54 protein-coding genes (1 of these 54 only partly in view) are annotated in these 56358 nt (G+C 69.5%); 21 read left to right on the top strand and 33 right to left on the bottom strand.

All coding sequences use genetic code 11. The features are described 5' to 3' along the window. Positions 1-356: the 5' portion of a carboxymuconolactone decarboxylase family protein gene (locus ABZV06_RS21880; RefSeq protein ID WP_355623693.1), read on the bottom strand. 199 nt of this gene lie to the left of the window's left edge; the window shows 356 of its 555 coding nt (coding positions 1-356); the start codon lies at positions 354-356; the stop codon falls past the left edge of the window. Between the two features lie 59 nt (positions 357-415). Between ABZV06_RS21880 and ABZV06_RS21875 the strand changes: the two genes are divergently transcribed. Next, entirely contained in the window at positions 416-892 is a 477-nt protein-coding gene (locus ABZV06_RS21875) for a MarR family winged helix-turn-helix transcriptional regulator (protein WP_355247931.1), read from the top strand. 161 nt (positions 893-1053) lie between these two features. Here ABZV06_RS21875 and ABZV06_RS21870 read toward each other — a convergent pair whose 3' ends face one another. The 7 genes from ABZV06_RS21870 to hemL form a co-directional block, all read right to left on the bottom strand. Further along, positions 1054-2535, bottom strand: coding sequence for an ATP-binding protein (locus ABZV06_RS21870; RefSeq protein ID WP_355623690.1), 1482 nt, complete (start codon positions 2533-2535; stop codon positions 1054-1056). Positions 2536-2603: 68 nt separating this feature from the next. Then, positions 2604-3581 (bottom strand): c-type cytochrome biogenesis protein CcsB, encoded by a 978-nt coding sequence (gene ccsB, locus ABZV06_RS21865; protein ID WP_355623687.1) that lies wholly within the window; start codon positions 3579-3581, stop codon positions 2604-2606. Continuing rightward, the gene (locus ABZV06_RS21860) at positions 3581-5206 is read right to left on the bottom strand and encodes a cytochrome c biogenesis protein ResB (protein ID WP_355247922.1); all 1626 of its coding nucleotides are present in this window, start codon (positions 5204-5206) and stop codon (positions 3581-3583) included. The genes ccsB and ABZV06_RS21860 overlap by 1 nt, the downstream gene beginning before the upstream one ends. Next, the gene (locus ABZV06_RS21855) at positions 5203-6036 is read right to left on the bottom strand and encodes a cytochrome c biogenesis protein CcdA (RefSeq protein WP_355247919.1); all 834 of its coding nucleotides are present in this window, start codon (positions 6034-6036) and stop codon (positions 5203-5205) included. Before ABZV06_RS21855 ends, ABZV06_RS21860 begins: the two co-directional genes overlap by 4 nt. Further along, a complete protein-coding gene (locus ABZV06_RS21850) occupies positions 6036-6605 on the bottom strand; it encodes a TlpA disulfide reductase family protein (protein WP_355247916.1) in 570 nt (189 codons plus the stop codon). Before ABZV06_RS21850 ends, ABZV06_RS21855 begins: the two co-directional genes overlap by 1 nt. Continuing rightward, positions 6605-7258 carry a histidine phosphatase family protein gene (locus tag ABZV06_RS21845; protein WP_355623735.1) on the bottom strand — a complete coding sequence of 218 codons (654 nt, stop codon included), beginning with the start codon at positions 7256-7258 and terminating at the stop codon, positions 6605-6607. The genes ABZV06_RS21850 and ABZV06_RS21845 overlap by 1 nt, the downstream gene beginning before the upstream one ends. Next, positions 7258-8595 carry a glutamate-1-semialdehyde 2,1-aminomutase gene (gene hemL, locus ABZV06_RS21840; protein ID WP_355623684.1) on the bottom strand — a complete coding sequence of 446 codons (1338 nt, stop codon included), beginning with the start codon at positions 8593-8595 and terminating at the stop codon, positions 7258-7260. Before hemL ends, ABZV06_RS21845 begins: the two co-directional genes overlap by 1 nt. A gap of 156 nt (positions 8596-8751) precedes the next feature. Between hemL and ABZV06_RS21835 the strand changes: the two genes are divergently transcribed. Beyond that, positions 8752-9087, top strand: coding sequence for an STAS domain-containing protein (locus ABZV06_RS21835; RefSeq protein ID WP_355004798.1), 336 nt, complete (start codon positions 8752-8754; stop codon positions 9085-9087). Between the two features lie 110 nt (positions 9088-9197). Here ABZV06_RS21835 and ABZV06_RS21830 read toward each other — a convergent pair whose 3' ends face one another. Next, positions 9198-10871: an ABC transporter permease gene (locus ABZV06_RS21830; protein ID WP_355247910.1), complete on the bottom strand. Its 1674-nt coding sequence runs from the start codon at positions 10869-10871 to the stop codon at positions 9198-9200. Then, the gene (locus tag ABZV06_RS21825) at positions 10868-11764 is read right to left on the bottom strand and encodes an ABC transporter ATP-binding protein (RefSeq protein ID WP_355247907.1); all 897 of its coding nucleotides are present in this window, start codon (positions 11762-11764) and stop codon (positions 10868-10870) included. The genes ABZV06_RS21830 and ABZV06_RS21825 overlap by 4 nt, the downstream gene beginning before the upstream one ends. A gap of 92 nt (positions 11765-11856) precedes the next feature. Here ABZV06_RS21825 and ABZV06_RS21820 point away from each other — a divergent pair, with 92 nt between their 5' ends. Next, positions 11857-12372 carry a helix-turn-helix domain-containing protein gene (locus tag ABZV06_RS21820; protein ID WP_355247904.1) on the top strand — a complete coding sequence of 172 codons (516 nt, stop codon included), beginning with the start codon at positions 11857-11859 and terminating at the stop codon, positions 12370-12372. Here ABZV06_RS21820 and ABZV06_RS21815 read toward each other — a convergent pair. Together ABZV06_RS21815 and ABZV06_RS21810 are read right to left on the bottom strand one after the other, a co-directional pair. Next, positions 12364-12918 carry a response regulator gene (locus ABZV06_RS21815; protein ID WP_355247901.1) on the bottom strand — a complete coding sequence of 185 codons (555 nt, stop codon included), beginning with the start codon at positions 12916-12918 and terminating at the stop codon, positions 12364-12366. The two genes, ABZV06_RS21820 and ABZV06_RS21815, sit on opposite strands and share 9 nt — an antisense overlap. Continuing rightward, positions 12915-17282, bottom strand: coding sequence for a HAMP domain-containing protein (locus ABZV06_RS21810; RefSeq protein ID WP_355247898.1), 4368 nt, complete (start codon positions 17280-17282; stop codon positions 12915-12917). The genes ABZV06_RS21815 and ABZV06_RS21810 overlap by 4 nt, the downstream gene beginning before the upstream one ends. Before the next feature lie 292 nt (positions 17283-17574). On the opposite strand from ABZV06_RS21810, the gene ABZV06_RS21805 reads away from it, so the two are divergent. Beyond that, positions 17575-19644 carry a SpoIIE family protein phosphatase gene (locus ABZV06_RS21805; protein ID WP_355247895.1) on the top strand — a complete coding sequence of 690 codons (2070 nt, stop codon included), beginning with the start codon at positions 17575-17577 and terminating at the stop codon, positions 19642-19644. A 28-nt stretch (positions 19645-19672) separates the two neighbouring features. Here the strand turns inward: ABZV06_RS21805 and ABZV06_RS21800 are convergent, their stop codons facing one another. Beyond that, positions 19673-21031 (bottom strand): FAD-binding oxidoreductase, encoded by a 1359-nt coding sequence (locus ABZV06_RS21800; RefSeq protein ID WP_355247893.1) that lies wholly within the window; start codon positions 21029-21031, stop codon positions 19673-19675. A 96-nt stretch (positions 21032-21127) separates the two neighbouring features. Here ABZV06_RS21800 and ABZV06_RS21795 point away from each other — a divergent pair, with 96 nt between their 5' ends. Together ABZV06_RS21795 and ABZV06_RS21790 are read left to right on the top strand one after the other, a co-directional pair. Further along, complete coding sequence (locus ABZV06_RS21795; RefSeq protein WP_355623682.1) at positions 21128-23224, top strand: S9 family peptidase; 2097 nt, start codon at positions 21128-21130, stop codon at positions 23222-23224. Between the two features lie 112 nt (positions 23225-23336). Further along, the gene (locus ABZV06_RS21790; protein ID WP_355623679.1) at positions 23337-23519 is read left to right on the top strand and encodes a hypothetical protein; all 183 of its coding nucleotides are present in this window, start codon (positions 23337-23339) and stop codon (positions 23517-23519) included. An 18-nt stretch (positions 23520-23537) separates the two neighbouring features. On the opposite strand, the gene ABZV06_RS21785 is transcribed toward ABZV06_RS21790, so the two are convergent. The 9 genes from ABZV06_RS21785 to ABZV06_RS21745 form a co-directional block, all read right to left on the bottom strand. After that, positions 23538-25061: an ABC transporter permease gene (locus ABZV06_RS21785; protein ID WP_355623676.1), complete on the bottom strand. Its 1524-nt coding sequence runs from the start codon at positions 25059-25061 to the stop codon at positions 23538-23540. Beyond that, complete coding sequence (locus tag ABZV06_RS21780; protein WP_355623673.1) at positions 25058-25759, bottom strand: ABC transporter ATP-binding protein; 702 nt, start codon at positions 25757-25759, stop codon at positions 25058-25060. Before ABZV06_RS21780 ends, ABZV06_RS21785 begins: the two co-directional genes overlap by 4 nt. Next, positions 25756-26292: a PadR family transcriptional regulator gene (locus tag ABZV06_RS21775; protein ID WP_355623671.1), complete on the bottom strand. Its 537-nt coding sequence runs from the start codon at positions 26290-26292 to the stop codon at positions 25756-25758. The genes ABZV06_RS21780 and ABZV06_RS21775 overlap by 4 nt, the downstream gene beginning before the upstream one ends. A gap of 189 nt (positions 26293-26481) precedes the next feature. Then, on the bottom strand, positions 26482-28020 hold the full coding sequence (locus ABZV06_RS21770) for a SpoIIE family protein phosphatase (RefSeq protein ID WP_355247473.1): 1539 nt from the start codon (positions 28018-28020) through the stop codon (positions 26482-26484). 2 nt (positions 28021-28022) lie between these two features. Next, positions 28023-29384: a sensor histidine kinase gene (locus tag ABZV06_RS21765; RefSeq protein WP_355623669.1), complete on the bottom strand. Its 1362-nt coding sequence runs from the start codon at positions 29382-29384 to the stop codon at positions 28023-28025. Beyond that, positions 29374-30396, bottom strand: coding sequence for a SpoIIE family protein phosphatase (locus ABZV06_RS21760; RefSeq protein WP_355623667.1), 1023 nt, complete (start codon positions 30394-30396; stop codon positions 29374-29376). The genes ABZV06_RS21765 and ABZV06_RS21760 overlap by 11 nt, the downstream gene beginning before the upstream one ends. Then, positions 30384-30803, bottom strand: coding sequence for an anti-sigma regulatory factor (locus ABZV06_RS21755; protein ID WP_355247458.1), 420 nt, complete (start codon positions 30801-30803; stop codon positions 30384-30386). The genes ABZV06_RS21760 and ABZV06_RS21755 overlap by 13 nt, the downstream gene beginning before the upstream one ends. Beyond that, the gene (locus ABZV06_RS21750; protein WP_355623665.1) at positions 30800-31210 is read right to left on the bottom strand and encodes an STAS domain-containing protein; all 411 of its coding nucleotides are present in this window, start codon (positions 31208-31210) and stop codon (positions 30800-30802) included. The genes ABZV06_RS21755 and ABZV06_RS21750 overlap by 4 nt, the downstream gene beginning before the upstream one ends. After that, complete coding sequence (locus ABZV06_RS21745) at positions 31210-32070, bottom strand: STAS domain-containing protein (protein WP_355247453.1); 861 nt, start codon at positions 32068-32070, stop codon at positions 31210-31212. Before ABZV06_RS21745 ends, ABZV06_RS21750 begins: the two co-directional genes overlap by 1 nt. Positions 32071-32235: 165 nt before the next feature. Here ABZV06_RS21745 and ABZV06_RS21740 point away from each other — a divergent pair, with 165 nt between their 5' ends. Beyond that, positions 32236-32592: an STAS domain-containing protein gene (locus ABZV06_RS21740; protein WP_007454464.1), complete on the top strand. Its 357-nt coding sequence runs from the start codon at positions 32236-32238 to the stop codon at positions 32590-32592. A gap of 13 nt (positions 32593-32605) precedes the next feature. Here the strand turns inward: ABZV06_RS21740 and ABZV06_RS21735 are convergent, their stop codons facing one another. Further along, positions 32606-33880, bottom strand: coding sequence for an MFS transporter (locus ABZV06_RS21735; protein WP_355623662.1), 1275 nt, complete (start codon positions 33878-33880; stop codon positions 32606-32608). A 50-nt stretch (positions 33881-33930) separates the two neighbouring features. On the opposite strand from ABZV06_RS21735, the gene ABZV06_RS21730 reads away from it, so the two are divergent. From ABZV06_RS21730 to ABZV06_RS21715, 4 genes are all read left to right on the top strand, one after another. Next, positions 33931-34626, top strand: a complete 696-nt coding sequence (locus ABZV06_RS21730; RefSeq protein ID WP_355247443.1) for an FCD domain-containing protein — start codon at positions 33931-33933, stop codon at positions 34624-34626. A 39-nt stretch (positions 34627-34665) separates the two neighbouring features. After that, the gene (mscL, locus tag ABZV06_RS21725; protein ID WP_355247440.1) at positions 34666-35127 is read left to right on the top strand and encodes a large conductance mechanosensitive channel protein MscL; all 462 of its coding nucleotides are present in this window, start codon (positions 34666-34668) and stop codon (positions 35125-35127) included. 81 nt (positions 35128-35208) lie between these two features. Further along, complete coding sequence (locus tag ABZV06_RS21720; protein ID WP_355247437.1) at positions 35209-35460, top strand: hypothetical protein; 252 nt, start codon at positions 35209-35211, stop codon at positions 35458-35460. Between the two features lie 56 nt (positions 35461-35516). Continuing rightward, positions 35517-35885 carry a hypothetical protein gene (locus ABZV06_RS21715; RefSeq protein ID WP_355247434.1) on the top strand — a complete coding sequence of 123 codons (369 nt, stop codon included), beginning with the start codon at positions 35517-35519 and terminating at the stop codon, positions 35883-35885. 69 nt (positions 35886-35954) lie between these two features. On the opposite strand, the gene ABZV06_RS21710 is transcribed toward ABZV06_RS21715, so the two are convergent. Next, positions 35955-37166: a benzoate/H(+) symporter BenE family transporter gene (locus tag ABZV06_RS21710; protein ID WP_355623659.1), complete on the bottom strand. Its 1212-nt coding sequence runs from the start codon at positions 37164-37166 to the stop codon at positions 35955-35957. 57 nt (positions 37167-37223) lie between these two features. Here ABZV06_RS21710 and ABZV06_RS21705 point away from each other — a divergent pair, with 57 nt between their 5' ends. Next, the gene (locus ABZV06_RS21705; protein WP_355623656.1) at positions 37224-37784 is read left to right on the top strand and encodes an XRE family transcriptional regulator; all 561 of its coding nucleotides are present in this window, start codon (positions 37224-37226) and stop codon (positions 37782-37784) included. A gap of 7 nt (positions 37785-37791) precedes the next feature. Here the strand turns inward: ABZV06_RS21705 and ABZV06_RS21700 are convergent, their stop codons facing one another. After that, positions 37792-38814, bottom strand: coding sequence for an AAA family ATPase (locus tag ABZV06_RS21700; protein ID WP_355623653.1), 1023 nt, complete (start codon positions 38812-38814; stop codon positions 37792-37794). A 62-nt stretch (positions 38815-38876) separates the two neighbouring features. On the opposite strand from ABZV06_RS21700, the gene ABZV06_RS21695 reads away from it, so the two are divergent. The 4 genes from ABZV06_RS21695 (at position 38877) to ABZV06_RS21680 (ending at position 42887) form a co-directional block, all read left to right on the top strand. Next, positions 38877-39596 (top strand): protein phosphatase 2C domain-containing protein, encoded by a 720-nt coding sequence (locus ABZV06_RS21695; protein WP_355247422.1) that lies wholly within the window; start codon positions 38877-38879, stop codon positions 39594-39596. A 54-nt stretch (positions 39597-39650) separates the two neighbouring features. Continuing rightward, a complete protein-coding gene (locus ABZV06_RS21690; protein ID WP_355623650.1) occupies positions 39651-40841 on the top strand; it encodes a GNAT family N-acetyltransferase in 1191 nt (396 codons plus the stop codon). Between the two features lie 42 nt (positions 40842-40883). Then, positions 40884-41633 (top strand): ZIP family zinc transporter, encoded by a 750-nt coding sequence (locus ABZV06_RS21685; RefSeq protein ID WP_355247416.1) that lies wholly within the window; start codon positions 40884-40886, stop codon positions 41631-41633. Between the two features lie 99 nt (positions 41634-41732). Next, entirely contained in the window at positions 41733-42887 is a 1155-nt protein-coding gene (locus tag ABZV06_RS21680; protein WP_355623732.1) for a hypothetical protein, read from the top strand. 86 nt (positions 42888-42973) lie between these two features. Here ABZV06_RS21680 and ABZV06_RS21675 read toward each other — a convergent pair whose 3' ends face one another. Both ABZV06_RS21675 and ABZV06_RS21670 read right to left on the bottom strand, forming a co-directional pair. Continuing rightward, a complete protein-coding gene (locus ABZV06_RS21675) occupies positions 42974-44056 on the bottom strand; it encodes an NAD-dependent epimerase/dehydratase family protein (protein ID WP_355623729.1) in 1083 nt (360 codons plus the stop codon). 134 nt (positions 44057-44190) lie between these two features. Further along, a complete protein-coding gene (locus tag ABZV06_RS21670) occupies positions 44191-44505 on the bottom strand; it encodes a hypothetical protein (RefSeq protein WP_355623648.1) in 315 nt (104 codons plus the stop codon). Between the two features lie 825 nt (positions 44506-45330). Here ABZV06_RS21670 and ABZV06_RS21665 point away from each other — a divergent pair. After that, entirely contained in the window at positions 45331-46170 is an 840-nt protein-coding gene (locus tag ABZV06_RS21665; RefSeq protein WP_355247412.1) for an IS5 family transposase, read from the top strand. 75 nt (positions 46171-46245) lie between these two features. Here the strand turns inward: ABZV06_RS21665 and ABZV06_RS21660 are convergent, their stop codons facing one another. Both ABZV06_RS21660 and ABZV06_RS21655 read right to left on the bottom strand, forming a co-directional pair. Next, entirely contained in the window at positions 46246-46719 is a 474-nt protein-coding gene (locus ABZV06_RS21660; protein ID WP_355247409.1) for a hypothetical protein, read from the bottom strand. Positions 46720-46764: 45 nt separating this feature from the next. Next, positions 46765-47220 (bottom strand): hypothetical protein, encoded by a 456-nt coding sequence (locus tag ABZV06_RS21655; protein WP_355247406.1) that lies wholly within the window; start codon positions 47218-47220, stop codon positions 46765-46767. A gap of 18 nt (positions 47221-47238) precedes the next feature. Between ABZV06_RS21655 and ABZV06_RS21650 the strand changes: the two genes are divergently transcribed. After that, on the top strand, positions 47239-47505 hold the full coding sequence (locus ABZV06_RS21650) for a hypothetical protein (protein WP_355247403.1): 267 nt from the start codon (positions 47239-47241) through the stop codon (positions 47503-47505). Positions 47506-47604: 99 nt separating this feature from the next. On the opposite strand, the gene ABZV06_RS21645 is transcribed toward ABZV06_RS21650, so the two are convergent. Then, complete coding sequence (locus ABZV06_RS21645) at positions 47605-48126, bottom strand: hypothetical protein (protein ID WP_355623645.1); 522 nt, start codon at positions 48124-48126, stop codon at positions 47605-47607. A 279-nt stretch (positions 48127-48405) separates the two neighbouring features. Here ABZV06_RS21645 and ABZV06_RS21640 point away from each other — a divergent pair, with 279 nt between their 5' ends. The 3 genes from ABZV06_RS21640 (at position 48406) to ABZV06_RS21630 (ending at position 51769) form a co-directional block, all read left to right on the top strand. Then, positions 48406-48840, top strand: a complete 435-nt coding sequence (locus tag ABZV06_RS21640; protein ID WP_355623643.1) for a hypothetical protein — start codon at positions 48406-48408, stop codon at positions 48838-48840. Between the two features lie 1247 nt (positions 48841-50087). Then, positions 50088-50687, top strand: coding sequence for an ATP-binding cassette domain-containing protein (locus ABZV06_RS21635; protein WP_355247395.1), 600 nt, complete (start codon positions 50088-50090; stop codon positions 50685-50687). Between the two features lie 287 nt (positions 50688-50974). Then, positions 50975-51769 (top strand): hypothetical protein, encoded by a 795-nt coding sequence (locus ABZV06_RS21630; protein WP_355623640.1) that lies wholly within the window; start codon positions 50975-50977, stop codon positions 51767-51769. 207 nt (positions 51770-51976) lie between these two features. Here the strand turns inward: ABZV06_RS21630 and ABZV06_RS21625 are convergent, their stop codons facing one another. The 3 genes from ABZV06_RS21625 to ABZV06_RS21615 all read right to left on the bottom strand — a co-directional run bounded on the left by ABZV06_RS21625 (position 51977) and on the right by ABZV06_RS21615 (position 56175). Continuing rightward, positions 51977-52297 carry a hypothetical protein gene (locus ABZV06_RS21625; protein ID WP_355247479.1) on the bottom strand — a complete coding sequence of 107 codons (321 nt, stop codon included), beginning with the start codon at positions 52295-52297 and terminating at the stop codon, positions 51977-51979. Continuing rightward, positions 52200-52700: an ADP-ribosylglycohydrolase family protein gene (locus ABZV06_RS21620; protein WP_355247389.1), complete on the bottom strand. Its 501-nt coding sequence runs from the start codon at positions 52698-52700 to the stop codon at positions 52200-52202. The genes ABZV06_RS21625 and ABZV06_RS21620 overlap by 98 nt, the downstream gene beginning before the upstream one ends. Positions 52701-53079: 379 nt before the next feature. Next, a complete protein-coding gene (locus ABZV06_RS21615; protein WP_355247386.1) occupies positions 53080-56175 on the bottom strand; it encodes a hypothetical protein in 3096 nt (1031 codons plus the stop codon). Between the last annotated feature and the right edge of the window lie 183 nt (positions 56176-56358).

The following is a 56358-nucleotide window of genomic DNA, read 5'->3' as shown; positions in this document are numbered from 1 at the left end:
GTGAACTGGCGCAGCGCCTCCAGTCGCGGCTCGGGCAGCTCCGTGCCGGCGCGCAGCGCGCTGATCAGCGGGGCGCTCGCGCCGATCTCAGTGATCTTGCCGGTGTGCAGGGCCACGCAGAAGTGGCATTCGTGGGAGGTAGAGATGGTCAGGATGATCACCTCCCGCTCGACGGGCGCGAGGCTGGTCTGTTCGAAGCCCGCGCTGGCGGCGAGGAAGCCGCTGAGCAGCTGCGGCGACTCGGCCATCAGCGCCACCGGAGTGGGAAGCCAGCCGAACCGGCTCTGTACGCCCTCGACGGCCCGGCGGGCGGCGGTGGGCGCGGTCTCGGCGGTGTGGGGCGTGAAGACGGACATCGGTGCCTGCCTTAAGATGGTCAACGTGGTTGACGAAATAGTAAACGTGGTTGTCGAACATGGCAACCTCTGATCCCGCCCGGCCCGGCTTCCAGCTCCCGCTGTTGCTGCTGGCGGGCTTCCGCACCCTGATCGACGACCTGCACGCCGAACTGGCCCGGCAGGGGCACCCCGAGCTGCGCCCCCTGCACGGCTTCGTGTTGCAGGCAGTCGGGGTGCACGGCACCACCGCCACCGAGCTGGGCCAACGGCTGGGCATCTCCAAGCAGGCGGCCGGCAAGACGGTCGACCGGCTGGTCGCCGTCGGCTACCTGGAACGGGTCGACGATCCCTCCGACGCCCGCCGCCGGCTGGTCCGGGTGACGGAACACGGCGCCGACGGGCTACGCCGCTCGGCGGAAGTTTTCGACCGGCTGCGCGAGCAGTGGGCCGACGCCTTGGGCGAGGAGCGCGTGGCGGCCCTTGAGGACGACCTGCGCACGATGGCCTCGGCCAACTGGTTCCGCCTCGACGTGCCGGGCTGGTTCGGCGGCTGACCAGGATCGACACCAGATCGCCGACGTGGTGCCCTGCAGGGCGAATGATGCCGCCAGATCGTCGACCTGGAGTGGATCAAGACCGCGGGTCGACGAGACCCTGCGACACCGCTGACCACGAGCCTGAACCGCCGGGTGGGAGGTGGGCGTGATCCCGGGTGTCATTCCCCCTGATAGAGGCGCGCCGGATCGACCAGGACGACATCCTGATCGCCGCCAGCTCGCCGCTGGAGGTCGTCCGTGAAGCCCGACCCGCTTACGAGCACGAGCCGGACGTGTCGCGCGTCCAGGCCAGGACGGCTGGTGAGGAGATCCCGTGCCCTCGTGAGCCGCTCCAGGTCGACCATCCCTAATGTCCTACCCCACTTGACCTCGCCAATCGCGAGGAGCGGCCGAGGGCTGTCGCCCATCGGTGGCTCACCGAACGCGACCAGATCGAGTTCCACGCTGGTTCGGCTAGCGGGGTCGGTAAGGACGGCGGCACTGGCCTCCGCGACGATGCCGCCGAGCGTGTCCGGTGCGGCAAAGCGCAGCGCCCACTGGCGGACGATCTCTTCGAAGGCCGGCCCCAGCACCGCTGCCGCGTACCGTCGCTGGGATCGACGCCAGACGTCCGCGCCGCGTCGCTGCTCCAACGCCGTCCATGCGGGTCGCATGATCGCCTGGTAGAAGCTGATGAGGGGTTCGGCGATGAGGTACCGGCTCCGGCCACTGCGCAAGGGGTCTGGTTCCCTCGTGAGGAGACCGGCGTCCTCCAACACGGTGAGTGGATGCTGTAGGTCGGTGGCCTTACGACCGATGTAGCCCGCGATTCCACCTCGGGTGCCGTTGCCGTCGGCGACCGCCGCGAGCACCGAGTGGTAGAGGGCGGTGTCGCGAAGGTCCGGATCCTCGGCCAGCAGGTAACGAGCCTCGCGGAACAGCGGACGCGCCGGGTTCAGCACGGCACGCACGACCCAGTCGTCGAAATCGGTTGGCCCGTCGGGGGCGTCGTCCTGGACGTACTCGCGTCGGTAGGCGGGTGTACCTCCGACGATCGCGAACACCCGGGCTGCGAGCAACGGATCGTCGATCCCCCAGAATCTCGCCGCCGCTCGGTAGTCAAGCGGTGCGACGGGCAACTCCAGCCCGGCCCGTCCGCGGAGTGGGGCCGAACCTGCCAGAAGCCCTCCCATGAACGAGAGCGCCGAACCGCACAGCAACAGGCGAGTTCGAGAGCCGGTGCGCTCGATCCGGCCCGGGGTGAGCGCATGCTGGATGACCGATGGGAGGTCGCGACTGGCGCGCGCCAGGTACGGGAACTCGTCGATCACCACCGTGACCGGGCGGTCCCGGCCCAGCGCGAGCAACGCGTCGACCGCGCTCGGCCAGTCGGCAAGGTGCAGTGGGCTCGGGGCTGCGGTATACCGGCCGAGCGCTTCCCCCAGGCGACGGAGCGACTCCGCCGACGTCGCCTCGGTCGCGCCGAAGTAGAAGCCCTGGGTGCTGCGGGCCAGCTCGTACAGGAGCAGAGTCTTGCCCTGCCGGCGGCGGCCGCTGACCACGCCCAGCGTCGCGCCTTGTCGATCGTCCGAGGCGAACCGGACCAGCTCCGCCCACTCGACGTCTCGGTCGAAGATCTCCGCTGGCTTGGCGAATTCCACTGTCACATCCCCACAGAATGTAGAACTACACTTCTAAGAAGTGTAGTTCTACATTCGCCAACTGCAGGTCAGTTCAGCCCACCGTACGAGTGCAGGCCGGTGAAGAAGATGTTCACGCCGAACAGGTTCATCAGCATGGTGAGGAAGCCGAGCACCGCGATCCAGGTGGCCACGTTCCGCTTCACGCTGGGGGTGGCCCGGGCGTGCAGGTAGCCGGCGTAGACCACCCAGGAGATGAACGCCCAGGTCTCCTTCGGGTCCCAGCCCCACGGCCGACCCCAGGCCGCCTCGGCCCAGATCGCGCCGGCGATCACCGCGAACGTGAAGACCGGGAAGGCGAACGCGTGCAGCGCGAAGGTCAGCCGCTCCAGGCTGACCGCGCCGGGCAGCCGCTTCGCCAGGGTGTACGGGAAGCTCCGCTTGCCCTGCTCGTAGCCGTTGCGCATGAGGAAGCCGACGGCCGGCACCGCTCCGAGCAGGAAGATGCCGGACGCGAAGACGATCGTCGAGACGTGGATGACGAACCAGTACGAGTTCAGGGCCGGCACCAGCGGCACGATCGGCACGTAGAGCACCAGCTCGGCGGTGGCCACCAGCAGCACCATGACCAGCGTCAGGAACAGCCCGAGCTTGCGCAGGGACGGCCGCTTCCAGAGCACCACCAGCCAGGCCGCGACCCCGATGAACGTCACCGTGAGCACGAACTCGTACATGTTGCCCCACGGCATGCGGTCCGCCGCGAGACCGCGGGTGACAAGCGCCGCGAGGTGCAACACGGCGGCGAGCGCGGTGACGCCCACCGCGACCAGCCCGGCGAGACGCGCCCGGCGCGCCGAGCCGTCCACAGGCGGCGGGACCGGAGCGGGCGGCTCGTCGGCCACACCGCCGGCACCGCCGACCCCCGCGCCGACCAGCTCGCGGGCGGGCGACGCCACGGCCACCCGGGTACGCGCGTTGCCCAACGCGTACTCGACGGCGTGGCTGATCATCGCGATCAGGTACGTCAGGATCGCGAAGGTCACCAGATTGTCGGAGAGCGCGGACATCACTCGGTCCCTTCTCGCACACCGGCCCGCTCAGCCGCCCGTTCGTCACCGTTCACAGCGGCGATCAACTGGGCGAACTCGTCGGCGAACCCTGGATAGTCGGTGCGCGGCAACCCACCGGCCTCCACCAAGCTACTACCGCCCGTCGGAGATCCATTCGCGGGGTCGGCCGGCAGCACTCGGAACCAGACCCGGCGACGCCGGCCGAACAGCGAGCCCATCAGCCCGACCAGCAGCACACCGCAGCTCACCAGCAGCGGCGTCGAGCCGGGGTCGTGCCGGACGGAGAGCGTCACGTACCGCTCGGTGCCCAGGAACTCGACGGTCGTGCCGTCGTCCAGCGTCCACTTCTCGCCCTTGCGGAGCAGCTTGCTGCCGATCTCCTTGACCTTGCCGGCGCGCACCTGCCGCTGGTCGAGCTGGTAGACCGAGCCGGGGATGCCGGCGTCCATGCCGAGGTTGCCCCGGTAGGCGACCAGGTTCAGCGCCGGGTTGCGCTCGGTCGGGTACTCGGAGCGGACGAACGGGGCCTGCTGCGGCGCGGTGGGCAGGTAGATGCCGGTGAACGCCACCTGCTCGCCCGGTACCCGCTTGCCGGTGGCCGGGTCGACGTTCGCGTCCGGGAAGGCGGCCAGCCCCTCGCTGGTCAGGCCCATGTCTCCGGTGGTCAGGAACGGTTCGTCACTGACCTGGCTGTTGCCGTACCGATCGGTGTAGCGGATCACCGGTGCATACCCGTGGCCGAGCAGGTAGACGCTCGCGTCGGCGAGGCGCAGCGGCGAGTTGACCGAGAAGTCCGCGCTGCGGGTCGGCTCGTCGGGGCCGTCCACCGTCACCCGGGCGTTGAAGAACTCCGGCTGGCCGGACGGCAGGAACCGGGCCTGGAAGTCGTCCAGCCGCAGGCAGAAGCGGGGCAGGTCGGCGGTGTCCACGCGGGGGCCGAGCTTGGCCTCGGCGTACTGCTGGCGGGTGTTGCAGAACGCGTTGTCCGCGCCCGCCACCAGCAGGCGGTTGCCGCTCCACCCGTACCAGGAGCCGAGCGCGACGCCGATCAGCACCGCGATGAGCGAGGTGTGGAACAGCAGGTTGCCGGTCTCCTTGAGGTAGCCCTTCTCGGCGGAGACCTCGTTTCCGCGTACCTCGACCCGCCAGCGGCGCTTGCGCAGCACCGCGGCGACGGCGTCCACGCCACCGTCCGGCGCCGGCAGCACGGTGTGCTGCGGCAGCCGCTCCATCCGCTTCGGCGCGACGGGTGGGCGGGACCGCAGCGCCCGGAAGTGGTCGCGCAGCCGGGGCGTGATGCAGCCGATCAGCGACGTGAACAGCAGTAGGTAGATGGCGGAGAACCAGACCGAGCCGAAGACCGCGAACGCGCCGATCCGGTCCAGCCGGGGCGCCCAGTCGGGGTGGTCGACGAAGTACTGGTTGACCTTCTCCGGACTGATCCCGCGCTGCGGCAGCACCGATCCGGGGATCGCGGCGATCGCCAGCAGGAAGAGCAGGATCAGGGCCGTACGCATGCTGGTGAGCTGCCGCCACGAGTTGCGCAGCAGGGCCAGCAGCCGGCTGGGCCGGTGGCGGGGCGCCGGGGCCTCGGCCTCCGGCCGCTCGTCGACGACCGTCATATGCTCACCTCGCCCACCCCGACGGTGGTCTGCAACCAGATCACGAAGCTCTGCCATCCGCCGGTGACCAGCGCAAGGCCGATCAGGATGAGCAGCGCGCCGCCGATCCGGGTGACCCAACGGCTGTTGCGCCGGATGGCGCGGAACACCCCGAGCAGGCGCTGGAAGCCCAGCCCGAAGACGACGAACGGTATCCCCAACCCGAGGCAGTACGCCACGGCGAGCACCACCGCGCGGTCGCTCTGACCACTGGTGGCGGCCATGCCCATCACCGCGCCGAGGGTCGGACCGGTGCACGGCACCCAACTGAGCGCGAAGACCGCCCCGAACACGGGTGCGCCGAGCAGGCCCGCCGACGGCAGCCGGGAGATGCGGAACTCACGTTGCAGGGCTGGAATCATGCCGAGGTAGCCCAGGCCGAGCACGATGATCAACGCGCCGACGACGATCTCCAATTGCCGCTCGTAGTCGAAGAAGACCCGACCGATGCCGGCAAACAGGATCGCGGTGGCGACGAAGACCACTGTGAAACCGGCGACGAAGAGCAGCGTCCCGGCGAGCACCCGACCCTTGACCGCCGCCGCCGCCGGTGCCGTCCGCTCACGCAGCGCGACCCCGCCGCCCGCCTCAGCGCCGTCGGGTGCCGGCGTCGCCGCAGGCCGCCGGCCCTCGAGGTCGGCACCGGCCAGACCGGTGACGTACGACAGGTAGCCGGGGACGAGTGGGAGCACGCACGGGGAGAGGAAGCTGACCAGGCCGGCGAGCGCCGCCGCGCCGATGGCGAGCACCAGCGGCCCGCTCCGGGCCAGCTCCTCGAACGTCTCGCCCATCAGTTCGACGCCGGCTTCTCGGCCGCGATCCGCTCGACGATCGGTCGCAGGCCCTCCTGCGTGACCGCCGCCCGGATCACCACGGCGACCCGGCCCTCCCGGTCCAGCACGACTGTCGCCGGGACGGTGTTCGGCGGGATGTCCAGGGCCAGCGCCAGCTTGCTCGGCGGGTCGAACAGGCTCGGATAGGTGACCCGCCCCTGCTCGAACGCCTTGGCCTTGTCCCGCGAATCCTGCACGTTGACGCCGAGGAAGCTCACGCCGGAACCCTTGGTGGCCTGGTAGACCGATTCCAGGTCGTCGGCCTCGGCCCGGCAGGGCGGGCACCAGGAGCCCCAGAAGTTGACGACGACAACCTGGCCGCGGGCCTCGCTGACGTCGTAGGTGCCGCCGGTCAGCAGCTCACCGGCGAGCTTCGGAGGCGCGGAGCGCTGGTCCGGCGCGCATTCGATGATGCCGTCGGAGGTGGTCGAGCAGGTCTTCTCCTGGCTCTTCGACGCCGTACAGCCGACCAGCGCCACCGTGGCGACGGCGGCGAGCAGACCGGCGGTCCACCTCCGGGCGGTCATCAGGCCCCCTTGGCCGTCCGGGCGGTAGCGGAGAGAGCGACGAGGTGCGCGGCCGGCTCGCTGTAGCCGATGCCCACCACCTTCGCGCCGTCGAAGTGGAACGAGGTGAGGCTCGCCAGCCCGCACTGGCGCTTGCGCGGGTCGTGCCAGAGCCGCTTGCGCTCGACGTGGCGGCGCAGCGTCCAGATGGGGAGCTGATGAGACACCAGCACCGCCTCGCGGCCCTCGGCGGCGACCCGGGCGGCGTGCACGGCGGCGAACATCCGCTCGGCGATCACCCGGTACGCCTCGCCCCAGGACGGCGTCACGGGGTCGCGCAGCACCCACCAGTTGCGCGGGTCACGGAACGACCCGTCGCCCGGCGACACCTTCTTGCCCTCGAACCAGTTGGCGCTCTCGATCAGCCGCTCGTCCACCCCGACCGGGAGCCCGAACTGGGCGGCGATCGGCTCGGCGGTCTGCTGCGCGCGTTCCAACGGGCTCGCCACGACGTGCACGATCTCCCGGTCGGCGAGGCCCTCCGCAGCGGCCTTGGCCATCTGCACGCCCAGCTCGGAGAGGCGGAAACCGGGCAGCCGCCCGTACAGGATCTGGTCGGGGTTGTGCACCTCGCCGTGCCGGAGCACGTGGACCACCGTCTTCGCCACCTGTATTACCCCCCGTGACCAGCCGCTGCTGCCGCGTTCGCCGCCGTCGGCAGCGCGGCGGCGACGTGCTCCAGAGCGGCGTCGTCGATCGCCGCCGACACGAACCACGACTCGAACGCGCTCGGCGGCAGGTAGACGCCGGCGGCGAGCATCGCGTGGAAGAACGCCTTGAACGCCGGCACCTGCTGGGTGCGCGCGCTGTCGTAGTCGACCACGTCGGCGTCGGTGAAGAAGATGGAGAACATGCTGCCCGCGTACGACAAACGGTGCGGGACCCCGGCGGCGGCCAGCGCGTCGGACGCGAGCTTGCCCACGACGGCGGCCGTGTCGTCGAGCTTGCGGTAGAGCGCGTCGTCGGCGAGCCGCAGGGTCGCCAGACCGGCGGCGCACGCCAGCGGGTTACCGGACAGCGTGCCGGCCTGGTAGACCGGGCCGGCCGGCGCGAGACGCGCCATGATGTCCGCGCGCCCGCCGAACGCCGCGGCGGGCAGGCCACCACCCATGACCTTGCCGTACGTCCACAGGTCCGCGTCGGAGGCGTCGAGGCCGTGCCACCCGGCGCGGGAGACCCGGAACCCGGTCATCACCTCGTCCACGACGAGCAGTGCGCCGTGCGCGTGCGCGATCCGGGCGAGCTGCTGGTTGAAGCCGTCGCGGGGCGCGACCACGCCCATGTTGCCGGCGGCAGCCTCGGTGATCACGGCGGCGATGTGCGGGCCCTCGGCGGCGAACGCCTCCTCGACGGCCCGGATGTCGTTGTACGGCAGGACGATCGTCTCGCTGGCCGCCGCGCCGGTGACACCGGGCGAGTCGGGCAGGCCGAGGGTCGCCACACCGGAACCGGCGGAGGCGAGCAGCGCGTCGACGTGCCCGTGGTAGCAGCCCGCGAACTTGACGATCTTGGAGCGGCCGGTGAAGCCCCGCGCCAGCCGGATCGCCGACATGGTGGCCTCGGTGCCGGAGTTGACCAGGCGGACCTGCTCCATCGGCGCCCGGTCGACAAGCTCGGCGGCCAGCTCCACCTCACCCGGGGTGGGCGTGCCGAAGCTGGTGCCCCGGGCGGCAGCCGCCCGCACGGCGTCCACCACCTCCGGGTGGGCGTGCCCGAGGATCAGCGGTCCCCAGGAGCACACCAGGTCGACGTAGCGGCGACCGTCGGCGTCGTACAGCCACGGGCCCTCGCCACGGACCATGAAGCGTGGGGTGCCACCGACCGCCTGGAAGGCGCGCACGGGGGAGTTGACCCCGCCCGGCACGATGGCGCGGGCGCGGTCGAACAGGGCCTCGGAGGCCGGCGCGTCGGCCGGGTAGCGGCCAGATCCGGCGGAAACGATGTCGGTCACGATGCCGCCATTGTGTCAGCGCCGGACGCCCAACCAGCAGCCACCCCGGGTTGGGGTTACCCGGCTCACCCGGCTCCGGTGCCCAATCGGGCCGGCTGAGAGGGCGGCTCACCGCCTCGACAGGCCGGGTCGGCGGGATCGCGCTAGGCTGACCGGGTGGATCGTGCCGAACTGTCCATCACGCTACACCGGACGGGCGACGAAGCAGTGCTGCGCCTGGCCGGTGAGATCGACATGCTCACGGCGGCCCAGCTCTCCACCGTCGTCAACGAGGTGCTGGCCGACCCACCCCCGAAGATCATCCTCGACCTCGGCGGCGTCACCTTCTGCGACTCGCAGGGCCTGGGCACCCTCGTCGTACTCAGCCGCAAGGCCAGCCACGCGCAGAGCCTGCTGATGCTGACCCACGTGGGCGACTTCCTCATCCGGGTCCTGGACATCACCGGCCTGCGCAGCGCCCTGATGATCCGCAACGACCAACCCACCGGCTGACACCCCCCTCCCGGTCCCGGGCGCCCGCCCGCAGCCGTTGATCATGAAGTTATTGCCAAATTCCGTCCGATTTGTCGGCAATAACTTCATGATCACCGGCGGGCCCTGCTTCAGGAGGTGGGGACGTCTCGGGAATTGACGGCGCGCAGGGCCAGGGTCAGGAGGGCGGCTGACACCGCGGTCAGGGTGGCCAGGGGGGTTATCGTCCAGTTGTCGCTCAGCACCTGCGGGGTGTGCGCGAACGGGGAGACGTCCAGCACCCACTGGCTCAGCTCCAGCACCGCGCCGAGTTGACCCAGCAGCAGACAGCCGGCGAGCACCGCCCAGGCAGCCCACGAGAAGCGGGGCAGCCAGCCCACCAGCAGCGCCGCGAGCCCGGCGAGCACCCACGCCGCCGGCACCTGGGCCAGACCCACGCCGAGCAGCCGGGGCACCTCACCGCCGATGTCACCGACGCTGAGGCCGTACGACAGTCCCGTCGCCACCCCTGTCACGGCCAGCACCACCACGGGGCCGAGCAGTGCGAAGAGCAGATGCGCCGCCAGCCAGCGGGATCTGCTCACCGCCGTGGCGAGCAACGGTTCGGCCCGGCCGGCGGTCTCCTCCGCTCGCGCCCGCAGCGCGGCCTGGATGCCGTAACCGGCGGCGGCCAGCGCGGTCAGGCTCAATGTGCTGCCGAGGTACGCCTCCGCCAGTGTCGACGAGCCACCCAGCCGTTCCAGGAGGTCGGCCATCTGCTCGTTGCCCTGCACCGCGTCGCCGGCCGCGTCCGCCGCGCCACCCAACACCAGACCGAGCAGCCCGAAGCCGACGGTCCAGCCGAGCAACTGGCCGCGGTGCAGCCGCCAGGCCAGGCCGAGCGGGCCGGCCAGCCCGCCGCCCGCGGTGGCCGGGCCGAGCCGGGGTGGCAGGAGGCCGGCGCCCACGTCGCGACGCACCGAGACGGGGTACGCGACGAGCGCCACCACCACGCTGAACAGCACCGGCAGCAGCAGCACCCACCAGCGCTCACCGGCGAAGGCACGCGCCCGGGGCACCCAGCCGAGCGGAGAGATCCAGCTCAACCACTCGGCGCTGCCGCCACTGCCACCGGACCCTCCGGCGTCGCCGCCGAGCCGCAGCGCGAACGCCAACCCGAGCACGCCCAGCCCGATGCCGCGCGCCCCGCTGGCGCTCTGGGTGAGCTGCGCCGCCAGGCCGCCGACCGTGGCGAACGCGATGCCGGTCAGGGCGACGCCGGCGCCGAAGAGCAACGAGCCCGCCCCCGGCAGACCCGCGGCGACCAGGCCGCCGGCGATGAGCAGGCCGAGCAGCACATTCGCGGCGTACGTGGCAAGCAGCGCCGCGGTCAGCCCGGCGTACCGGCCGAGGACCGTCGCGCCGAGCAACTCCCGCCGGCCGGCCTCCTCCTCGGTACGGGTGTGCCGTACCACCGTCAGCACGCTCACCAGGGCGGCGACCAACGCGAACAGGCCGGCCCGCTGGACGGTGAGCGCGCCGATGCTGTCGCCGTAGACCGGGCCGAGCAGCGCCACGATCGACGGGTTGCTCGCCGTACCGGCCAGGTAGGCGGCCCGCTCGGCTTCGGTCGGGTAGAGGCCGGCGTACACGCTGGCATAGCTGGCTGGGAGCACGGCCAGCAGCAGGATCCAGATCGGCAGCACGATCCGGTCCCGGCGCAGGATCAGCCGCACCAGGTGCCGGGTGCCGGTGATCGCGGTCGCCGAGTTTCGTTCCGATCGCGACTGCGGGGCTCGCAAACCCGGCTCACTCCTCGCGCTCACGAGCGCACCTGCTCGGCCTGGTAGTGCCGCAGGAACAGTTCCTCCAGCGTCGGCGGTTGGCTGACCAGGCTGCGTACGCCGATCTCGGTGAGCCGACGCAGGGCGACGTCCAGCGCGGCGTCCTCCACGTCGAAGCGCACCCGCTGCCCGTCCACCCGCAGGTCGTGTACGCCGGTGAGCTGCCCCAGCCCGTCGACCGGGCCGGTCAGCTCGGCCTCGATGGAGGTACGCCGCAGGTGCCGTAGCTCGCTGAGGGTGCCGGTCTCCACGTCCCGCCCGTTGCGGATGATCGTCACCCGGTCGCAGAGCGCCTCCACCTCGGCCAGGATGTGGCTGGAGAGCAGCACGGTGCGGCCGTCGGCCTTCGCCCGGCGTACCCAGTGTTGGAAGACCTCTTCCATGAGGGGGTCCAGGCCGGAGGTCGGCTCGTCCAGGATGAGGAGTTCGGCGTCCGACGCGAGGGCGGCCACCAGGCCGACCTTCTGCCGGTTGCCCTTGGAGTACGTCCGGCCCTTCTTGCGGGGGTCCAGCTCGAAGGAGTCGAGCAGTTCGGCCCGGCGGGCCGGGTCGAGGCCGCCGCGCATCCGGCCGAGCAGGTCGATGACCTCTCCGCCGGAGAGGTTGGGCCAGAGCGTGACGTCGCCCGGCACGTACGCCAGCCGTCGGTGCAGGGCCACCGCGTCGCGCCACGGATCGCCACCGAGCAGGCGGACGGCCCCCGCGTCCGTCCGCAGCAGCCCGAGGAGCGCCCGAATGGTCGTCGACTTGCCGGCGCCGTTCGGGCCGAGGAAGCCGTGCACCTCGCCGGCGTGGACGGTCAGGTCCAGACCGTCGAGCGCCCGGGTCCGGCCGAAGGTCTTGACCAGGCCGGACACCTCAATCGGAATTTCCATATATCGGAAGCTACACTCGTTTCACAAAGTTGTGAAGACAGTGAGAGTCGGGGCACCATCGATGCCCACGAGACGCGTAGGAGGGACCAGAGATGGCAGCCGCCGACGGCCATGACCCGGTGCACCTCTTCGTCGAACGGATGGCTCTCACGTTCGCCGAGGTGGGCTTCCCGAGGATGGCCGCCCGAGTGCTGTTCACCGTGATGACCGCGGACGACCCGCTGACGGCCGCCGAGATCGGCGAACGACTCGGGGTGAGCGCGGCGGCGGTCAGCGGCGCGGTCCGCTACCTCACCCAGTTCGGCATGCTGGTCCGCGAGCCGGTCCCCCGCTCGCGCCGCGACCGCTACCGGATGCCGGAGGACCCCTGGTACGAGGGGACGATCACCAAGACCGCGATCTACAAGACGTTCATCGACGCGGCCGAGGGCGGCGTGGTCGCCCTCAACGGCCCGGACACGCCGGCCGGCGAACGGGTGGCCGAGATGCGCGACTTCTTCATCTTCGTGCAGGAAGAGATCGACTCACTGGGCGAGCGGTGGCGCGTCCGCCGGGCCCAGACCGGCCACCTGCGCCCCGGTGAGAGCGCAGCCGCCCCGTCAGGCTGAGCTGCCCCAGCGGGCCTGCTCCAGCAGCTCCACCGCACGGTCCCGCGCCGCAAGGTCGTCGGAACGCAGCAGGGTGGTGGCCTCGTCCACCGCGTCGGTGAGTCGCCGCCACTGCGCGTCGCGCTCCCGCACCAGGTCCGACTGGGCGGCCAACTGCCGGGTCTTGACCCACAGCTCGACGAAGACCGACACCTTGGCCCGCAGCACCCACGGGTCGAACGGCTTGGTCAGGTAGTCGACGGCACCCACCTGGTAGCCCCGAAGGGCGAGCTGGGCGTCCCGGTCGGCGGCGGTGAGGAAGATGATCGGCACGTGCCGGGTGCGCTCCCGGCGCTTGATGTGGCTGGCCGTCTCGAAGCCGTCCATGTCCGGCATCTGCGCGTCCAACAGGATCACCGCGAAGTCGTCCACCAGCAACTGCTTGAGTGCCGCCTCGCCGCTCTCCACGGCGACCGACTGGACCGGCAGGCCCTGGAGGATCGCCTCCAGGGCCATCAGGTTCTCCCGGCGGTCGTCCACGAGCAGCGCCTTGGCCATCTGGGTCACGAAGTCTCCTCGGTACGGCTGCCACTGATCCAGGACGACATCAGCTCGATCAGGTCGTCCAGGTCGACCGGCTTGGTGATGTAGTCGCTTCCGCCGGCGGCGAGCGCCGACTCGCGGTCACCCGGCATCGCCTTCGCGGTCAGGAAGACCACGGGAAGGTCGGCGAACCGGTGGTTACGCCGGATCTGGCGGGTCGTCTCGTATCCGTCCTGGTCCGGCATCATGGCGTCCATCAGCACGATGTCCACCTCCGGGTGCTCGGCCAGCAGGCGGACGCCGTCCGCCCCGTTGTCCGAGTACAGCACGGTCATGCCGTGCAGCTCCAACGCGCTGGTCAGAGCGAAGACGTTGCGTACGTCGTCGTCCACGATCAGCACGGTGGCACCGTCCAACTGGCGCATGGCCGGTGCCTCCGACCGCTCCGGCAACAGCTCCAGCGGCGGCATGAGCAGTGACGACGGCAGCCCGGCGCGCTGTGGCGACGGCGGCTGCGGTGCGACCACCGCGTCCGGGGCGAGGACCTGCGGCACGAACAACGTGAACGTCGAACCCTGACCGGGCGCCGATGAGACCGTGATGGTGCCACCGATCAGTCGCGCCAGGTCGCGGCTGATCGACAGGCCCAGTCCGGTGCCGCCGTAGCGACGGCTGGTCGTGCCGTCCGCCTGCTGGAACGCCTCGAAGATGATCGACAATTTGTCGTCGGAGATGCCGATCCCGGTGTCGATGACCGTGAACGCGATCACCTGCTGGGCGTTCGTCAGCGCGGGCACGTCGAACACCGCGTTCTCCGCCGCCGGGGCGATCCGCAGGGTCACCGCGCCGTTGTCGGTGAACTTCACCGCGTTGGAGAGCAGGTTGCGCAGGATCTGCTGCAACCGCTGCGCGTCGGTCACCAGGGCGGGCGGCAGATCCTTGCTCACGCGTACCTGGAAGTCGAGGTTCTTCTCCTCGGCCTGCGGCGCGAACGCCTGCTCGACGAACCCGCGCAGCTCGGTGAAGCGGATCTCGGTGGGCTCGACGTCCATCCGGCCCGCCTCGATCTTGGAGAGGTCGAGGATGTCGTCGATCAGGCGCAGCAGATCCGAGCCCGAGCCGTGGATGGTCCGGGCGAACTCGATCTGCTTCGGGCTGAGGTTCTGCTCCGAGTTCTCCGCGAGCAGGCGGGCCAGCAGGAGCAACGAGTTCAGCGGCGTACGCAGCTCGTGGCTCATGTTGGCCAGGAACTCCGACTTGTACGCCGACGCCCGGGTGAGCTGCTGCGCCTTCTCCTCCAGCCCGAGACGGGCCAGCTCGATCTCCCGGTTCTTGGTCTCGATGTTGCCCTTCTGCTCGGAGAGCAGGGTGGCCTTCTCCTCCAGCTCGGCGTTGGTGCGCTGCAACTCCGCCGACTGCTCCTGCATCTCGTGGGCCAGCCGCTGCGACTGGGCCAGCAACTCCTCCGTACGCCGGTTGGCCTGGATGGTGTTGACGGCGATGCCGATGGTGAGCACCAGCCGCTCCAGGAACGACAGGTGCAGCTCGGAGAAGGCGGACACGCTGGCGAACTCGATCACCCCGAGCAGCTCCCCCTCGAACAGCACGGGGAGCACCACCAGGTCGGTCGGCGGGGTCTCGGCCAGGCCGGAGCGCAGCGTGAGGCGGCTGTTCGGCGGGGCGCTGACCCGGATCGTCCGGCGCGAGAGGGCGGTCTGCCCGACCAGCCCCTCGCCCGGCCCGAAGGTCACGTCGTGCCCCCGCGCCACATAGCCGTACGACGAGGTCAACCGCAGCCGCATGCTGCCGTCGGTGTCGTCGGCGAGGAAGAAGGCGCCGAGCTGGGCGTCGACCAGCGGAGTCACCTCCGTCATGATCATGCGGCAGACCTCGCCGAGGTCACGCTGACCCTGCAACAGGCCACCGATGCGAGCCAGGTTGGAGTCCAACCAGCCCTGCTCGGCGTTCTTCTTGGTCGTCTCCCGGAGGGTGACGATCATCTGGTTGATGTTGTCCTTCAGCTCGGCGACCTCGCCCTGCGCCTTGACCGCGATCCGCTGGGTCAGGTCGCCCCGGGTCACCGACGTGGACACCTGGGCGATGGCCCGTAGCTGGGTGGTCAACGTCGAGGCGAGCTGGTTGACGTTCTCGGTCAGGTCCCGCCAGGTGCCGGAGACCCCCTTGACCTGCGCCTGACCACCGAGCTTGCCCTCGATACCGACCTCGCGGGCGACCCGGGTCACCTCGTCGGCGAACGACGAGAGCTGGTCCACCATCGTGTTGACAGTCGACTTCAGCTCCAGGATCTCGCCCTGGGCGTCCACGGTGATCTTCTGGCTCAGGTCGCCCTTCGCCACCGCCGTCGTCACCGAGGCGATGTTGCGGACCTGGCTGGTCAGGTTCGACGCCATCGAGTTCACGTTGTCGGTCAGGTCCCGCCAGGTGCCGGAGACCCCCTTGACCTGCGCCTGACCACCGAGCTTGCCCTCGGTACCCACCTCGCGGGCCACCCGCGTCACCTCGTCGGCGAACGACGAGAGCTGGTCCACCATCGTGTTGACAGTCGACTTCAGCTCCAGGATCTCGCCCCGCGCGTCCACAGTGATCTTCTGGCTCAGGTCGCCCTTCGCCACCGCCGTCGAGACCTGGGCGATGTTGCGGACCTGGGCGGTCAGGTTCGACGCCATCGAGTTCACGTTGTCGGTCAGGTCGCGCCAGGTGCCAGCGACGCCGCGTACCTGCGCCTGACCACCGAGCTTGCCCTCGGTACCCACCTCGCGGGCCACCCGCGTCACCTCGTCGGCGAACGACGAGAGCTGGTCCACCATCGTGTTGACGGTCGACTTCAGCTCCAGGATCTCACCCCGCGCGTCCACAGTGATCTTCTGCGACAGGTCGCCCTTCGCCACCGCCGTCGTCACCGAGGCGATGTTGCGGACCTGGCTGGTCAGGTTCGACGCCATCGAGTTCACGTTGTCGGTCAGGTCCCGCCACGTACCGGACACGCCCTTGACCTGCGCCTGACCGCCCAGGTTGCCCTCGGTGCCCACCTCGCGCGCGACCCGCGTCACCTCGTCGGCGAACGACGAGAGCTGGTCCACCATCGTGTTGACGGTGTTCTTCAGCTCTAGGATCTCGCCCTGGGCGTCGACGGTGATCTTCTGCGACAGGTCACCCTTGGCCACCGCCGTCGACACCTGGGAGATGTTCCGGACCTGGCTGGTCAGGTTGCCGGCCAACTGGTTGACGTTCTCGGTGAGGTCACGCCAGGTGCCCGAGACGCCGCGTACCTGCGCCTGCCCACCCAGCTTGCCCTCGATGCCCACCTCGCGGGCCACCCGCGTCACCTCGTCGGCGAACGACGACAACTGGTCCACCATCGTGTTGACGGTGTCCTTCAGCTCCAGGATCTCGCCCTGCGCCGCCACGGTGATCTTCTGCGACAGGTCACCGCGGGCCACCGCCGTCGAGACCTGCGCGATGTTGCGGACCTGGGCGGTCAGGTTCGACGCCATCGAGTTGACGCTGTCGGTCAGGTCCTTCCAGGTGCCCGCCACGTTCGGCACCTCGGCCTGGCCACCCAACTTGCCCTCGGTGCCCACCTCACGGGCCACCCGCGTCACCTGCTCGGCGAAGAGCCGCAACGTGTCCGTGAGGTAGTTCATCGTGGCGGCCAGCTCGGCCACCTCACCGCGTGCGCTGACCGTGATCTTCTGCGACAGATCGCCCTTGGCCACCGCCGTCGCGACCTGCGAGATCGACCGCACCTGGCCGGTCAGGTTGGACGCCATGGTGTTGACCGAGTCGGTGAGGTCCTTCCACGTGCCGGCGACACCCCGCACGTCGGCCTGGCCACCCAGCTTGCCCTCGGTGCCCACCTCACGGGCCACCCGGGTCACCTCGTTGGAGAACGACGACAACTGGTCGACCATCGTGTTCACGGTGCGGCCGATGCGCAGGTACTCACCGCGCAGCGGCCGACCGTCGATCTCCAGCGCCATGTGCTGGGACAGGTCGCCGTCGGCGACCGCCACGATGACCCGGGCGATCTCGGTCGTCGGCCGACCCAGGTCGTCGATCAGCGAGTTGATCGCCCGCTGCCCCTCCGCCCAGGAGCCGTCCAGCCCCTCGTCGTCCAGTCGTTCGGTGAGCCGGCCGTCCCGACCGACGATCCGGCTGATCCGCCGCAGGTCCAGGTACTGCCGCTCCTGGAGCGAGACCACCTCGTTGAAGGCGTCCGCCACCTCACCGGCCTTACCGGCGCGGCGGGGCAACCGGACTTTCAGATCACCGCGACGAACCCGTCGCAGCGCCTCGGTCAGCTCACCGAGGAGCGCGTCCTGGTCGGGCGCGGACGGATCCGCGTACGACTGCTTCGCCGTGGTCATGATGCCTCGCTCACCTGGGGGGGTCCGTGCCCGTACAGACACACCGGCACCCCATATTGTGCCCGCGCCGGCCGTAGTGCCAGGGTGCGCGACCCGCCGATCGGGCCCGGTCGGCCCGGCGATCCTCGCGCCGGGTGCCAACCCGACACAGACCTCGTCGAGTGGCGTTCGTCACGCGTCACGACGCTGTGCCGCACGCACTGGTCACCACACGGTAGCGCCGAGCGGCTCCGCGCCCCGTCGATCACGGATCGGCTTGGCACCCGGCGGGGCGACGGTGGAGGATACGGGGGTGTCAGCCGAGGCGGGGCCCGCGACGGCCGGGGCCCGGGGCGGGGCCGTCCGGCGCGTCCGCCTGCCCGCCGATCGTCGTACGCCCGCCGCCGCCCGGGCGGTCGTCCGCTCGGTCCTCGCCGAGGCCCACCTCGACGACCTGGTCAACGAGGCGCTGCTGCTCACCACCGAGCTGACCACCAACGCCGTCGAGCACGCCGGCACCGAACTGGACATCGAGGTCGTGGCGGACGGTGTCGGACTCTCCGTGACCGTCTCCGACTTCGCGCCCAGCTCCGGCAACGACGAGCTGACCGTCGGCACCCGCAACGACACGAGCGAGATCGACGAGGTCTCCGAGCGCGGTCGCGGGCTGTTGCTCGTCGACCACTTCGCCAGCCGCTGGGGCACCACGTACCTGCCGACCGGCAAGGGCGTCTGGTTTCGCCTGGACCGGGCCGGGACCGAGCCGGGGGCCGGCTCCAGCGCGGGCGGCACGTCGATGGCGGGCAACCCCGGGGCCGTCGACGGCTCGGCGCCGAGCGCCGGCGCGATGAGCGAGCTCATGCAGACCGCCCCCGACATGTACGCGGACGACCCGCTGCCCGACTTCGCCACCAGCCTGCTCAACCGGGTCGCCGAGATGGTCGGCGCGGCCGGTGGAGCGGTACGCCTGGACCGGGGCGACGGGCAGGGCCGACAGTTGTTGGCCCGGTTCGGGCGGCAGCCCCGCCCCGACAGCGAGCTGCTGCGGGTGCCGCTGACGGTGCACCGCCCGTACGCCGGGGAGTTGGAGCTGGACGCCGCACCGTCGGCGTACGCCCGGCCGCTGGCGGTGCTCACCGCCGAGCGGCTGTCGCTGCACCTGGAGAACGACCGGCTGCGTCGGGCGGACGTCCGCCGGCAGGCGTGGCTGACGTTCCTCGCCGAGGCGAGCGAGCTGCTGGCCCAGTCGCTGGACGTCGAGCTGACGATGGCGCTGATCCCGCAGTTGGTGGTGCCCCGGCTGGGCCAGTGGTGCGCCGTGCACACCACCGACGAGTGGGGTCGGCTGCGGCTGGCGGCGGCCAGCCACGCCGACGAGTCGGTGCTGCCCCACCTGCACCGGGTGCTGGCGGAGACCGGCCCCGATTCCATCCAGGCCCGGCTGCGCGAGGCGTCCCGCAGCGCGGCGCAGATCCCGCTCGGCGGGCCGATGGAAGGCTTCGCGGTCCCGCTGATCGCGCGCGGGCAGCGGCTCGGCACCCTCGCGGTGGGCCGGCACCAGCGGCACCGGCACGACCCGGACGAGGTGGCCGTCCTGGAGGACGTCGCGCGGCGGGCCGCGCTGGCGATCGAGAACGCCCGGATCCACGCCGAGCGCCGACGGGTCGCGCAGACGCTCCAACAGTCCCTGCTGCCGCCCGTCCTGCCGGTGGTGGAGGGCATCGGGTTCGCCGCCGAGTACGTGCCCACCGGTGACGACGCCGAGGTGGGTGGCGACTTCTACGACGTGGTGCCGCTGCCCGACGGGCGCTGGCTCGTGGTGATCGGCGACGTCTCGGGTAAGGGCGTCCAGGCGGCGGCGGTCACCGGGCTGGTACGCGACGTGATCCGGGTGTTGGTCGGCGACGGCAAGCCGCTGCCGGAGGCGCTGGCCCGGCTCAACGAGACGCTTGTCGAGCGGGGCGGTGGCCGATACTGCACGTTGGCCCTGGCAGCGGTCGGGCCGGGCGACGGCGACCACCTCGACGTCTCGCTGCACCTGGCCGGGCACGACCGGCCGGTGCTGCTGGCCAATGGAGGCGGCGCCCGGTTCGTCGGCGCCGGGGGCACTGCGCTGGGGCTGCTCGACACCATCACCTCACCGACGACGGAGATCACGCTCACCCCGGGCGACTCGCTGATCTTCTATACCGACGGGGTCACCGAGCGGCGGCGCGGCCGGGAGCTGTTCGGCACCGACCGGCTGCGGGACGCGGCAGCACCGCTGGCCGGCTACTCCGCCGACGTGGTCGCCGCGCGCCTGCGCGCCGCCACGATCAATTTCTCGGTCGAGCCACCCCGGGACGACATCGCCGTGCTGGTGCTCCGCAACGACGTGATCTGACCGGCGCAGCCTCTCGCGCCGGCGCGAGTCACAGGCCGCCGGGGAGGCGGCCGGGGGCGAGGCGTCGCTCCGGGTCGAGGTGCTCCTTCGCGGCGCGGAGCTGGACCAGGCCGGCCAGCTCGCCCCACAGGTCGACGGCCTGGCGGACCGCCGCCGGCGCGGAGACGACCACGCAGCGGCCCTGCCGGGCCAGCAGCACCCCGCGGACGGCAGCCAGGATGGACGCCACCCGATCGGGTGGCACGGCACCGGGCAGAGCCGCGTGCACCACGCCCAGACCGGCCGACCCCCGCACCGGCACCGGAGCGCCGGCCGCGTCGCGCAGCGCGTACACGGCGGCGTGCAGATCGCTGATCGGCACTTCGAGCCGTAGCGCGGTGTCGCCGGGCGCGAAGGGGTAACGGCGCCACCACGGCGGTGCCGAGTGAGCGACGGTCGCGTCGCCGTGCAGCAGGCCGACCAGCCGCTCGGCACGTTCGTTGACCTCGGCCGGGCCGCCTTCGAGCAGCACGACGAGGCTGCCCGCCCGGGACGGCGCGCCGGACCGGCCCGACATCGACGGGTGGCGCTCGCGGGCGGTGGCGGACGGATGGCCCGGCGGGTACACGGTGCGCGGCCGGGGCAGCCCACCGGGCAGGTCCAGCTCGATGGCCGCCGGGTCGAGGCGGGCGGCGAGGATCGCCCGGATCAGCTCGTGGACCTCCAGCGGAGTCCACACCGGCCGGGACACCCAGAGCCGACTGGCTGGGACGGGCTGCACCCGCAGACTCGCCGAGACCAGCACGCCGAGCGCCCCCTGCGATCCACAGAGCAGCCGGGCCAGGTCGAGCCCCGGCGCGCCGCCGCCGGCACTGACCAGCTCGCCGTCGGCGGCCAGATAGCGGACGCCGACGAGCTGGTCGCACGGGCTGCCGTGGCGGTGTCGCAGTGGCCCCGCCTCCCCGGCGGCGAGCACCCCGCCGAGTGTCGCGCCCGGCGAGGGAGCGTCCATCGCGAGCCGCTGCCCGGTGCGCTCCAGAGTGGCCTGTACGGCGCGCAGCGGAGTGCCCGCACCCACCTCGGCCAGCGGGGCACCCACCGGCTCGTGGCCGATGCCGGCGAGTCGACCGGTGTCGAGCATGATGTCGACCTGCGTCGGGGTCGCACCCCAGTCGATCTTCGTGCCAGCGCCGCGAGGCACCACCGCCAGGTCGTGTACGGCGGCCAGCCGCAGCACCTCGGCCGCGGCATGCGGACCTCCCGGTACCGCAACCCAACGGGCGGGCCGCCCGGCCACCTCGTCGGCCGGGCCGGCGAGTCGGGCGAACGGCGGACCGCAGATCGCGGTCAATCGTCGGGTGATCTCGAGGGCTCCGGACCGGCCGAGGGAACTCGCTGCTGCCGCCATGGCGGCTATCGTACATGTGTTCGAAAGGCGAGGTGACGCTATTCGGGATGCCACTGGTCCGGCACGTAGGGTGAGCCGGCCGGTAACGTGGCCGCCGTGACCACCGAGACTGCCCCGCCCGCGGCGAAGCGGGTGCCCACCGAGCGCACCCACCACGGCGACACCGTCGTCGACGAGTACACCTGGCTCGCCGCCAAGGACGACCCGGAGACGATCGCCTACCTGACCGCCGAGAACGCGTACACCGAGGAGCGCACCGCGCACCTGGCCGCCCTTCGCGCGGACCTGTTCGAGGAGACCCGCCAGCGCACCCGGGAGACGGACCTCTCGGTGCCCACCCGCAAGGGTGGGTACTGGTACTACACCCGGACGATCGAGGGCCAGCAGTACGGGGTGCACTGCCGGCGCGCGGTCCGCGACGGCGAGTCCGACCCGCCGGTCAGCGCGGACGGCGCTCCCCTCGACGGCGAGGAGGTGCTGCTCGACGGCAACCTGCTGGCCGAGGGGCACGACTTCTTCTCGCTGGGCGCGTTCGACGTCAGCCCCGACGGACGCTGGCTGGCGTACTCGACGGACTTTTCCGGCGACGAGCGCTTCACGCTGCGCGTCAAGGACCTGACCACCGGCGAGCTGCTGCCCGACGAGGTACCCGACACGTTCTACGGCACCGCCTGGTCGGCCGACGCGTCGGTGCTGTTCTACGTGACGGTCGACGACGCCTGGCGGCCGAACCGGGTCTGGCGGCACACGATCGGCGCCGCGGCGGCCGACGACGTGGTGGTGCACCAGGAGGACGACGAGCGGTTCTGGGTGGGCGTCGAGCTGACCCGGTCGGAGAAGTTCATCCTCGTCGACATCCACAGCAAGGTCACCAGCGAGGTGCTGGTGATCCCGGCGGGCAACCCCACCGGCGCCCCGGCCGTGATCGCGCCACGCCGGCAGGGCGTCGAGTACGCGGTGGAGCACCACGGCCACCGATTCCTGATCCTGCACAACGACGGCGCGGAGGACTTCGCGCTGGCGTTCACCTCGGCGGACACCCCTGGCGACTGGGTGCCGCTGATCGACCACACTCCGGGCACCCGCCTGGAGGCGGTGGACGCGTTCGCGAACCACCTGGTGGTGTCCCTGCGCACCGACGGGCTCACCGGCCTGCGGGTACTGCCGATCGGCAGCGACGACGGGTACGACATCGACTTCCCCGAGCCGCTCTACAGCGTCGGGCTGGACGCGAACCCGGAGTACCGCACCGGGCAGGTCCGCCTGCGCTACTCCTCGCTGGTCACCCCCGACTCGGTGTACGACTACGACCTGGTGACCCGGCAGATGGTGCTGCGTAAGCAGAAGCCGGTGCTGCCCGGCCCGGACGGCCGACCGTACGACCCGGCCGAGTACGAGCAGCACCGCGACTGGGCGCTCGCCGACGACGGCACCCGCGTACCGATGTCGCTGGTCTGCCGCGTCGGTACGCCCCGGGACGGCTCGGCACCCTGTGAGTTGTACGGCTACGGCTCGTACGAGGCCAGCATGGACCCGTGGTTCTCGGTGGCCCGCCTGTCCCTGCTGGACCGGGGCGTGGTCTTCGCCGTGGCGCACACCCGCGGTGGTGGCGAGATGGGCCGGCGCTGGTACGACCAGGGCAAGATGCTGGCGAAGAAGAACACGTTCACCGACTTCGTCGCCTGCGCCCGGCACCTGGTCAAGGCTGGTTGGACGGCAAGCGACCGGCTGGTTGCCCGGGGCGCGTCGGCCGGTGGTCTGCTGATGGGAGCGGTCGCCAACCTCGCCCCGGACGCGTTCACCGGGATCGTCGCGCAGGTGCCGTTCGTGGACGCGCTCACCTCGATCCTCGACCCGTCGCTGCCGCTGACCGTCACCGAGTGGGAGGAGTGGGGCAACCCCCTCGAAGACCCCGAGGTGTACGCGTACATGAAGTCGTACACGCCGTACGAGAACATCGCGGCGGTCGACTACCCGGCGATCCTCGCGGTGACCAGCCTCAACGACACGCGGGTCCTCTACTCCGAGCCGGCGAAGTGGATCGCGCGGCTGCGGGCGACCGCACCGCAGGGCGACTATTTGCTCAAGACCGAGATGGGCGCCGGGCACGGTGGCCCGAGCGGTCGCTACGACGCCTGGCGTGAGGAGGCGTTCATCAACGCCTGGATCCTGGACCGGCTGGGCCGCGCCTGACTGACGCCACGTCCCCCTGATCACGCTCGATCCTGGATGTAGTGGTCTCGCCGACCATCGAGCCCACTACATCCAGGAAACTGCGCGATCAAGCCCGCCTAGACTCGCCGACGTGAGCGACGAGCGCGATGAGGGCGGTGTGGGCGACGACGCGGGCGGCACGGGTGCGGCCCGGCGCATGTCCGCGTGGATGATCCTCGCCGTGGTCGCCGCCGCCCTGCTCGTCTGCTGCTGCTCGGCCGCCGTCGGCCTGCTGATCTCCTGGTCCGCCGGCCTCTTCCACGCCCCGACCTGACCGGCCGGGCGGCCTTCCTCAGGCCGTGCGCAGCTCGTCCACCGCGGTGCTCACCCGCAGGAAGAGCAGGCCGACGCCGACCGTCACCAGCACCGCCGCCAGGGCGCCGGCGCCGAGCCAGGCCAGCTGTTCCAGGGGTACGGCGACAGCCCGCTCCCCGCCGGTCTGCACGACCCTCGTGTACTGGTCACGAGTGGCCGGGTCGTCGCACAGTGCCGCGGTGGCGTCGCACACCGTCGTCAATGATCCAGTCGTGGTGACGTTGGGGAAGAGCCCTCGGCCGAGCAGAGTTCCCACGGTGAGCGCCAGCAGGATCGCCGGCACGGCCGGGGTGAGCGCCTGCCAGGCCACCGATGCGCTGAGCGTGCTGCGGGGCACGCCGGTGGCGACCAGCGCGGCGTACGCGCGTCGACGGGCGACGATTCCCTCGACCAGCGCGACGATCAGGCCGCCCGCCGCGATCAGCACCGCCACGGCCACCGCGGCGTCGACCAGGTCCATGGTCGACAGGTAGAACGGGTTGGTGCCGCCGTCGTCCACCCCGGCGAGGCGGTTCTGCTCCCGTTCCAGCGCGTCCTGGGCGACGAAGTAGGCGCGCTGGGCCGCCGCGCCGGCACCGAAGATCACGGCGGCCAGCAAGGCGGCGAAGGTCCGGCTGCCCGCCCACGGGTCGGCCATCAGCCGGCCCGCCGCGAGCAGCGCCGACGCGCCGCGGGCGTGCCGGCGCAGCAACCGTCCGCAGGTGTGCGAGATCCAGCCGGTGCCGATGACCACCCCGATCATCGCGGTGAGCCCACCGACCAGGAACAGCAGCGGCACCAGCCAGCCCAGCACCACGCCGTTGCCCTCGAACCGGTACACCACCGGGCGCACGGCGACGAAGGAGGCCAGGCCCAGGCCGATCAGCAGCCCGGCCCAGGGGCGCGGACCCCGTTCGCGGGCAGCCTTGCGACTGACCCCGAGTGGGCTGGTCGTGACCGTCCGCAGCATCAGGGCGGTAGCCAGCGCCGCGATGACCGGCAGGCCCAGCACCACCGCGACCAGCGCGCCGACCGGAGGCAGCACGTCGGTGGGTAGGGCCAGCCGACCCTGGCCGTCGGGCCGGTGCAGCAGCTCACGGCCGACCAGGTAGACACCCAGCCCCGCGAGGGTGCCGAGCAGGCTGGCCAGGCCGGTCTCCAGCACCGCCAGGCGGGTGACCTGACCGGGGGTGGCGCCGGCCAGCCGGAGCGCGGCGAGCCGCCGGTCCCGGGCGGGCGCGCCGAGCCGGGCGCACTGGCCGGCCAGCGCCAGCACCGGGACGGCCAGCATCAGCAGCGCGAACGCCGTCCCGCCGCGCAGTCCCGGCTCCCGCAGCAGCGCGTTGCGGTACTGCTCGGACTCCGCCCAGGCGTCACCGGCCGGTTTCTGAATGGCCAGCACGGTGAGCGCCGCCAGCCCGGCCAGCATCGCCAGCAGGGCACTGAGCGCGGTCAGCACCACCCGCGCCGTGTCGGTCCGGTTACCGGCCAGCGCGAGCCGCACCAGCGTCGCCGGCCTCAACGGGCGCCGCCCGCCAACGGCACGTCGAGCCCCAGGCCGGTGTGGTCCACCAGGCCGTCGCGCAGCACGATCTCCCGATCGGCGTACGCGGCGATCCGCGGCTCGTGCGTGACCAGTACGACGGAGGTCCGTTGCTCACGTGCGAGCCGGACGAGTTGGGTGAGGACCTGCTCGCCGGTGAGCGTGTCCAGCGCGCCGGTCGGCTCATCCGCGAAGAGCACCCGTGGCTCGGTGACCAGGGCCCGTGCCGTTGCGCACCGCTGCTGCTGACCGCCGGACATTCCACCGGGCCGGAGGTCGGCCATGTCGGCCACCCCGAACCGTTCCAGCCAGGTGAGCGCCGCCGTCCGTGCCTCTCGCCGCCCCGTGCCGGCGAGGAGCAGGGGCAGGGCCACGTTCTCGGCGGCGGTCAGCTCGGCGACCAACTGCCCGAACTGGAACAGCACGCCGAACTCGGTGCGTCGTAGCCGGGACCGGGCCGCCTCCGACCAGGTGTCGATCCGGTTGCCGCGCCAGGTGACCTCGCCCGCGTCGGGCCGGAGGATCCCGGCCAGGCAGTGCAGCAGGGTCGACTTGCCGCAGCCACTCGGGCCGGTGACCGCGACGATCTCGCCCTCGGCCACGTCGAACGTCACACCGCGCAGGGCGGGCGTCTGGCCGTACGCCCGGACCACGCCGCGAGCCTGGAGTTGCGTCACGCGTGCACCTCCCGGTGCCAGTCGGCGACCCGGCCCAGGGTGGTGTGCAACCACCGCAGGTCCGCGTCGAGGTGGGAGATCGCGAAGTCGGCCGCGACCACGTCGTTGAGGGTGGCGGCCGGGTCGGTCTTGACCGCCGTCAGCTCCCGCAGCCGCGCGGTGTGTGCGGCGCGTTGGGCGACCAGGTACGACCGGGCCCGGTCGACGTCGGCGACCAGCAGCGCCACCACGACCTTGGCGAACAGGGTGCTGGCCACGTACGGCATCGGTGCTTCCACAGCCGACAGCCAGCTATCCAACGTGGACCGGCCCTCGTCGGTCAGCGCGTACGCCGTGCGGTCCGGACCGGAGGCGCGGTCCTGACCCGCAGTGGCCACCAGGCCGTCCCGCTCAAGGCGACCAAGTGTCGCGTAGACCTGCCCGAAGGCCAACGGTCGAGCCCGTGGCAGCCGCTGGTCATGCGCACGCTTGAGCTCGTATCCGTGCCGACTCCCCCCGGCAAGCAGCCCGAGCAGAACATGCGGCGTGGACACCCGCCCCACTATTCACCCAGCGAATACCCAAGTCAACAACCCACCCCACACCTACCCCACCCACCCACCCCACCCCACCCCACCCCACCCCACCCCACCCCGTTGATCATGAAGTTATTGCCATGACACGCCGGCCCAGGGGGCAACAACTTCATGATCACCGGCCCAGAAGGGGGGGTGGAGGCGCGGTTAGTGGCGGCGGAGGACTACTACGGCTACGTCGTCCTGGATCTTGTTGGGGGCCAGTTCGACAAGCAGGCGGGCGCAGAAGTCGTCCAGGTTGTCGTCCACTGTGGCCGACACCGCAGCCAGCGCGGCCAGCCCCTCGTCGATGGTGGCGTCCCGGCGCTCGATCAGCCCGTCGGTGTAGAACACCAGCGTGGCGCCGGCCGGCAGGACGAACTCCAGGTCGGCCGGTCGGGGCGCGCGGACGCCGAGCAGGGGTGCCGAGTGCTGCACGAATTCGATCGTGCCGTCGCGGTGCAGCAGCGGCGGCAGGTGACCGGCGCTGGCCAGCCGGACCCGCCCGCTCGGCGGGTGCAGCAGCAGGACGCAGAGCGTGGCCAGTTCGTCCGGCAGCAGGGTACGCATCAGCTCGTTGACCCGGTGCAGGATCTCGCCGGGTTGGTGCCCCTCGACGGCGTACGCCCGCACCGCGTGCCGCAGCTCGGCCATCACGGTGGCCGCGTGCAGCGAGTGGCCGGCGACGTCGCCGATCGCCAGCAGGAGGTGGCCGTCGAGCATCACCAGCTCGTAGAAGTCGCCGCCCACCTCGGTCTGGGCGCTGGCGGGCTCGTAGCGCACCGCGAAGTCCAGTCCGGCGACCGTGGGCAGGCTGCGCGGGAGCAGGCTGCGCTGGAGGGTGACGGCGATCCGGTGCTCCTCGTCGAAGGAACGCTGCGCCTCGACCGCCGCCGCCACCGCCTGGGCGAGCTGGACGAGCACCGGAGTCCGGGCGGTCTGGGTGGCGGTGGGGACCACCACGTACAGCGGTGCCCGGTCCTCCCGCAGTCGGGCCGCGGCCACGGTCACGGTGTCGTCTGCGGGCCAGGCGAGCAGCCCCCAGTTTTCCGGGGGTTCCACCCGCACGGTGGCGCCGGTGGGCACTCCGGTGTCGTCGACGATCCACGGCACGATGGCGGCCTCGGCCCCGGGCCCGGCGCAGACACCCGCGATGCAGTCACCGTCGAACGTCTCGGCGATCACGGCGGCGGGGCTCTTGAAGATCTGCGCGGCCCCCTCGGCGGCGACTTCGAGCAGCCGCGCGAAGGTCGATGCGGCGTGCACCGCGACGGTGGTGTCGGCGAGGCCCAGCAGCCGCTCGGCGAGCAGTTCGGCACGCTGGCGGGCCTGGTAGTAGCGCAGGACGGCCCGGGAGGTGGCGATCAGCTCCTCCGGCTCGATCGGCTCGGCCAGGTAGGCGTCCGCGCCTCGGGTCAGCCCCTGTGCCCGGTCGGCGACGTCCACCGCGTGCGCGGAGACGTGGATCACCGGCATCGCGGGGTGCGCCGCCTTGATCCGCTCGCACACCTCGTAGCCGCTCAGGTCGGGTAGCCGGACATCGAGCACCACCAGGTCGATCCGGTCGGTCTCGACCCGGGCAAGCGCCTCGGCGCCGCTCTCCGCTTCGAGCATGGTGTACCCGGCCCGACTGAGCCAACTGACCAGCAGGTAACGCTTGGTACGACTGTCATCGACCACCAGGACGGTCGTCGGCCCGCCGTCCACCGTCACGCTCCGCCTGTGGGCAGGGAGACGGTGAACGTGCTGCCCCGGCCGGGCTCGCTGGCCAGCTCCAACGTGCCACCGAGCAGGGTCACCAGCCGCCGCGCGTACGGCAGGCCGAGACCGGTGCCGCCGACCCGGGTCGCGCCGGGCACCTGGTAGAACTCCTCGAAGATCCGATCTTGCAGCTCGGGCGCGATGCCCGGACCCGTGTCGCTGACCTCGAAGTTCCAGCGGTCGTCTCGGCGTCGGACGCTGAGCCGTACCTCGCCACGTTCGGTGAACTTCAACGCGTTGTGCAGCAGGTTGCGCAGCACCTGGCCGAGCAGCACCTCGTCCGTGCGGAGCACGGCCGGCGCGGTCGGCTCCTCGACCGTCAACTCCACCTCGGGCCGGGTGGCCAGCGCCCGCATGGTGCCGCGTAGTTGGCCGAAGACCGGGCGCAGGTCCACGTCCGCCCAGTCCGGCTCGATCCGGCCGGACTCGGCCTTGGCGAGGTCCAGCAGCTCGTTGACCAGCCCGAGCAGATCCTCTGCCGAGGAGCGGATGAGACCGACCTGGCGGACCTGTTCGGTGGTGAGAGGGTCGGAGGAGGAGTCGGCGAGCAGGCGCCCCAGCCCGATGATCGCGGTGACGGGAGCACGCAGCTCATGGCTCACGTTGGCCAGGAACCGGCTCTTCGACTCGCTCGCGGCGCGCAGTTGAGCCGACTTCTCGTCCAGCTCGGCGTAGAGGGCGACCACCCCGCGGTTGGTCTCCTCCAGCTCCTCGGTGAGCTGGTTGTAGAGCGCCAGCACACCACGGTTGGTCTCGGCCAGTTCCTCGTTCAGTACGGCCAGCTCGTCGCGCTGGCTGCGCACCTCGTCGAGTGCCGCGATGAGCTGCCCGTTCTGCACGGTCAGTTCGTCCAGCGCGCTGCCCGGCGCGATGCGACCGAGTTCGGCACGGAACTCGGTCAGCCGCTCCGGGGTCGGGATCGGCGCGCTCGCCGGGACTCTGCGGGACATCCTTACGACCGTAACCTCCTCGACCGTCGTGACGCTCAGACTGTCGACCAGGCGGGACACCGAACCGGACTGCGGCTCGTAGCGGCCGTCGGGTAGCGGGGCCACGGGCGCCAGGTCGGCGCGGAGGTGGAAGCGGCCGTCGGACCCTGCGTCGATGTGAAAGGTGACATCCGCGCCGCCGGTCAGCCGCAGCAGGTCCCGGGCGACCTCACTGAGAGCCGTGGCGATCCGCACCTGATCCTGGTGTTCGAGGCCCACCACGCCGGCCACCTCGCGGCCACGCTGGCGGATGACGAAGATGTCCTGTTCGACGCGCAGCGCCATCTGTAACAGCGGCACCGAGGCCGGATCAACGCTCATGCCCGGACCTCGCCACCAGGACGCAGGCGTCGTCGCGCCGCGTCCCGGCGTCGCGCAGCAGGGTTGCCGCCAGCACCAGCGGGGACCGTTCGACGAGGCCCGGATAGTCGGCCAACCGCCAGCGGTCGACGACGCCGTCGCTGTGCATGACGAGCCGGGAGCCGGGCTCGAACGGGTAGTCGTAGCCGCGCACCGTCGGTCGCTGGTGGCCGGCGATGCCGGGCACCGAGACGAGCCCCCGGCGCTGGCCGTCACCGTCGACGATCATGCCGGAGATGTTGCCGAGCCCCGCGTAGTGCAGCACGCCGTCCGCCAGTTCGGCGACCGCGAGCGCCGCACCACGGGTGTGCGACATGCTCCGGTGCAGGTGGCTCACCACGGCCGCGGGCGGGCCGGCCGGAGCGTTGCGGAAGGCGGCGAGCGCGGCCTCGGTGGCGGCGGCGGCCAACGGGCCGTGCCCCAGACCGTCACTGACGAGCACCTGGTGCCGGCCGTCGGCGAGCCGGACGGCGTACCCGTCACCGCTGACCGTCTCGCCGGTGATGGGACGGGTAAGGCCACCGGCCCAGGACGGTTTCGCGGGTTCGGCCGGCCAGACCTGGACGGCGAAGACGGTCCCCTTGCCGGGCAGGGAGTACCCGTCGAACCAGCTCGCCTGCCGGACGATGGCGCCGAGACCGATGCCGAGCGTGCCGGTGGTGGAGTGGCCGTCCCGGGAGGAGACGGTGAGGTCGGCCATACCGGGCCCGGAGTCGATGGCGATCAGCTCCACGCCGGCCTGCCCGGCGCGGCGGACCGGCCGCAGCAGCAGGACGCCGTTGTCAGCGTGCTTGACGAGGTTGCTGGTCAGCTCGGCGGTGACGATGGCCAGGTCCGCGATGCGGGCCGCACCCATCTCGATCTGCCCGCCGAGGCGTTCCGCGGCGCGTCGTACGGCGCTGGCGGTACTGCCGGCCTCCACCCGGAACCAGATGCCGCTGTCGGTGACCGGGTCCCCGTTCACCGCGACCACTTGGTGACCGTGATCCGGGTGCCGGTCTCCGCCGACGTCTCGATGTCGAACTCGTCGACCAGACGGCGGGACCCGCTGAGGCCGAGGCCGAGGCCGCCGCCGGTGGTGTATCCGTCGGTCAGGGCGAGGTCGAGGTCCGCGATGCCCGGGCCGGAGTCGGCGAAGACGATCCGCAGGCCCTTGCGTCGGCCGTTGTCGACGGTCGTGACCTCCACGGTGCCCCCGCCGCCGTAGACCAGTGTGTTGCGGGCCAGCTCGCTCGCCGCGGTGACCACCTTGGTCTGGTCGACGAGCGACAGCTTGACGGCGACCGCCACCGCACGGACGAGTTGCCGGACGCGGACCACGTCCTCGTCGCTGCGAACCGACTGCGCCTGCGGGTGGCCCAGGTCGATGCCCGTGGTCACGACGTGGCCGTCTCGGCGTCCGGATCGTCGTCGAGCTGGTAGGCGAGCTCGTCGGCGTTGGCCGCCGCGATCAGCTCCATGCCGCGCTCGACGTTCAGCGCGGTACGGATGCCGTTCAGCGACAGCCCCAGTTCGACAAGTGTGATGGCGACGGCGGGCCGCATGCCCACCACGACCGTCTCGGCGTCGAGGACCTTGGAGATCGACGCGATGGTGGAGAGCATCCGACCGACGAACGAGTCGACGATGTCCAGCGCGGTGATGTCGATGATGACGCCGTGGCAGCCGGTGACCACGATCCGCTCGGCGAGATCGTCCTGGAGCTGGAGCGCCGTCTGGTCGGACATGTCGAGCTGGATGGAGACGAGCAGGATGTCACCGATCTTGAGGATCGGTACGCGTTCCATCAGGCGCCCCGGCGTGACTGACGGCGAGCGGTCTCGACACCGGTGAGCCGCAGCACGTGGCGCAGCGCGTCGGCGAGGCTGGCCTTGGTGGCGATGTCACCGAACTCGATGCCGAGCGCCACGATGGTCTGGGCGATCTGCGGCCGGATGCCGGAGATGATGCAGTCGGCGCCCATCAGCCGGGCGGCCACCACGGTCTTCAGGATGTGCTGGGCGACCTGGGTGTCCACGGCGGGAACGCCGGTGATGTCGATGATCGCGTACGGCGAGCCGGTGTCGACCAGGGTCTCGAGCAACCGCTCCATGACCACCTGGGCCCGGGCGGAGTCCAGGGTGCCGACCAGCGGGACGGCGACCACGCCCTCCCAGAGCTTGACCACCGGGGTGGAGAGTTCGAGCAACTGCTCGGCCTGGTCGGCGATCAGGCTCTCGCGGGTGCGTACGAAGCTCTCGAAGGTGAACAGCCCCAGCTCGTCGATCAGCCTGGAGTAGGCGACGAAGTCGTGCAGCGCGTTGGCGGCCCCGGGCTCCTGGAGCAGCTCGGCCAGCACATCCTTGAGCGCGAAGACGCTGATCGTCGTCTCGGTGGCGGAGAACCCCTGCCGGGCCCGGCCCCGGGACAGCTCGGACAGCGCGGCGCGCAGCTCGCCGGCGCTCTCGGCGGACAGGTCGAAGCTGCCCTGCTCGGCGGCACCGATGATCACCTGGTGTAGATCCCCGACCTGCCGGCGCAGCTCGGCGTGGCTCAGCCGACCCCGTAGCGAATCGGCAACGATGTCGGTCCACCGCCGCGTGACCTGCTCGGCGTGCCCACTCAGCAGCGCGGCGAGCCGACCACTTTCCTCGGCGTTCAACGCCATCGCAAAACCCCCCTCGACCTGGACCGGCCGGACTCTATCACCGGGGCCTGCACAACTACTTGCTCCGTAGCAATGGAATGACCATGACCACCGGTTGCCGGCTCCCGTTCTGCGTACGACCCCGGTCGTGGGATACCGTTCCCCCGATAACAGGAGGTCTGGCGAATGTCCCTGACGGTGCACACGGAACAACGCGGCGACGTGGTCGTCGTGTCGGTCGCGGGCGAGCTGGACATGGCAACCGCACCGCAGTTGCAGGACCAGATCACCGACCTGCTCGACAAGGGCCGCAACCGGCTGGTGTTCGACCTGGCGGACGTCTCGTTCTGCGACTCGACCGGTCTGTCGGTGTTCGTTCGCGCCAAGAACAGCTGTGACGAGGCCGGCGGTGTGGTGCGGTTGGCCGCCCCCCAGCGGGGAGTGCTGCGCATCCTCGAGGTGAGCGGGCTCGTCGAGGTGCTGCACACCTATCCGACGGTGGACGAGGCCGTCGCCGGCGAACCGACACCGGCGTCCTCCTGACCACCGTCTCGACCTACTCGTCCTCGACGTAGCGGGGCCGGGCGATCGCCATGCCCGCAGCCGTCTGCACTGCGAGCGCGGCCAACAGGAACCCGATCGGCGCGGTCCAGCCGCCGGTGATCTCGTAGAGGATGCCGACCGTCAGCGGGCCGAGGGCGGCGATCACGTACCCGGTGCTCTGCGCGAACGCGGAGAGCGCGACGGTCCCCTCGGCGGTGCGCGCGCGCAGGCCGAGGGCAGCCAAGATCATCGGGAACGAGCCCTGGCCGATCGCCAACAGGAACACCCAGAGCAGGGCACCGCCGTGCGGGGCAACCGCCAGGCCCAGGTAGGCCAGAGCCGACGCGACGGACAGCCCGATCACCAGTGGGCGCAGGGTGTCCAGCCGACCGGCCATGGTGGGCATCAGCAGCGCGATCGGCACGCCGAGCGCGGTCACCCCGGCGAGCAGCAGCCCGGCCGACTCCGGCCGGTAACCAGCGTCCCGGAACAGTTGGGCCAACCAACCCATGACCGCGTACCCGCTGAGCGACTGCGCTCCGAAGTACACGGCCATCGCCCAGCCCAGGCGCGTCCGCGCCGGCCGCACCCGCGTCGGCGCGGCGAAGGCCGTCGGGGCCGCGCGCCGCGCGTCGGCTCGGGTCCGCAGCGCCAGCGGCACCCACGGGAGTACGGCCACTGCGGCGAGCCCCGCCCAGACGCCCAGCCCGGCCCGCCAGGACCCGAAGGCGTGCGCGATCGGCACGGCGGCCGCCGCGGCGACCGAGGTCCCGAGGGTCAACGCCATCGTGTACGCCCCGGTGACCAGGCCGGTGCGGTGCGGGAAGTGCTGCTTGACCAACATCGGCATCAGGACGTTGGCGACCGCGATACCGGCCAGTGCCAGCGTGCTGGTGAGCACGAAGATCCAGGCGGATTCGGTGACGGCCCGGAGCACCTGGCCGACGGTGAGAGCCAGCATGGCGACCACCAGCACGCGGGCGGGAGCCACCCGACGGACCAACCACGGGGTGAGAGCGCCGAGGCCGGCGAACGCGATGGTCGGCAGGGTAGTGACCAGGCCGGCCATGGCTCCGGAGAATCCCAGCCCGTCGCGGACCTCGTCGAGCAGGGCGCCGAGGCTCGTCACCAGAGTGCGCAGGTTGAGTGCGACCAGCAGCATCGCGACCAGTACAAGCCCGCCACCGGTCGCCGGGCGCGTGCGACGGCCTGCGGGCTCAGGTCCCGAACTGGTGTCGACGACGCCGGGAGGGGGTGGGGCCGGAGCGGCGATGGGTGGCGGGTTCATGACCGTTAACCTATAGTCATGGGATGAATTTGAGGCCGGTGATGTAACCAGTGCCACTCTCGGTCGATTCCCCCTCCACACGACCACCGGTGGCACCCCGCGGCCACCGCATCCGGCAGACCATCGAGCAGCTCCGGGCCCGGATCCTGGGCGGGGAGTGGCCGGTCGGTGGGCGCATTCCCACTGAACCCCAACTCGTGGCCGCCCTGGGCGTGGGGCGCAACACGGTCCGCGAGGCGGTCCGTGCCCTGGTGCACGCCGGGGTGCTGGAATGTCGGCAGGGCTCTGGCACGTACGTGGTATCCACCGACGAACTGGCGCCGGTCGTGGCGCGGCGGCTCGGCGACGACCGGATGGTCGAGGCCGTCGAAGTGCGACGCGCGTTCGAGGTGGAGGCTGCCCGGCTTGCCGCGCTACGACGCACTCCGGCCGACCTGGTGGCGCTCGACGACGCGCTCGCCGACCGCGAGGCGGCCTGGCGCGGCGGCCGGGTCGACGTGTTCATCGAGGCCGACGCGGCGCTGCACGTCGCGGTGGTCGCCGCCGCGCACAACTCGATGCTCGCCGACCTGTACGCCTCGGTCGGCACCGCCCTACACAGCACCCTCGCCCATGTGATGGGCGACGCGCTGACCCCCGAGCGCTATGTCGATCACGCTCGGCTGGTCGAGGCGATCCGGGCCGGCGACCCCGGCCGCGCGGCGATCGAGGCCGGCGCTTTTCTGGAGCTTCCCGCTGGGGCATAGGTTGTCCGCGACGGAAAATCGGACACCTCAGGAGTACGGATGCTCAAGGGCTTCAAAGACTTCATCATGCGCGGCAACGTCGTCGACCTGGCGGTCGGCATCGTGATCGGCGCGGCGTTCACGGGCGTGGTCACCCAGTTGACCAAGTCGTTCCTCGAACCGCTGATCAAGGCACTCGGCGGAGGCACCGGCCTGTCGGCCGGGAGGTGGAAGATCACCGACGGCAACTACGTCGACTGGGCGGCATTCATCAACGCCGTGATCACGTTCCTGCTCACCGCTGCGGTGCTCTACTTCTTCGTGGTGTTCCCGATGAACAAGCTGGCCGAGCGGCGGCAGCGGGGCGAGGAGCCGCCGCCGGCGGCGCCGAGCGAGGAGGTCAAGCTGCTCACCGAGATCCGTGACGCCCTGGTCTCCGCCGGTCACACCACCCCGGGCCAGCAGCGCGGGGCACTGGACGACGTGCTGGGCCGCCGGACGGAACCGCCGACGCAGCGCTGACCCGACCGGATGCACATCGGCCCCTGCGGGAATCCCGCAGGGGCCGCACCTTCTCGTACGTGTGTTCGATAGAGTCCCGCCATGGAGCAGCGGAAGCACTGGTGGAACGGGAAATGGGGGCGGCTGGCCCGGCGGGACGTCTTCCTCCGGGTGGACGCCGATCGGTGGCACGTCGAGCAGCGGGCCGGCGGCGCCGAGGGCATTTCCCGGTTCTACGAGTACGGCAGCGCGGACGAGGCCGAGGAGACCGTCCGGGCGCTGCTCGACGGCACGGACACCTGGCGGGAGCTGTCCCCGCGCCCACCGGGCGGCTGGACTCTCCCCACCAGCTGAGTGCGCGGCTCCGGAGGCGGCGTTTAGTGGCGCGCCGCCCCGGGAACCGCTGAGAGATGGACCAGCAGGACGAGCAGCAGGTGACCATCTCTCGGATCACCACCGGGATGCCGGTGATCGATGTCGCCGGCACCGAGATCGGGACCGTGGACCTGGTCCAGCGGGGCGACCCGAACGCGGTGACGGTGCAGACCCCGACCGCCGACCCGGGCAGCAGCCTGGACGAGCTGATCGAGGCAACGGCGGTCGAGGAGCCGGACGTGCCGGCCGACCTGGCGGCGCGTCTGTTGCACACCGGCTACCTGAAGGTCTCCACCGAGTCGGCCGATGGTGCCGTGTACGTCCCGGCCGACCGGATCGCCGCCGTAGCGGAGGGTCGGGTACGGCTCGCTGTCGGCGTGGCCGACCTGCCAGCCGAGGGGTGAGCCCGTCGCCCTGATCGACACCGGGTCCACGCAAAGTGGGGCGTCACCGCAGCCCGGACACCCCGCCTTTCACGAACCCGAGTGGATCAGGCCGGAAGGCTCGGTCGGGGAAGGCGAGACGGGCCGGGTCGGGCGGCGGCGGAAGAGCAGCAGCATGAGGCAGCCGGCGACCAGCCCCCAGAACGCGCCTCCCACGCCGATCAGCGTCACCCCGGACGCCGTCACCACGAAGGTGACCACGGCGGCCTCCCGGGTCTGGGGGTCGGTCACCGCCGCGGCGAGCGCGGTGGCGAGCGCACCCAGCAGGGCCAGTCCGGCGACGGCCTCGATGAGGATCGGCGGCGCGACCGCGACCAGGGCTGTAGCGACGCCAGCGCCCAGCCCGAGCAGAGCGAGCCCGACGCCGGCGGTGACCGAGGCGACCCACCGGCGCTCCGGGTCCGGATGGGCGTCGGGGCCGGCGGCCAGCGCGGCGGTGATCGCCGCGAGGTTCACGGCGTGTCCGCCGGCGGGAGCGGCCAGCAGGCTGGCCAGCCCGGTGGCTCGCAGCGCGGCGCCGAACGGCGGCCGGTAGCCGTAGCCGACCAGCACCGCCATGCCGGGTACGTTCTGCGCCGCCATCGTGACCAGGAACAGCGGAAGGGCCAGCCCGACGAGCGCCGACGCGTTCCAGGCGGGCACGGTCAGGGTGACCGACGGGATCAGCGCGGCACCGCTCAGGCCGGCCGGCGGCGCGGTCAGCGCGATCGCCACCACCGCCACCAGCAGCGCACCGGGCACCGCCCAGCGGCGGGCGAACCGGTGCAGCAGCAGCCAGCCGGCCACCACCGGGCCGGCCACGGTGGGCAGCTCGACGAGCGCCCGGACCGGGGCGGTGCACAGTGGCAGCAGCACTCCGGCGAGCATCGCGCCGGCGACCGGCTTGGGGATGGCGGCCACCGCCCGGCTCAGCGGTGGGAAGAGACCGGCCGCGACGATCAGCAGCCCGGAGACGAGGAAGGCGCCCACCGCGACCGGCCACCCTCCGGGCGGCGGCCCGGTCGCCACCAGCAGGGCCGCGCCCGGCGTCGACCAGGCGACGCTCATCGGGATACGGTGCCGCCAGCCCAGCCAGGCGGCGGCGAGCCCGCACGTCACGCAGAGGGCCAGCAGGCCGGAGGCCGCCTGCGCGTCCGACGCGCCGACCGCGCGGAGCCCGGCCAGCACGACGGTGAACGAACTGGCGAAGCCGACCAGCGCGGTCACCACGCCGGCCAGCACCGGTTGCGCGCGCCCGCCCATGCCACCACCTTCCGAGCGTTCCGTTTACGGAACGACAGCGTGTAGCACGATAGCCCGATGCCGCAGCAACCACCAGTGGGCCGACCGGGCCTCGACGTGGACCCCGCCGTCGTCGGTCGGCGCGTACGCGCCCTGCGCGAGGAGCGGGAAATCTCGCTGTCCACACTGGCCCGGCGCGCCGGGATCGGAAAGGCGACCCTGTCCGGCCTGGAGAACGGCACCCGCAACCCGACCCTGGAGACGCTCTGGGCGGTCACGGCGCAGCTCGGCGTACCGTTCACCGCCCTGCTCGCCGATCCGGCACCCGGGCCCGTCGCGCACGGCACCGCCGTCACCGCCACCCTGCTGGAGGTGTTCACCGACACCGACGCGACCTACGAGCTGTACCGGATGCGCGTCGCGCCGGGCGTCGTGCAGACCTCCCCCGCCCACCAGCCGGGCGTCACCGAACACATCACCGTCTTCGCCGGGGTGCTGCGGGCCGGTCCGGCCGACGCGCCACTGACCGCCCCGGCCGGCGATCACCTCCGCTGGGTCTCCGACGTGCCGCACACGTACGCGGCGGTGGGCGACGAGGAGGTCGCCGCGAGCCTGCTGCTGCGCTACCCCCGCCGCTGAGCCCGGCTCAGTCCACCGGGGCGGGGACCGGCAACCGCCGACGTACCGCCCAGAGCGCCACCTCGGTCCGCGACGCCGAACCGGTCTTGCGCAGCAGGTTCGACACGTGCACGGTCACCGTGCGGACCGAGATGCCCAGTGCCTTCGCGACCTGCTTGTTCGACATCCCGTTGACCAGGCAGCCCAGCACCTCGACCTCCCGGGCGGTCAACTCGACATCGACCGCCGCCGCCGGGCCGAGGTGCGTACGCGGTCCGGGTAACCGCCGCAGCAACGCGTCCGGCCCCTCCCCGGCGTACGCGGCCAGCAGCTCGGTCAACGCGTACGGGTTGCCGCCGGTGTGTCGCCAGACCGAGGTGACCAGCCGTTCCGACGGGCTGCCGCCCGCGTACACCTGGGTCAGCACCTCGGCGACCTCGGCCGGGCGCAGCGGGCCGAGGTGTTGACGGACGACGCCGCGTACCCCGCACAGGCGCGCCAACGCGCGGCGGGTGAGGTCCGGGGCCACCGCGTCGGCGGCGGGCCGGCTGGCGACGACCAGCAGCGCCGGCAGCTCGGCCACGGTGGCCAGCTCGCCGACCAGGTTGACGCTGGCCGGGTCGAGCGCGTGCAGGTCGTCCACGACCAGCACGGCCGGCCCGGCGCCCACCAGCAACTGGACGGTACGGACGGCGAGACGCAGCAGGGTGCCCGGGGCGTAGCGCTCGCGGGGCGCGGTGGGCTGCTGGGCGAGCCACGCCAGCGCGTCGGCCGGCAGGGCGAGCGATCCGGTGTCGCGGCCGGTCAGTACCGCCGCCAACCAGTCGTACGGGGCTGGGCCGTGCACCCGGGCGGCTCCCGAGAGCACCACTGCCGGACGCGGAGTGAAGGCGTCCACCGCGGCGGCTACCAGCAGACTCTTGCCCACACCGGCCGCGCCGGTGAGCACCGCGACGGTCGGCGCGCGGCGCTCGGCGGCCGCCACGGCGGACCACGCCCGGTCGAGCTCGGCGAGCTCGCCGGCGCGTCCGACCATGGACACCGGCATCATTTCTCAACCCTACGCAGTAGTGCGTAGAGACGAAGGCGGGGTGTTCTTGGCAAGCTGGCACCATGACGCTGATCCTCCGCTCGGCCATCCTCAACGACATCGGCCTGGTCCGCACCAACAACGAGGACTCGGCCCTCGCCGGTGACCGCCTGATCGCCGTCGCCGACGGCATGGGTGGCCTGCCCGCGGGCGAGGTGGCGAGCGAGATCGTGATCCGCATCCTCGACGAGCTGACGCCGCCCACCGACCCGGACGAGGCCGCAGACGCGCTCCGTGCCGTGGTGAGCACCGCCAACCAGCGCATCCACGCCGCCATCACCGTCGACCCGGCGCGCGAGGGGATGGGCACCACGCTCACCGCCGCGCTGCTGGCCACCGAGACGCTGGTGCTGGCCCAGGTCGGCGACTCCCGCTGCTACCTGCTGCGCGACGGGGAGCTGACCCAGCTCACCCGGGACGACACGTTCGTGCAGGCGCTCGTCGACCAGGGCACCCTCTCCCCCGACCAGGCCCGGCACCACCCGCAGCGCTCCCTGGTGACCCGGGCCGTGCAGGGCGCGGACACCCCACCGGCGGTCGGCGTGCTCACCGTGGTCCCCGGCGACCGGCTGCTGCTGTGCAGCGACGGGCTCTCCGACTACGTCGAGGAGAACGACATCGCGGCGGCCCTGGGCATGTACTCCGACCGGCAGCAGTGCGGCGAGCAGTTGGTGAAGCTGGCTCACCACGCCGGCGCTCCCGACAACGTCACGGTCGTCGTCTCGGACGTCACCACCCGCTGACCCGATCCGGCCAATCCGGTTGCTCCGCTCATTTCGACGGGTTGAGATGAGCGGATGACCATCCGCCGGGTGTCCGCCGAGGACCGCCTCACCACCAGCTTCCCGCTGGCCGCTTACGCGTTCGAGTCGTCACCGCTGGGTGCCGCCCGGGTCGAGCAGTTCCGCGACTACCTGCCCTACAGCGAGGGCAACACGACGCTCATCGTCGAGGAGGGCGGCGACACGCTCGCCGCCGCCTCGGCCATTCCGATGCGGCAGAACCTGCGGGGCGTGGTGCTGCCGATGGCCGGCGTCGCCGGGGTGGCCACCCATCCGCTGGCCCGCCGGCAGGGGCACGTACGGACGCTGCTGCACCAGCTACTCGACGAGATGCGCGACGAGGGGCACACGGTCAGCGCGCTCTACCCGTTCCGGCCCAGCTTCTACGCCCGGTTCGGCTACGTGGGGCTGCCCAAGCCGCGCACGGTCACCTTCACCCCTGCCGACCTGGGGCCGCTCCTGCGCGCCGAACTCCCCGGAGAGGTGGGCTGGGAGCGGATCGGGGCGGGCTACCCGACGTGGCGCGCGTTCACCGAACGCTGCCTGCGGGACCGGCACGGCTTCTCGCTGTTCCCGGACTACCGGGCGGTCGGGTTGCGCGACCGCGACGAGCACTGGCTGCTCACCGCCCGGGTGGACGGCGAGGTGACCGGCGCGCTCACCTACCGGATCGACGAGCACGGCGGCACGTTGCACGGCAGCGAACTGCTCGCCACCGACCCGCTCGCCCGGACGCTGCTGCTGCAGTTCCTCGCCCGCCACGTCGACCAGGTCGAACGGGTGAGCGTCCAGGTCCCGCCGGACGAGCTGCCCGAGCTGTGGCTCACCGACCTGGACGTACACGTCGAGGCGCGGGCGGGCCGTCCGGGCTCGTCGGCGCCGATGGCCCGGCTCCTGTCGCTGGACGCGCTGCACGGACTGCCCGTCGGGGCGGGCCGGGTCCAGGTCGAGCTTGCCGGGGACCGCTGGCTCGCCGGCACGCACCTGCTGGACGGCACGACCGGCATCCTGGAGGTCGTTGCCGGCGACAGCGGCCCGGCGCCCACCGCCACGCTCACCGCGGCCGGACTCTCCGCCCTGGCGTACGGAGTGCTGGACCCGTCGGAGCTGCCGTTGCGAGGGCTGGGCGAGGTCCCGGTCGATGCCGCCGCCGAGCTGCGCGGCATCTTCCCGCGCGCGGTGCCGTACCTCTTCGCCGACTTCTGAGCACGGTTTGCCGTCCCCACCCGAGCGGGTACGGTCCCCGGAATGCCGGAGTGGTTACAGGCGGGTGGATGGGGACTGCTGGCCGGGTCGGCGCTGCTGATCGGTGCGGCGGTCGGCTGGTTCGCGCGGGTGCCCCAACGACTCATCGCGTCGGTCATGGCGTTCGGTGCGGGGGTCCTGCTCTCCGCCGTCTCGTACGAGCTGATCGAGGTCGCGCACGACCAGGGCGGCTTGCTGCCGACAGTGATCGGCGCGGCCGGCGGCGCGGGCGCGTACACCCTCGCCAACGTGGCCCTGGCCCGGCGCGGCGCGCGGAACCGAAAGCGCTCGGGCGGTCAGCAGCCGTCCGAGGGTGAACACCCCGGCTCCGGGTCGGCCATCGCCGTGGGGGCGCTCCTGGACGGCGTACCCGAATCGGTCGTGATCGGCGCGAGCCTGCTGGCCGGCGGCGCGGTCAGCCTGGTCACGGTCGTGGCGGTGTTCCTCAGCAACATCCCGGAGGGGCTGTCCAGCGCGGCGGGCATGCGCCAGGCCGGCCGGACCCGACGGTACGTGTTCCTGCTGTGGACCGGAATCGCGCTGATCAGCGGGCTCGCCGCGCTGGTCGGCAACACGCTGCTCGGCGGCGCGCCACCGGAGGTGCTGGCCGCCATCACCGCGCTGGCCGCCGGAGCGATCCTCGCCATGATCACCGACACGATGGTTCCGGAGGCGTTCGAGGACGCCCACCTGCTCGTCGGTCTCATCACGGTCGCCGGCTTCCTGACCGCGTTCGCCCTCTCCCACGCCTGACCGGCCATCCCGGCGGACCGCCGTTGCTTAGCGGCGCATTAAACCGGCATGGCGGATTCGTCGCGGGGTCGTCCGGGCTCCTAGCATCACCTGGTGCGCATGACGTCGCTTGCTGCCCTGCTCGTCCTCGGTGTCGCCACCGCGACCCTGCCCGCGTGCGCGTCCGACAAGCCGACGCCGAACGCCGCGCCGTCCGCCACGCCGCAGAGCGTGGCGACCGGCGACCAGGACGTCGTGCCGGCGGGACGCGACGCCCTCGGCGGTCCCGGGGCCAGCGCCAGCCCGAAGCCCGCCGCGAAGGTCGCCGCAGCCGGCAATCCGAACGGCCACGCGAGCGTGCCCACCGAGGCCCGTGCCGTGGACACCTCGAAGCCGACCCGGACCATCGGCACCGGCACCCCGGCGAGCTGCACCTCCGCAGCCGTGGTGAAGGCCGTCGCCGCCGGTGGTGTCATCGCGTTCAACTGCGGACCGGCCCCGGTGACGATCAAGATGGCCGCCACCGCGAAGGTCCGCAACGCCAACGGACCCAAGGTCGTGCTGGACGGCGGTGGCAAGGTCACCCTCAGCGGCCAGGGGCAGCGCCGCATCCTCTACATGAACACCTGCGACGAGGCCCAGGGCTGGACCACCTCGCACTGCCAGAACCAGGACCACCCGCAACTCACCGTGCAGAATCTGACCTTCGCCGACGGCAACTCCACCGGCGACAAGGCCGAGGGTGGCGGCGGCGGCGCGATCTTCGTACGTGGGGGGCGGCTCAAGGTCGTCAACTCACGCTTCGTCCACAACCGCTGCGACCGCACCGGCCCGGACCTGGGCGGCGCGGCCGTGCGGGTGCTCAGCCAGTACGAGAACAAGCCGGTGTACGTCGTGAGCAGCACCTTCGACGGCGGCTCCTGCTCGAACGGAGGGGCGCTGAGCAGCATCGGCGTGTCGTGGACGGTGCTGAACAGCTTGTTCAGGAACAACGAGGCGATCGGCAACGGCGCCAACCCGGCCAAGTCGGGCACCCCCGGCGGCGGCAGCGGCGGGGCGATCTACTGCGACGGCAACGAGTTCGCGGTCCGCATCGCCGGCACGATCATCGAGAACAACAAGGCCAACGAGGGCGGCGGAGCGATCTTCTTCGTCAGCAACAACCGCACCGGCACGATGAAGATCGAAAGCTCGACCCTGCGCCGCAACCCGAGCGGCAAGTTCGAGACCCCCGGCCACCCCGGCATCTTCTTCCTAGGCGCAAACCTGAGCTGATCCCGCCCCCCTCCCCCTTGAGCGCGGTGATCAAGAGGTTTGCGTCAGATTTCGCCCGTCTGATGACGCGAACTTCTTGATCATCATCAGTAGGGGTTCCCCTGGCCCGGGGGACGGCCCGCCAGGAGGCCGGTGGGGCGACCGGGCTGCTGGGCTGCGGCGGACAGGGGCGGGCTGGCCGTGTGTTCGCCACCGGCCATGCCGGCGAACAGCTCCTTGAGCGCGGTCAGCGCGTCGATCTTGGGCGACCAGCCCAACTCGGCCTCCGCCCGCTCGCTGGACATCAACGGCGCGTTCAGACCCAGCTCGACCCAGCCCGCGTCGACCGGTTGCAGCCGTGCCCGCCACGTCAGGGCCGCCGCCACCCGCAGCACCGGCGCCGCGACCGGCACCGTCCAACCGTGGAAGTGCCGAGCCACCAGCTCCGGAGTCAGCACGGGGTCCGCGGCGACGTTGAAAGCGCCGCGCGCATCACCCATGACCGCCCTCGCGTACGCGTCAGCCACATCGTCGGCATGCACCGCCTGCATCCGCAGCCGTCGGTTCGTGGGTACGAGGGGAATCCGCCCGAAGCGCAAAAGTCGTACCGGCGCGAACGGGCCGAGAAAATAGCGGGTGATCTCCACGCCGGCGTCCCTCTGGAAGATCAACCCGGGTCGCAGCCGTACCACCCGCACGGTCGGGTGCTCCCGCTCCAACCCGTCCAGCAGCGCCTCGACCTCTGCCTTGTGCTCGCTGTACGACGATCCGGACACCCCGGTGGCCGGCCACCGCTCGCTGATCGGGTGGTCCTTCGGACCGGGCGCGTACGTGCCGACCGACGACGCGTACACCAACGCCGGCACCCCGGCCCGCACCACCGCGTCGAACACCGCCCGACTGCCGTCGACGTTGGTCCGGCGCAGCACCCGCTGATCGTGGCTGGGCTGGATCTGCCAGGCCAGGTGCACCACCGCGTCCGCGCCAGCGAAGATCTCGGCCAACTGGGCCGGAGCAGTCGGCGCGCCGATGTCACAGGAGTGCCACTCCACCTGGTCGTACGGCGTACCGGCATCCGGGCCGGGCAACCGCCGGGCCACCCCGGCCAGCTCCACACCGCGCTCCCGGCGCAGCCGCCGCAGCACCGCCGTACCGACGTTGCCGCTCGCCCCCACCACCACGATCCGCATGCCCGACCCGTACCCGCCCAGCAGGCCCTCAACCACCGTCCGTCCCAGCTTCGGGCCGCTAGATCGACTCGGTCTCCCGGAAACCGGGGCGTCCCGGCCGCTCGGATGCCCCGGCTTTCCGGAAGCCGAGTCGATCAAGGGCGAGGCGAGTTCCGGGCCCAGCCGTGCTTCTCCTTGCCGCGCCGGCCAGTCGTGGCCGCCAGGCAGCGCGAGCAGATCCAACCCACCGTGTCGGTTTCGGTGAGCACGTCGGTGCCCGAGTAGTCGAAGCGCACGTGCGGGAAGCGACGCAGCCGGGTACGGCTCAGGGCCAGGCCGCAGACCGTCTGGTTCTGGCCGGGCAGCCAGGCGTGCGCTTCCCCACCCGGCTGACGTACGCCGTCCGGCCCGATCTCCTCCCCGGACGCCGCCACGGCCGGGCTGCCGCTCGCCCTCATGACCGTTGCCATTCCCCGACCACCCCTGGCCATGCACGCCCGCCCACCGCTCGACCCGCTCCACCGCTCGCTGCTTGATCCACTCCACCCGCTCGCTGCTTGATCCACTCCACGTCGCCGACCTGGGGCTATCCCCCGCCCCGGACACCGCCACAGCGCCGATCTGGTGTTGATCACGTGCGCTGATGAGGCATCGGCGGCCGGCCGGAAGCCGAGAGCCGGCATCGCTGACTGTCAGGTAACCTGAGCGCGCGGGCCGCTAGCTCAATGGCAGAGCTGTGGACTTTTAATTTTCAGAAGCGCTTTTTGCCACCGTTACTTAACGGAATCCATTTTCGTCCGAACTCTTGGGCGCGAATCCAGGAACATGCCACCGCGTATCAGCAGGTCACTGCGGTCGTCACCCGTTGTGTTTGTCTGATCCAAGATTGCTCGTGGTCGAAATCCAGAATCTAGGCATACAATCCGTCCACGGTCGCCGGCATCCGGCCACCCACGGAACACCCACGGCCCCACCAGTCGCCCTGCTTGAGCATCAGAACGCCCATCGCAAAGATAGAGGCAGCCGCAGCGGACGCCCGCCAAAGTTCGACCGGGAACCCCCAGCGGACACGACATGGCGTCGAAAACGGCGTAGCCCGACCCAAGCGCCACCGCGGCGTGGCAACCCGCTACGACTGCGAGGCCGTCCGGTTCGAGGCCGTCCTGGCCATCACCCATCATCTGCGAATGGCTCTGACCAGGCTTACGCACATGCCTTAGAACGTGTTTGAGAAGTCTTCGTGTTCAGCGGTCCGTTGTCGTGACAGCTCCGCCGCCGTTGTCCATAGTGGTCGGATGCCGCGCCTGCGTCGCCGCTACCCCTCGGACCTGACCGACGCCCAATGGGCTCTCGTCGAGCCGCTGCTGCCTCCACGGAGAACCAGCGGCCGGCCGGAGAAGCATCCGCGCCGCGACCTGGTGGACGCCATCTTGTATGTGGTGCGGACCGGCTGCTCGTGGCGGCAACTGCCGGTCGACTTCCCACCGTGGCAGACCGTGTACTGGTACTTCACCCGCTGGGAGGACGGCAAGGTCACCGAGCGAATGCTGGTCGTGCTGCGGCGGCGGGTCCGCGCCGCCCACGGCCGTGCCGAGGAGCCCTCGGCCGGGATCATCGACTCCCAAAGCGTCAAGGGCGCCGACACCGTGCCGTATCAGACCCGCGGCTACGACGCGGGCAAGAAAGTCAAAGGCCGCAAGCGGTTCATCGTCACCGACACCCTCGGGCTTCTGCTGGTCGTGTGCGTCATGGCCGCGAGCGTGCAGGACCGCGACGGGGCCAAGACCACCCTGCTGTCGGCGTACCTGTTCACCCCAGTCAGGTTCGTCTACGCCGACGCAGGCTTTGCCGGAGTGCTGGTCGACTGGTGCCAGCGGATCCTGCGCACCACCCTGGAGATCGTGCGTAAGGCCCCTGGCCAGAAAGGGTTCGCGGTGATCGCCCGACGTTGGGTCGTCGAACGCTCGCTTGCGCGGCTGACCGCACACCGGTGGCTGGCCCGAGACTACGAACGCCACCCGGCCACCTCCGAAGCGATGATCCGCTGGGCCGCGATCAACGGCATGCTCCGCCGTCTCACCCGAGGCGGACCCGCTATCCGTCAGCAACGCCGGCGCTGGCCAGACGACGCATGAGATACCTTCCCAACCGCCTCGGCGCACCCGGGGCTCCTGACCGGTTCTGCGATGCGAGGCTGATGGTCGGCAGATTCACGCCTGCCGGAGCGCGGCCAGCTTCTCCGACGGGAACGGAATTCCGCCCCAGTTCCGCTGGTAGCGATCCAGAGAACCGGCGCGATCGAGGGCCTCTTCCGCCATACGCTGCACCGCAGAGATCAGGCCGGCCACCTCAACGCGGCCATGCCACCGGCTGACACCACCGCTCCACCGATGGTCGTCCGAACCGACATCATCGAACTCCACGATCTGGACATACACCTCTTCGGTCGCGCCCGAGAAGATGAACCAGGTACCAGCGGGTTCAGCTACTAAAAGCGCGACCGTTGCGCTGGATCCCAGCTGGAGATCAAGAGCGGCCTGCAACAGCGAGCCAAGCCCGTCCCCAAGGTAGGTGGTGTGAACCGTAAGGTCATCAGATCCCACCACCCAGTGCAGGTCAGCCGATCCCACGTTCTTGACGTCCCAGCGCAGCGACAACACCGGGCCATTCTCCAAACTCGTCATCAAGTCCAGTCGCCGACCCAGGGCTTTGGCTTCTCAAACACGCTCTTAGACTCCAGCGGACGTCTGGATGAACAAGGGACGGTAGGACGCCCCCTCTGGATGGTCGTATCGCGTCCATCCCAGCGACGCCCAGAAGTCGTCGGCTTCCTCGCTGAACGCGAGCAGTCGTCGATCGGGGTACCTGGACACCAACCCCCGGATGATCTTCGTGCCGACACCTCGACGTCGCTGCGGCTCCGCAACCTCGATCAGTTCGATCTCAAGTGCCGAATTGCCCAACTCAGGAGTTCCGACGTAGTGATCGATCATGACGTCGGAATCAAGCTCGATCCGCGCCACCTCGGCACCGCCCTGGCGGACCTCCAAGAAGGTGTATGACTTGTCCCCGTCAAGGGAGCGGTAGTCCCACCAGCTCAGGCTGAAGTCGTTGTTCTCAGCGAATGGATACCAGATCACCTGGTCATCCGGCGCGGGCTGCTTCTCGATGAAGTCGAAACTCACTTGACGCATCCTATTCTGGTGCGCAGACCGAGCCGGAAGCGGTGGCATCATCACGGCTGGGCGCTCGACCAGAGCAAGTCCGCCTCGCGGCCGGCTTTAAAGATCGGCGTCCGCTACGTTCAAGCGGCGATCACCCTGCCCAGCACATCCGACGACGACGTGGACACCGCGATGCGGCGCATCCGAACCCTCGCCTGCGCGATGCGGGACAGCACAACAATTACGACCGACCGTGTCGCCGACTCCCGGCGAGTGATTCTGAACAGCCGCGCCGCACTCGTATAAGATCCGCCGCCGCCTGACCGCCGCAATGTCGCCTAGGTGACGACAGACCAGAGCGGCGTATCGTCCAACGCGTGAGAGCGTTCGTTGTTACGGCAGTAACTAGAGCACCGGATTGGCAAGGCATTGGGTGACGCGGGGATCAGAAGAGTCGTAGGGGGCGTTCGCGAAACTCTCACTCTTGTCGCGTTTCGCAGTCTCCGCTGAATAGCCAGCAGGCGCAGCACCGTGTTTTAGGAGGCACGCGGCAAATAGCTGATTGGGGTCGGCCTTGTTGGGGTTCGTAAGCCGGCTGACGTACAACGGCTCGATAACCGCTTTTGTGCCCTTGTTGCATTCATCCTGCGCAGCGAGAGCATTGGGAGCCGTAATGGTTTCATAGATGTAATATCCGAATTGATCTATTTTTTCGATCGCGACACCCTTCTGTCTAACACATTCGATGAAGCGAGAGACGGCTTCCTCGTACTCTGCTCTACTGACTTTCGAATCCGAAAGCGCTTCTTTCTCAAAGTCCGAAGTCGCCGTCGCTGCGGCCCGCCGAATTTCTGCACTATAGGGGTCGGCGGGTTCCGTCTTACTCGAACAAGAAGTGATCGAGGTGAGGGCCAGCAACGCCGCCACAGACATCAGTTGACCTCGGAGCATGTGCAGAAGCGCCTTTCTGGCTAGCGTGAGTCTAACCTTTAGCTATCGGTTGCTTGAATAGCCGGCAGAAAGCTGTGTCACCCGTCGTCGCAAGATCCGTTGACGATAGACCGGCATTTCGTCTTGGTCAATAACTATGGCGTGTCGGGGAGAGGTCAAAGCGGACTAATCGCCCTCAATCTACCATCAATTCGCCGTGGGGGGACCGACCGAAGGCAGGCAGACAGCGGTCAAATCGTCCGAGCCTTCGTGGGCTTGACCATGAGCCTGGAGCCTGGAAGGATCAACGCATTCGCATCGATGGTGTTCGCCTTACAAGGAGGATCCATGACCCAACGGGGAATGCTAGGCTTCGGTAAAGTCCGCAAGGCGTTGGTCCGAGTCGCGGTGGTGGGGGTTGTCGCATCGGGAGCCATTACGGTTGTGGGGCAGCCGGCGTGGGCACTGAGCATGGGTCCCTGCCGCGTCTCGCCATCCAAGACGTCGACTGCCACTAACGTCGAGAATGTGGACTGTGTTGAAGTGCAGGCTCGGATTGACCGCTATGAGAGCAGCGTGGTCAAGACCTACACCGGCCCAATTCAGTACTTCACATCGTTCGTTAGTAACAGCAGGGGCACGAATGCCGGCAACGCGGTGAGGGCGAACACCGGTTCCAGCTGGACCAACTGGGATTTCGCACCTTGGTGATGAGTCTCGGCGGAATGCTTAGCTACCAACTGTGTTGGAGAATGGGCGCGGCTCGTTTCTAGCCAGTCGGTGCTCCGGGTATGCGGCCATTGCGTGGGCAGGTAGATTAACAGGCCTACGGAGTGGTCGCATACTTCGTTGACCTAGAGAGTTCTGGTGTTGTCCGTGAAGAGAGAATCCGGAAGGACGACTGAGCGTCGCAGTGCACTGCGAGAGGCCGTAAAGTCGTCCTCCATAGGAACGCTTGTTCTAGGGGCCTGTCTCGTGGCCGCAATTTCAGCTCTTTCAGCTCTGGCGTTGGTGCGGGAGAACCCGAGACCCCTGGAGCTCGCGAGGTCCAGCACCAACGGAACAATGGATGCCGTCCCTCAGACCTTTGATGACAAGCGTCAAGTCGAACTTCTTCCGGAGGTCGGCACAGAGTTCAAAGCGATAATCGGCGTATCCGGCACAGTTACTAATGTTGCCTGCCGGCCCGGCAACCCGCTCCAACTGGGTCGCGCAATCGTCGAGGTAGACGGAGAACCTCATGTGACTATTGCTACCGCTACTCCATTTTGGCGAGATTTCACGCGCGGTGTCAAGGGCAGAGATGTTCTGTCCCTTCAGGAGGCGCTCTCTCTAGCGGGATACCGGGTCCCCAAGACGGCGCGATTCGACAGCGTAACAATAGAAGCAGCTAGGAAATACTTGACTAAGGCCGGGCTCAAATGGAAGGGTTCAAAACTATCACGTTCTGTTTTTGTCTGGCTTCCGCCCCATACCCAGCCCGTTCAAGCTTGTCTCGTGTCCGTTGGGCAGCAGGTAACGGCCGGATCAGCAATCGCGGCCTTGACGCCCGAGGTCGACTCGGCACGGATCCGAGCCCTACCGGCACAACTCGTCCCGGGTGACCGGCAGTTATCAGTCGGCGAGACGAGCCTGCAGGTGGATTCCACTGGAAGAATCACAAAGGCTGAGGATCTCAGTCGGCTGCAGAGCGGGCCCGAATACAGAACCTGGCTTCAGTCCGACGGCAAGGTACCTTTGATGGCGAACTACTCGCTGAAGGAAGCCATTCCCGTCGCTAGTGTTCCAGCTGCCGCGATCGTTTTCTCGCAGAGTGGGGATGCGTGTGTCTACTCACCAACGAATGTGATGTACCCGGTTTCTATCGTCGGCTCCTCTCTTGGCCGGTCGTTGATCACCTGGGAGTCGATACAATCGACTGGTTTGAAGGTCCAAACCCAACCGGACGCTGATTTGCGATGCGAGTAATAGCGAAGAATCTCTCCCATGCGTACCAAGACAATCATTGGTTGTTTCGGGACTTGTCCTTCGAAGTTCGACCGGGTGAGTTGATTGCTCTGACGGGTCCGTCTGGATCGGGGAAAAGTACTTTACTCGGAATAATCGCCGGATGGATCAAGCCAACTCACGGAGATTTGGAGTTGGCAGGCGTATCACGTATTGGGTGGGTGTTCCAGAATCCACACGGTGTCGCCCGACGATCGGCTCTGGACCATATTGTTCAACCACTGCTAGCGGCAGGCGCTGGCCGTCGCGAGGCGACCGAGAAGGCTCTCGAAGTAATGTCTGATTTCGGGCTTTCTCGAGTAGCCCATGAACAGTTCCACAAACTTTCCGGAGGCGAGGCTCAGCGTCTGATGCTCGCGCGTTCCTTAGCATCCGGCCCAGATCTGCTGCTAATCGACGAGCCCACTGCCCAATTAGACGCTTCGAGTTCCCTGACAGTTATTGACACGATCGGCGTTCTAGTGAGCGCCGGCATGCTGGTGATGGTGGCAACGCATGATTCTCGAACTCGCGACGCTTGCCATCGCTCGATTGAGTTGAGCCAACATTGAAAGTTGCTGCTATCTTCGGAGAGGCTTGGCGCAATGTCATCTCCGGGACCACGAGGGCTTTGTCATGGACAATAATGCTTGTGGCAATTACTGGTACTCTAGCGTACCTCGATCTAAGCGTAACATCCAAAGTTATAGAAGATGGTCGAGAGTTTAAGAGTAGTGGTGGCTCGACTTATCTCATTAACGCCCCTGGGAATATTGACGGACGGTCTTGTGAACAACTGGCGCAGCTAGAGGGTGTTGTTGGTGCCGGCGCTTTACGGGTCGGGGCTGAGCAGCCCATAGTGCGTGCACTTCCTCAAGCCGGTGTGACTTTCCGAGAGATTTCTCCCGGTTTCACTAGTGTGTTGCCGTTGATTCAACGGCGCGATAGTAATTCACTGGACGGCGTGTTCGTGTCCGAGGCGTTAGCCGAATCCCTTGGGCGACCGGAAGATCTATGGTCGATTGCCACTACGCGTGGCGAGTCCTCGGTCTCGGGCGTTTACGGATATCCAGATGATGGTCGCCTGCCGACCCTTCAATCTGCGGTGCTAAGCCCTGTGCCAGTTGGTGACGTGTTTGACGAGTGCTGGGTCGTCGTTTGGCCAACAGGAGCTCCGGTAGCTTCGCTCCTGCGCTCGACGCTCACCGTCGGGGCGCTCTCTGCCGACAACGCGCGAGTTCAGCAGTTGAACCCTAGATTGGGGGATGATTTCGACGGCGCGTCTCGATTTGAGCAACGCCCGACACGATACCTTCCTCTTGTTTGCCTAGTGTTTGGCGGATTTGCCGGCTTCTTCTCCGTGTGGCTCCGACGGCTCGAACTGTCGTCCGCTCGTCATGTGGGAGTCAAGGTCATCGACCAAGCTGTTCAAGTTGCCATCGAGACACTGGCGTGGTGTGGGAGTGCTTTTTGTGTGACTGCAGCTTGGCTCGCCTGCTTCCAGCTGGGCAAAATGCTAGATGTAAGCCATTTCCTAACGATGTTGGGGCTTCAAACGTTTATGCTGGGTGCAGTAGGAGCCATCCTGGGCGCCATGGCTGCAGTGCTGCAGACGCGGGAGCGGCATCTTTTTAAATACTTCAAGCAGCGATGAACCCAGAATGGTTGCGTCCAGGGAAGTGGTGTACGGCTTGCCCGTGATGGGTGTTGCGTAGATGAGAGACGCCATCGTGTCGTCCTTCAAGGCGACCAAGTCGGAGAAGGACGAGAGAACGCGATGGCCGCACCAGAGAATGCGATTTCTGTTGGCCGCTGCGCGAGCAAATCGAGGACGCGTCGCCGGACGTGTTGCAGGCGATGATCAAGACGTTCGTGCAGGCGGTGATCTCTGCGTCAGCGGACGCGGTCCGTGGCTCATGGCGCCTTGGTGTAGCGAGTCCGCGATGATCTCCAGCAGTTGCTGTGCTTCTTTGTTGGTGTCGCGCCAAGCTTCGGCGAACTGATCGAGCTCGCTGCTGGTGGCCCAGCCTGCAGGCAGTTCCGGGAGGATCTGGTCGGCGTCGATGAGGCCGCCGGCGGCGGCTTCAATGCTGTCTCCGAACCCGTGGGTGGCTTGTGTCTGGGCGGCGTGTCGTAGGGCGAAGGCGTAGACGAGCGCGCCGACCAGGGCTCGGGGGTGCATGAGTGGTGATGCCGTCGCGCACGACACCCTGGATGAGGGCGCGAGGGGTATCGGCCCACAGCACGTGGGGGGCGATGCGCATGGCGATGCCGTTGGCGCCGGCGTTGCGGTATCGGGCAAGTGAGTCTTGGGCCCGGGCCGACTTTCCAGCGTCCCAGGGTGGGCGGCCGGAGGACCATGCGGCGGCGGCGCGAAGTACTGCTCCGCCACCGCCGCGCTGGTAGAGCAGCCAGGTCGGGAGTTCGGCCTCGGTGAGCCGCTGCCACCAGCGGTCGCCGGCAAGACACGCGCGGGCGGTCGCGAGTAGCAGCTGGGCGTCGTCGCTGTATTCGCCTGGCTGGACAGGGTCGCGGTAGCGGCTGGAGTAGTGACCGGCGTGCCGGATCCAGTTGCGGAAGAGCATCGCCCGACCGTCAGGACAATGGACGGGGCCCCACTCACGTCGGGGCGATCATGTGGCCAATTCATGGCCCGCGCCGGTGGCAACACCGTGGTGATGAACCTCGACACCACGCCTCAGACGAACTCCATGCCGCGTGGGACCCCACCGAGGCGGTGGGGCCGCGGTCGCTGTTACTCGGGCGCCCGCGGCTCGGGCAGTGGGCCGGCGATTCTTGCAATCGCAGGCCTACTGGCGCTCACAAAGCGGCGTCGGCGAGGATGGTCCCGTCGCCCAGGATCACGGCGGCGTTTCCCGTCAAGTACATGTGTTTATGAGTTCTGCGTCCTGAGCTGTCTCAGCGGGCGCGACATGCCGCGGCAAGAGCATCTCGGCTTACGATCTACTCCCTGACGGTGTCCGCCTCAAGGAAGCGACGGAGTCGCCCGCCCTCGTCCACACAGTCGAGTAGATCGCGGTGCGGGATGTCGTCCATCCCGTAGCGGTACCGACGTACGAGCAGATCTCTCATCGCTTCCTCAGTAGGCCGCTCCTGCCGACCCCGAAGGCCCCAACGTTGCGCCACCGTGGTGGTCTGCATCAAGGTGTGGGTGGCGAGAGCGACGTCAGAGAAGATCTCAAGCGGAATTTCTGGCGACGCCTTGGTTTCTGGCTCTCTCGCCAGCCGCATCGCCGCTGCTGGGTCGCCGAAGCCTGGCCTGATGCCAGCCTTCAAGATCCGCCAGTTCCAGGCGACATTGACGAGGACAACCAAGATTTGCCAGTCGAGCCATCCGGCCTCTCGCAAACGAACGATCCTCGCGCGGCAGGTCTCGTCTGCAAGCAGTCGGGGCAACGTGTACAGCAAGGCTTGGTTTGCAACCTCGTACCGCTCGCGGATGGCCTGAATCGCCGCGCCGCGGTCGTAGCCGGAGCCGGCACGCGTGGACGCGGCCAGCGGAGCTGGTGCTCTCGGACTGAACCCGGCCGAGGACGCTGGTCGAGTCGCAGCAGCACACCTTGCATAGTGCTGGTCGTCTAGCAGTCCGGCCACCTCCTCGTATGGCCGCCCGATGAAGAGCTTGTGCATGAGACCGGCCTTGATCATCGGCTCCATCAGCGCCTGAAGGTCGGCTGCCGGCCGGGCGTGGACAGCGTGCAGGAGCTGAAAGCATGTCGCGACCAATGACCGTTCGCGCACGTCGCTGTCGGTGAAGTCTGCGGACAGGACAATGTCGGCACGAAGCTCTGGTTCGGCGTCGTCGATATCAACTTTGTCGACCTCATGGCCCGCGTCAGTCCTTACATCCACGCTCACGCGGACCGTGCTCTTAATGAGGACCGGGTGGTGAAGCGCGATGTCGGCAAGTAGGATCTGGAATGCCGCCACGAGTCCTTCCGATGCTAGGACGGTGGTCCGGTCATTGCCGTAGCTGAAGATCCATCGCACACCGAGCGCCTCGAAGTCGACGATGCGGGTGGGACCGGCATCACCGAACACGGGCCCGGCGAGCTGCTCTGCAGCGGCCTGCTGGAATTCAGCCTCGGACATCTCGTACTCGGCACCCGATCCGGAAATCATTGATGTCAATAGGTCAAACCACTCGGTGCGATAGTGTGCTTCGGCGATGAGGGTCTCAAGCGTGGGCCAAAACTTCCGGACCGCAGACAGTTCCAAGGCTTCGTTCGTCCTGTGGCGTTCCAGGTCCGGATGCTTCTCGAAGTCGAACGGGTCGGTCAGGTACTGGGCGCGGGCCATCAGCGCGATCTCGGTCAGTCCTGCGGCGTCAGCCCAGCAACCCGCATGTTGGGAGTGCTGTGCCGCCTCCAACAGAGCCTTCGGAAGTTGAGGCTTTACGTCCGCATCACCGTGCGCGGATGCCAGGGCTGCAGCGCTGCACGCGTACATCTTCGCCGCGTACATCAGATTCAGTTCAGCGAACAGTTTGCCGATGAACCGCATCGCGAACACCGCGCCGTACAGCGTGTCGCCGGTGAACCAATTCGCCTTCGCGTTATGCAGCTCGAGCAGAGCTTCCAGCGGCTTCCCGGCCTTCATGAACGCCGCCGTGCGATCTCGGCATCGCTCAGCCGTCGCTGCCTGACCCTGGGCTTCGGCCGTAGCCGCATCAAGACCGTCGCGGACCTTGACATAGGACGGATGCTCGGACACGAGCGGCGCAAACATGGTGAACACCCTCGCCAGTTGAGTCACTGAGTACGCACGCGCACGCGGCAACAAGCCAACCAGCGTTTCCAGGTTCTTCATCGCCGAATCGGCGTCTACCAAGTCATCCTCGACCAGCGCCGAGGTATCTACCTCGAACTCGTCCAGCTTCACCCCGACGTTCGCGGCCACCGCCACCCGCTGCGGTCGGCCGCGCTCTTGCTCCGCCTTTCGCCAATTGGGCACTAGGTGAAGGAACACAAGTGTCCCGGTCAACGACGCAGCACGTATCGGATGAGTCGAGGGATCCGTTCCCGCGATCAAGCCTCCTACGTGCACACGCAACTGCTCCACGGCGTCCGAAATCTCGGTGACCTCGGCCCGCCCAACGCCGCTCGACCACATAACCCCCCAGTAGGAGACCAAGGTCACGGCGTCCTCGACAACATTCGGATGGCTGCTTCGGCACGCGAACGCAAGGGCCCGGCGGACTAGATCTTCAACACCGGCCGCCACCCCCATGCCCCTGAACCGTGCGACGGCCATCTCATAGCACGCCCGGAACACCAGCTCGGAGTCCTCACCATCCTCCGAATCAGCCAAGAACGCGCCCATAAAGTCCAGCCACTCGGGCAGATCTGCGTTCGCGCCCTTGTCCCACGTCGCGAATCGCAGACCCTGCGTCACCTCGCCCTGAGTCGCAGGGGTCAGAGCCGCCGGGCCATGGTTCTGGCGCAGCCTTTCTAACAAGTCGGCGTACCACCCCGGCGCAGACTCGCCCTCCGGCGGTGGCACCAACGACGACGGCAGGTCTAGATAGTGCCGGGCCACCCACACCAGGTCCGGCTCGGCCAAAAAGGTCGCGATGTCAGCACCACAGAAGACATCGAGCGTTACCCCGTACGTCTCACGAGCCGTCTTCTTCAGGTCATGCGTGACGCCCTCCGAAATCGCATGCACGCTGAAGAACGCGACATGAGAGACAGAGTCCGCATCCTCGTCGCAGATGCCGGCCAAGTCATCAAGTATCTTGCTCTTCAGCTTCTCCCGCTGCACGGTGCACGCCACCACCACGGGCGCGGTCGAAGCAGACGCCGAGAAGCCCGCAGAGTGCGGCAACTCGTCCGGGATCCGGGTGGTGTAGGTCTCAGCGTCCCGCTGCTGGTCACCACCCGAAGTGACCGGGCCCGTCGCGATCAGGATGTTCGAGCTGATGCGCTTGCGGGCAATCCGGGTGGCGATCTCCTCGAAACGATGATGCTCGTTCCTCGATGCGAGCTCACCCAGCCGGAACTGGATGTACGCCTCAGCCTCAGCGATGGGTTCAGCCACGCAACAATCATGCCGTCTTTCAAGTGAGCCGCAAATCACGGGGGCAGTTCAGGACTCCCTGCAATGCGATTAGGACACGCTGACTCTGTACCGGACCAGGTGGCCTTCGGGCCGTGCGGCGCCGCACGGCCCCAAGGCCAAGAGCGGCGGGGAGGGAAAGAGGGTAGGTGTGAGCGGGTAAAT

Source organism: Micromonospora sp. NPDC005172 (assembly GCF_040608555.1).
In the GTDB taxonomy this organism is placed as follows: domain Bacteria; phylum Actinomycetota; class Actinomycetes; order Mycobacteriales; family Micromonosporaceae; genus Micromonospora.
Note: the sequence above shows the minus strand (reverse complement) of the source record. Positions and strands in the feature narration are given on the sequence as shown.

Excerpts from the sequence above, each read along its gene's own strand:
- ABZV06_RS21695 (WP_355247422.1), top strand. The coding sequence starts at position 38,877 with ATGACGCTGATCCTCCGCTCGGCCATCCTCAACGACATCGGCCTGGTC.
- ABZV06_RS21635 (WP_355247395.1), top strand. The coding sequence starts at position 50,088 with ATGCGAGTAATAGCGAAGAATCTCTCCCATGCGTACCAAGACAATCAT.
- ABZV06_RS21735 (WP_355623662.1), bottom strand. The coding sequence starts at position 33,880 with ATGAACCCGCCACCCATCGCCGCTCCGGCCCCACCCCCTCCCGGCGTC.
- ABZV06_RS21710 (WP_355623659.1), bottom strand. The coding sequence starts at position 37,166 with ATGGGCGGGCGCGCGCAACCGGTGCTGGCCGGCGTGGTGACCGCGCTG.
- ABZV06_RS21675 (WP_355623729.1), bottom strand. The coding sequence starts at position 44,056 with ATGCGGATCGTGGTGGTGGGGGCGAGCGGCAACGTCGGTACGGCGGTG.
- ABZV06_RS21745 (WP_355247453.1), bottom strand. The coding sequence starts at position 32,070 with ATGGCGTTGAACGCCGAGGAAAGTGGTCGGCTCGCCGCGCTGCTGAGT.
- ABZV06_RS21690 (WP_355623650.1), top strand. The coding sequence starts at position 39,651 with ATGACCATCCGCCGGGTGTCCGCCGAGGACCGCCTCACCACCAGCTTC.
- ccsB (WP_355623687.1), bottom strand. The coding sequence starts at position 3,581 with ATGTCCGCGCTCTCCGACAATCTGGTGACCTTCGCGATCCTGACGTAC.
- ABZV06_RS21810 (WP_355247898.1), bottom strand. The coding sequence starts at position 17,282 with ATGACCACGGCGAAGCAGTCGTACGCGGATCCGTCCGCGCCCGACCAG.
- ABZV06_RS21825 (WP_355247907.1), bottom strand. The coding sequence starts at position 11,764 with ATGGAAATTCCGATTGAGGTGTCCGGCCTGGTCAAGACCTTCGGCCGG.
- ABZV06_RS21680 (WP_355623732.1), top strand. The coding sequence starts at position 41,733 with ATGACGTCGCTTGCTGCCCTGCTCGTCCTCGGTGTCGCCACCGCGACC.
- ABZV06_RS21705 (WP_355623656.1), top strand. The coding sequence starts at position 37,224 with ATGCCGCAGCAACCACCAGTGGGCCGACCGGGCCTCGACGTGGACCCC.
- ABZV06_RS21800 (WP_355247893.1), bottom strand. The coding sequence starts at position 21,031 with ATGGCGGCAGCAGCGAGTTCCCTCGGCCGGTCCGGAGCCCTCGAGATC.
- ABZV06_RS21660 (WP_355247409.1), bottom strand. The coding sequence starts at position 46,719 with ATGACGAGTTTGGAGAATGGCCCGGTGTTGTCGCTGCGCTGGGACGTC.
- ABZV06_RS21820 (WP_355247904.1), top strand. The coding sequence starts at position 11,857 with ATGGCAGCCGCCGACGGCCATGACCCGGTGCACCTCTTCGTCGAACGG.
- ABZV06_RS21670 (WP_355623648.1), bottom strand. The coding sequence starts at position 44,505 with ATGGCAACGGTCATGAGGGCGAGCGGCAGCCCGGCCGTGGCGGCGTCC.
- ABZV06_RS21765 (WP_355623669.1), bottom strand. The coding sequence starts at position 29,384 with ATGAGCGTTGATCCGGCCTCGGTGCCGCTGTTACAGATGGCGCTGCGC.
- ABZV06_RS21685 (WP_355247416.1), top strand. The coding sequence starts at position 40,884 with ATGCCGGAGTGGTTACAGGCGGGTGGATGGGGACTGCTGGCCGGGTCG.
- ABZV06_RS21855 (WP_355247919.1), bottom strand. The coding sequence starts at position 6,036 with ATGGGCGAGACGTTCGAGGAGCTGGCCCGGAGCGGGCCGCTGGTGCTC.
- ABZV06_RS21750 (WP_355623665.1), bottom strand. The coding sequence starts at position 31,210 with ATGGAACGCGTACCGATCCTCAAGATCGGTGACATCCTGCTCGTCTCC.
- ABZV06_RS21740 (WP_007454464.1), top strand. The coding sequence starts at position 32,236 with ATGTCCCTGACGGTGCACACGGAACAACGCGGCGACGTGGTCGTCGTG.
- ABZV06_RS21720 (WP_355247437.1), top strand. The coding sequence starts at position 35,209 with ATGGAGCAGCGGAAGCACTGGTGGAACGGGAAATGGGGGCGGCTGGCC.
- ABZV06_RS21715 (WP_355247434.1), top strand. The coding sequence starts at position 35,517 with ATGGACCAGCAGGACGAGCAGCAGGTGACCATCTCTCGGATCACCACC.
- ABZV06_RS21860 (WP_355247922.1), bottom strand. The coding sequence starts at position 5,206 with ATGACGGTCGTCGACGAGCGGCCGGAGGCCGAGGCCCCGGCGCCCCGC.
- ABZV06_RS21850 (WP_355247916.1), bottom strand. The coding sequence starts at position 6,605 with ATGACCGCCCGGAGGTGGACCGCCGGTCTGCTCGCCGCCGTCGCCACG.
- mscL (WP_355247440.1), top strand. The coding sequence starts at position 34,666 with ATGCTCAAGGGCTTCAAAGACTTCATCATGCGCGGCAACGTCGTCGAC.
- ABZV06_RS21665 (WP_355247412.1), top strand. The coding sequence starts at position 45,331 with ATGCCGCGCCTGCGTCGCCGCTACCCCTCGGACCTGACCGACGCCCAA.
- ABZV06_RS21700 (WP_355623653.1), bottom strand. The coding sequence starts at position 38,814 with ATGATGCCGGTGTCCATGGTCGGACGCGCCGGCGAGCTCGCCGAGCTC.
- ABZV06_RS21875 (WP_355247931.1), top strand. The coding sequence starts at position 416 with ATGGCAACCTCTGATCCCGCCCGGCCCGGCTTCCAGCTCCCGCTGTTG.
- ABZV06_RS21620 (WP_355247389.1), bottom strand. The coding sequence starts at position 52,700 with ATGCTCTTCCGCAACTGGATCCGGCACGCCGGTCACTACTCCAGCCGC.
- ABZV06_RS21625 (WP_355247479.1), bottom strand. The coding sequence starts at position 52,297 with ATGCACCCCCGAGCCCTGGTCGGCGCGCTCGTCTACGCCTTCGCCCTA.